The 55719-nt window shown below is 70.3% G+C and carries 55 protein-coding genes and 3 pseudogenes (2 of these 58 running past the window's edge); 37 read left to right on the top strand and 21 right to left on the bottom strand.

All coding sequences use genetic code 11. The features are described 5' to 3' along the window. The 8 genes from RM704_RS31020 to RM704_RS30985 all read left to right on the top strand — a co-directional run. A protein-coding gene (locus RM704_RS31020) for an aldehyde dehydrogenase family protein (protein WP_033532343.1) crosses the window boundary here: on the top strand, nt 1-105 show its end. Its footprint begins 1344 nt before the window's first position; 105 of the gene's 1449 nt are visible here — the last part of the coding sequence; the start codon falls outside the window, past its left edge; its stop codon occupies nt 103-105. A gap of 10 nt (nt 106-115) precedes the next feature. Continuing rightward, nucleotides 116-1315 carry a PucR family transcriptional regulator gene (locus RM704_RS31015; RefSeq protein WP_078937553.1) on the top strand — a complete coding sequence of 400 codons (1200 nt, stop codon included), beginning with the start codon at nt 116-118 and terminating at the stop codon, nt 1313-1315. Between the two features lie 263 nt (nt 1316-1578). After that, nucleotides 1579-1875 carry an alcohol dehydrogenase catalytic domain-containing protein gene (locus tag RM704_RS31010; RefSeq protein WP_033532344.1) on the top strand — a complete coding sequence of 99 codons (297 nt, stop codon included), beginning with the start codon at nt 1579-1581 and terminating at the stop codon, nt 1873-1875. After that, the gene (locus RM704_RS31005) at nt 1872-3251 is read left to right on the top strand and encodes an amidohydrolase family protein (protein ID WP_033532345.1); all 1380 of its coding nucleotides are present in this window, start codon (nt 1872-1874) and stop codon (nt 3249-3251) included. The genes RM704_RS31010 and RM704_RS31005 overlap by 4 nt, the downstream gene beginning before the upstream one ends. Nucleotides 3252-4006: 755 nt before the next feature. Next, on the top strand, nt 4007-5098 hold the full coding sequence (locus tag RM704_RS31000; protein ID WP_078937554.1) for a BMP family ABC transporter substrate-binding protein: 1092 nt from the start codon (nt 4007-4009) through the stop codon (nt 5096-5098). A gap of 30 nt (nt 5099-5128) precedes the next feature. Then, a complete protein-coding gene (locus RM704_RS30995) occupies nt 5129-6682 on the top strand; it encodes an ABC transporter ATP-binding protein (protein WP_033532346.1) in 1554 nt (517 codons plus the stop codon). Further along, complete coding sequence (locus tag RM704_RS30990) at nt 6679-7860, top strand: ABC transporter permease (RefSeq protein WP_063774551.1); 1182 nt, start codon at nt 6679-6681, stop codon at nt 7858-7860. Before RM704_RS30995 ends, RM704_RS30990 begins: the two co-directional genes overlap by 4 nt. Next, nucleotides 7857-8771: an ABC transporter permease gene (locus RM704_RS30985; RefSeq protein ID WP_033532347.1), complete on the top strand. Its 915-nt coding sequence runs from the start codon at nt 7857-7859 to the stop codon at nt 8769-8771. Before RM704_RS30990 ends, RM704_RS30985 begins: the two co-directional genes overlap by 4 nt. A gap of 177 nt (nt 8772-8948) precedes the next feature. Here the strand turns inward: RM704_RS30985 and RM704_RS30980 are convergent, their stop codons facing one another. Beyond that, a complete protein-coding gene (locus tag RM704_RS30980) occupies nt 8949-9983 on the bottom strand; it encodes an aldo/keto reductase (protein WP_033532348.1) in 1035 nt (344 codons plus the stop codon). Nucleotides 9984-10170: 187 nt separating this feature from the next. Here RM704_RS30980 and RM704_RS30975 point away from each other — a divergent pair, with 187 nt between their 5' ends. After that, a complete protein-coding gene (locus tag RM704_RS30975) occupies nt 10171-10623 on the top strand; it encodes a VOC family protein (protein ID WP_033532349.1) in 453 nt (150 codons plus the stop codon). After that, nucleotides 10608-11003, top strand: a complete 396-nt coding sequence (locus RM704_RS30970; RefSeq protein ID WP_052146590.1) for a nuclear transport factor 2 family protein — start codon at nt 10608-10610, stop codon at nt 11001-11003. The genes RM704_RS30975 and RM704_RS30970 overlap by 16 nt, the downstream gene beginning before the upstream one ends. 246 nt (nt 11004-11249) lie before the next feature. On the opposite strand, the gene RM704_RS30965 is transcribed toward RM704_RS30970, so the two are convergent. The 4 genes from RM704_RS30965 to RM704_RS30950 form a co-directional block, all read right to left on the bottom strand. After that, entirely contained in the window at nt 11250-11810 is a 561-nt protein-coding gene (locus tag RM704_RS30965) for a flavin reductase family protein (RefSeq protein ID WP_063774552.1), read from the bottom strand. Between the two features lie 286 nt (nt 11811-12096). Continuing rightward, nucleotides 12097-12762, bottom strand: coding sequence for a nicotinamide riboside transporter PnuC (gene pnuC, locus RM704_RS30960; RefSeq protein ID WP_033532350.1), 666 nt, complete (start codon nt 12760-12762; stop codon nt 12097-12099). Nucleotides 12763-13011: 249 nt separating this feature from the next. After that, a complete protein-coding gene (locus tag RM704_RS30955; protein WP_157856841.1) occupies nt 13012-13509 on the bottom strand; it encodes a hypothetical protein in 498 nt (165 codons plus the stop codon). 71 nt (nt 13510-13580) lie between these two features. Then, nucleotides 13581-14690, bottom strand: a complete 1110-nt coding sequence (locus RM704_RS30950) for a sugar ABC transporter substrate-binding protein (RefSeq protein ID WP_033532352.1) — start codon at nt 14688-14690, stop codon at nt 13581-13583. A 254-nt stretch (nt 14691-14944) separates the two neighbouring features. Here RM704_RS30950 and RM704_RS30945 point away from each other — a divergent pair, with 254 nt between their 5' ends. The 4 genes from RM704_RS30945 to RM704_RS30930 are packed head-to-tail and all read left to right on the top strand — an operon-like array spanning nt 14945 to nt 18150. Beyond that, nucleotides 14945-15805, top strand: a complete 861-nt coding sequence (locus RM704_RS30945; RefSeq protein WP_157856842.1) for a fumarylacetoacetate hydrolase family protein — start codon at nt 14945-14947, stop codon at nt 15803-15805. A gap of 27 nt (nt 15806-15832) precedes the next feature. Beyond that, entirely contained in the window at nt 15833-16996 is a 1164-nt protein-coding gene (locus RM704_RS30940; protein WP_052146593.1) for an amidohydrolase family protein, read from the top strand. A 27-nt stretch (nt 16997-17023) separates the two neighbouring features. After that, nucleotides 17024-17797, top strand: a complete 774-nt coding sequence (locus RM704_RS30935) for an HpcH/HpaI aldolase family protein (RefSeq protein ID WP_052146594.1) — start codon at nt 17024-17026, stop codon at nt 17795-17797. Continuing rightward, the gene (locus RM704_RS30930; RefSeq protein WP_033532353.1) at nt 17794-18150 is read left to right on the top strand and encodes a cupin domain-containing protein; all 357 of its coding nucleotides are present in this window, start codon (nt 17794-17796) and stop codon (nt 18148-18150) included. The genes RM704_RS30935 and RM704_RS30930 overlap by 4 nt, the downstream gene beginning before the upstream one ends. 143 nt (nt 18151-18293) lie before the next feature. Here the strand turns inward: RM704_RS30930 and RM704_RS30925 are convergent, their stop codons facing one another. From RM704_RS30925 to fdxA, 3 genes are all read right to left on the bottom strand, one after another. Further along, nucleotides 18294-19091: an IclR family transcriptional regulator gene (locus RM704_RS30925; protein ID WP_033532354.1), complete on the bottom strand. Its 798-nt coding sequence runs from the start codon at nt 19089-19091 to the stop codon at nt 18294-18296. A 244-nt stretch (nt 19092-19335) separates the two neighbouring features. Further along, a complete protein-coding gene (locus tag RM704_RS30920) occupies nt 19336-20334 on the bottom strand; it encodes an NAD(P)/FAD-dependent oxidoreductase (RefSeq protein WP_052146595.1) in 999 nt (332 codons plus the stop codon). Next, nucleotides 20331-20663 carry a ferredoxin gene (gene fdxA, locus RM704_RS30915; protein ID WP_383897524.1) on the bottom strand — a complete coding sequence of 111 codons (333 nt, stop codon included), beginning with the start codon at nt 20661-20663 and terminating at the stop codon, nt 20331-20333. Before fdxA ends, RM704_RS30920 begins: the two co-directional genes overlap by 4 nt. A 188-nt stretch (nt 20664-20851) precedes the next feature. Between fdxA and RM704_RS30910 the strand changes: the two genes are divergently transcribed. The 6 genes from RM704_RS30910 to RM704_RS30885 all read left to right on the top strand — a co-directional run bounded on the left by RM704_RS30910 (nt 20852) and on the right by RM704_RS30885 (nt 26827). Then, entirely contained in the window at nt 20852-22204 is a 1353-nt protein-coding gene (locus RM704_RS30910; protein ID WP_192829874.1) for an aromatic ring-hydroxylating oxygenase subunit alpha, read from the top strand. Next, complete coding sequence (locus tag RM704_RS30905; protein WP_033532355.1) at nt 22201-22728, top strand: aromatic-ring-hydroxylating dioxygenase subunit beta; 528 nt, start codon at nt 22201-22203, stop codon at nt 22726-22728. Before RM704_RS30910 ends, RM704_RS30905 begins: the two co-directional genes overlap by 4 nt. 21 nt (nt 22729-22749) lie before the next feature. After that, a complete protein-coding gene (locus tag RM704_RS30900) occupies nt 22750-23961 on the top strand; it encodes a Dabb family protein (protein ID WP_033532356.1) in 1212 nt (403 codons plus the stop codon). Continuing rightward, the gene (locus RM704_RS30895; protein ID WP_311591424.1) at nt 23925-25118 is read left to right on the top strand and encodes a hypothetical protein; all 1194 of its coding nucleotides are present in this window, start codon (nt 23925-23927) and stop codon (nt 25116-25118) included. Before RM704_RS30900 ends, RM704_RS30895 begins: the two co-directional genes overlap by 37 nt. 285 nt (nt 25119-25403) lie before the next feature. Continuing rightward, nucleotides 25404-26180 (top strand): CoA transferase subunit A, encoded by a 777-nt coding sequence (locus RM704_RS30890; RefSeq protein ID WP_033532466.1) that lies wholly within the window; start codon nt 25404-25406, stop codon nt 26178-26180. Beyond that, complete coding sequence (locus RM704_RS30885; protein WP_033532358.1) at nt 26180-26827, top strand: CoA transferase subunit B; 648 nt, start codon at nt 26180-26182, stop codon at nt 26825-26827. Before RM704_RS30890 ends, RM704_RS30885 begins: the two co-directional genes overlap by 1 nt. 177 nt (nt 26828-27004) lie before the next feature. Here the strand turns inward: RM704_RS30885 and RM704_RS30880 are convergent, their stop codons facing one another. Together RM704_RS30880 and RM704_RS30875 are read right to left on the bottom strand one after the other, a co-directional pair. Next, nucleotides 27005-28078, bottom strand: a complete 1074-nt coding sequence (locus RM704_RS30880; RefSeq protein WP_033532359.1) for a TauD/TfdA family dioxygenase — start codon at nt 28076-28078, stop codon at nt 27005-27007. 114 nt (nt 28079-28192) lie between these two features. Next, complete coding sequence (locus RM704_RS30875; protein ID WP_157856844.1) at nt 28193-28333, bottom strand: hypothetical protein; 141 nt, start codon at nt 28331-28333, stop codon at nt 28193-28195. Nucleotides 28334-28814: 481 nt separating this feature from the next. Between RM704_RS30875 and RM704_RS45210 the strand changes: the two are divergent. The 3 genes and pseudogenes from RM704_RS45210 to RM704_RS30860 all read left to right on the top strand — a co-directional run. Then, nucleotides 28815-29051: pseudogene (locus tag RM704_RS45210) on the top strand (acyl-CoA dehydrogenase family protein); the annotation flags it as partial. After that, nucleotides 29051-29863, top strand: coding sequence for a CoA transferase subunit A (locus RM704_RS30865; RefSeq protein WP_052146597.1), 813 nt, complete (start codon nt 29051-29053; stop codon nt 29861-29863). The pseudogene RM704_RS45210 and the gene RM704_RS30865, both read left to right, overlap by 1 nt. Continuing rightward, nucleotides 29863-30531 (top strand): CoA transferase subunit B, encoded by a 669-nt coding sequence (locus RM704_RS30860; RefSeq protein WP_033532361.1) that lies wholly within the window; start codon nt 29863-29865, stop codon nt 30529-30531. Before RM704_RS30865 ends, RM704_RS30860 begins: the two co-directional genes overlap by 1 nt. Before the next feature lie 60 nt (nt 30532-30591). Here RM704_RS30860 and RM704_RS30855 read toward each other — a convergent pair whose 3' ends face one another. After that, the gene (locus RM704_RS30855; protein WP_033532362.1) at nt 30592-31374 is read right to left on the bottom strand and encodes an enoyl-CoA hydratase family protein; all 783 of its coding nucleotides are present in this window, start codon (nt 31372-31374) and stop codon (nt 30592-30594) included. Between the two features lie 296 nt (nt 31375-31670). Here RM704_RS30855 and RM704_RS30850 point away from each other — a divergent pair, with 296 nt between their 5' ends. Beyond that, nucleotides 31671-32135, top strand: coding sequence for a MaoC family dehydratase (locus RM704_RS30850; protein WP_033532363.1), 465 nt, complete (start codon nt 31671-31673; stop codon nt 32133-32135). Between the two features lie 7 nt (nt 32136-32142). Here the strand turns inward: RM704_RS30850 and RM704_RS30845 are convergent, their stop codons facing one another. Next, nucleotides 32143-32643 (bottom strand): GNAT family N-acetyltransferase, encoded by a 501-nt coding sequence (locus RM704_RS30845; protein WP_033532364.1) that lies wholly within the window; start codon nt 32641-32643, stop codon nt 32143-32145. Nucleotides 32644-32708: 65 nt separating this feature from the next. Further along, entirely contained in the window at nt 32709-33410 is a 702-nt protein-coding gene (locus tag RM704_RS30840) for an IclR family transcriptional regulator (RefSeq protein WP_052146598.1), read from the bottom strand. Between the two features lie 286 nt (nt 33411-33696). Between RM704_RS30840 and RM704_RS30835 the strand changes: the two genes are divergently transcribed. The 7 genes and pseudogenes from RM704_RS30835 to RM704_RS30805 all read left to right on the top strand — a co-directional run bounded on the left by RM704_RS30835 (nt 33697) and on the right by RM704_RS30805 (nt 38855). Then, nucleotides 33697-34782 carry a maleylacetate reductase gene (locus RM704_RS30835; protein ID WP_202808174.1) on the top strand — a complete coding sequence of 362 codons (1086 nt, stop codon included), beginning with the start codon at nt 33697-33699 and terminating at the stop codon, nt 34780-34782. After that, nucleotides 34779-35690: a dioxygenase family protein gene (locus tag RM704_RS30830; RefSeq protein ID WP_033532365.1), complete on the top strand. Its 912-nt coding sequence runs from the start codon at nt 34779-34781 to the stop codon at nt 35688-35690. The genes RM704_RS30835 and RM704_RS30830 overlap by 4 nt, the downstream gene beginning before the upstream one ends. Beyond that, nucleotides 35687-36907 carry an FAD-dependent monooxygenase gene (locus RM704_RS30825; protein ID WP_033532366.1) on the top strand — a complete coding sequence of 407 codons (1221 nt, stop codon included), beginning with the start codon at nt 35687-35689 and terminating at the stop codon, nt 36905-36907. Before RM704_RS30830 ends, RM704_RS30825 begins: the two co-directional genes overlap by 4 nt. Nucleotides 36908-37150: 243 nt before the next feature. Further along, the gene (locus tag RM704_RS30820; protein ID WP_078937560.1) at nt 37151-37849 is read left to right on the top strand and encodes a nuclear transport factor 2 family protein; all 699 of its coding nucleotides are present in this window, start codon (nt 37151-37153) and stop codon (nt 37847-37849) included. 120 nt (nt 37850-37969) lie between these two features. After that, nucleotides 37970-38098, top strand: a complete 129-nt coding sequence (locus RM704_RS30815) for a hypothetical protein (protein WP_311591414.1) — start codon at nt 37970-37972, stop codon at nt 38096-38098. Further along, nucleotides 38098-38447, top strand: a pseudogene (locus RM704_RS30810) (TetR/AcrR family transcriptional regulator); the annotation flags it as partial. The gene RM704_RS30815 and the pseudogene RM704_RS30810, both read left to right, overlap by 1 nt. Further along, complete coding sequence (locus RM704_RS30805; protein ID WP_311591459.1) at nt 38445-38855, top strand: LLM class flavin-dependent oxidoreductase; 411 nt, start codon at nt 38445-38447, stop codon at nt 38853-38855. The pseudogene RM704_RS30810 and the gene RM704_RS30805, both read left to right, overlap by 3 nt. 39 nt (nt 38856-38894) lie before the next feature. Here RM704_RS30805 and RM704_RS30800 read toward each other — a convergent pair whose 3' ends face one another. From RM704_RS30800 to RM704_RS30790, 3 genes are all read right to left on the bottom strand, one after another. Then, entirely contained in the window at nt 38895-40958 is a 2064-nt protein-coding gene (locus RM704_RS30800; RefSeq protein WP_311591412.1) for a glycoside hydrolase family 2 protein, read from the bottom strand. Between the two features lie 240 nt (nt 40959-41198). Next, a complete protein-coding gene (locus RM704_RS30795) occupies nt 41199-41324 on the bottom strand; it encodes an RICIN domain-containing protein (protein WP_311591411.1) in 126 nt (41 codons plus the stop codon). A gap of 664 nt (nt 41325-41988) precedes the next feature. Beyond that, on the bottom strand, nt 41989-42681 hold the full coding sequence (locus RM704_RS30790; RefSeq protein WP_033532367.1) for a TetR/AcrR family transcriptional regulator: 693 nt from the start codon (nt 42679-42681) through the stop codon (nt 41989-41991). Between the two features lie 100 nt (nt 42682-42781). Between RM704_RS30790 and RM704_RS30785 the strand changes: the two genes are divergently transcribed. The 3 genes from RM704_RS30785 to RM704_RS30775 all read left to right on the top strand — a co-directional run bounded on the left by RM704_RS30785 (nt 42782) and on the right by RM704_RS30775 (nt 44745). Beyond that, nucleotides 42782-43720, top strand: a complete 939-nt coding sequence (locus RM704_RS30785) for an NADP-dependent oxidoreductase (protein ID WP_033532368.1) — start codon at nt 42782-42784, stop codon at nt 43718-43720. Nucleotides 43721-43752: 32 nt separating this feature from the next. Next, the gene (locus tag RM704_RS30780) at nt 43753-44433 is read left to right on the top strand and encodes an SDR family NAD(P)-dependent oxidoreductase (protein ID WP_033532369.1); all 681 of its coding nucleotides are present in this window, start codon (nt 43753-43755) and stop codon (nt 44431-44433) included. Between the two features lie 75 nt (nt 44434-44508). Further along, complete coding sequence (locus RM704_RS30775; RefSeq protein ID WP_202808171.1) at nt 44509-44745, top strand: hypothetical protein; 237 nt, start codon at nt 44509-44511, stop codon at nt 44743-44745. Nucleotides 44746-45007: 262 nt separating this feature from the next. Here the strand turns inward: RM704_RS30775 and RM704_RS30770 are convergent, their stop codons facing one another. Genes RM704_RS30770 through RM704_RS30755 form a run of 4 tightly spaced genes read right to left on the bottom strand, consistent with a single transcriptional unit; the run spans nt 45008 to nt 50280 of the window. Then, nucleotides 45008-47023: a beta-galactosidase gene (locus tag RM704_RS30770; RefSeq protein WP_033532370.1), complete on the bottom strand. Its 2016-nt coding sequence runs from the start codon at nt 47021-47023 to the stop codon at nt 45008-45010. Between the two features lie 47 nt (nt 47024-47070). Further along, a complete protein-coding gene (locus RM704_RS30765; protein ID WP_033532371.1) occupies nt 47071-47955 on the bottom strand; it encodes a carbohydrate ABC transporter permease in 885 nt (294 codons plus the stop codon). Beyond that, nucleotides 47952-48932, bottom strand: coding sequence for a carbohydrate ABC transporter permease (locus RM704_RS30760; RefSeq protein WP_033532474.1), 981 nt, complete (start codon nt 48930-48932; stop codon nt 47952-47954). Before RM704_RS30760 ends, RM704_RS30765 begins: the two co-directional genes overlap by 4 nt. 37 nt (nt 48933-48969) lie before the next feature. Continuing rightward, complete coding sequence (locus RM704_RS30755) at nt 48970-50280, bottom strand: ABC transporter substrate-binding protein (protein ID WP_192829877.1); 1311 nt, start codon at nt 50278-50280, stop codon at nt 48970-48972. Between the two features lie 506 nt (nt 50281-50786). Between RM704_RS30755 and RM704_RS30750 the strand changes: the two genes are divergently transcribed. The 3 genes and pseudogenes from RM704_RS30750 to RM704_RS30740 all read left to right on the top strand — a co-directional run. After that, nucleotides 50787-51824 carry a LacI family DNA-binding transcriptional regulator gene (locus RM704_RS30750; protein WP_033532373.1) on the top strand — a complete coding sequence of 346 codons (1038 nt, stop codon included), beginning with the start codon at nt 50787-50789 and terminating at the stop codon, nt 51822-51824. 253 nt (nt 51825-52077) lie between these two features. Further along, nucleotides 52078-54138, top strand: a complete 2061-nt coding sequence (locus RM704_RS30745) for an RICIN domain-containing protein (RefSeq protein WP_033532374.1) — start codon at nt 52078-52080, stop codon at nt 54136-54138. 52 nt (nt 54139-54190) lie between these two features. After that, nucleotides 54191-54427, top strand: a pseudogene (locus tag RM704_RS30740) (hypothetical protein); the annotation flags it as partial. Nucleotides 54428-54691: 264 nt separating this feature from the next. Here RM704_RS30740 and RM704_RS30735 read toward each other — a convergent pair. Further along, nucleotides 54692-55719: the 3' portion of a LacI family DNA-binding transcriptional regulator gene (locus tag RM704_RS30735; protein ID WP_033532375.1), read on the bottom strand. The gene runs 7 nt beyond the window's last position; the window shows 1028 of its 1035 coding nt (coding positions 8-1035); its start codon lies beyond the right edge, outside the window; it ends in the stop codon at nt 54692-54694.

Genomic DNA, 55719 nt, shown 5'->3' with positions numbered 1-55719 from the left:
TTCAACATGCAGAAGGACAGTGGCTTCAGCCGGGGCGGCGGGTACGCGGCGCTGCGCGAGTACACCCAGGAGAAGGGCGTGGCCATCCGGCTGCTGGCCCGGTGAGACCGACACCATGGGAACCATCGCCGGAGCACGGTCGGAACCGGCCCGGGAAGGGCCGGGGCCGGAAGCCGCATCTGCCGTGCTGGAGCGGGAGCTGACCGAGGCCGTGCTCGCCGGCGCCGCCCGCTCGGACGTCCTGCACGCGCTTCGCCGGGCGACCGGCCGACAGGTGCGGCTGCTGTCCGCTGACGGCGCGCCGCTGGCGACCACCGACGGCGGCACGGGAGTACCGGCCGCGGTGGCGGACGGCGTGCTCGCCGACGTGAGCGGACCGGTGGTCGACACGCTGGACGGGCTGCGGGCCACGGCGCTGCCCGTGCGAGCGGGGACGACGGTGGCCGGCGTGCTGCTGACGATGGGTCCCGGTGATCCGCGCGTGCGGGCGCTGGCCGGTGCCGCCGTCACCGCGCTGCTCATCGACGCCGTGCGCGCGGGGGGCGGGTCTGCCGAGGTCTCGACGCGGCTCACGCCGGCCGACGTCATCGCCGCCCTGCGGTCAGGCACGGTGAGTCCCGCGGTGTGCGCGGCGGCGGCGGGCCTGGGGATCGATCTGCGGCGACCGCCGGCCGGTGCCGTACTGCATTACAGCGGCTCCCGCCCGCGTGCCTGGTCCACCGCCCTCACCTGGCTGGAGCACCCGGTGCGGCAGGAGGGGCGCACCGCGTGGACCGTGGTGCCCGACGAGGCCGTGCTCGACCGCCTGCGGAACCGGCTGCGCCTGATGACCGGCGACGACTCCGCCGACCACGTCATGGCGGCGAGCGGTTCCCGTCCCGAGTCGACCGTAGGCCTGGCCCGGTCCTTCACCGAGGCCGAAAGACTGCTCGGACTTGCCCGGGCCCGTAGGGTCCCGCTGCTCACCTTCGACCGCTGCGGGGTTGTCCAGGTACTCCTGCCCCTCCCGCGCACGCAGGTCGAGGCCTACGTCGAGGCGCACCTCGGGCCGATCCGGCAGCGTCCGGAGCTGATGGCGACACTGCGTGCCTGGCTGGCCGAGAGAGGCAGCAGGCAGAGCGTCTCCGCGCAACTCCATCTGCACCGCAACTCGGTGGGCTACCGGGTGCGCCAGATCAAGAGTCTCCTGGGCACCGACCCCCTGATTCCCGCCGCCTCGGCGCAGCTGCACCTGGCGCTCGCCGCCCTGGACCTGCTCGCCGCCGACGACCAGCGGCTGCACGGCGACGACGAGCCGGCGCCGACCGGGCGCTGAGCCGCCGTGCGCCGCCGCCGCGTGCCGCCGTCGCGCGGCGCGGTGACGCCTTCCGACACGGTGGCCCTCACGTGCCGCCGTACCCTCGCCGACCTGCGGTGGCCTGGGCTGTCAGCCCTCTGAATGGGCGATACATCAATGAAACCAAGATGTTCCTCGGGAGCGTTGACAGCACCCGTCGGCAGGGGCAGAGTACCTCGCAATACGTTCCACCGCCTCGCAATGCGAGACGGCAAGGGTGAGGAGGCAGTGCGGTGCGAGCCATGGCGCAGACAGATTTCGGCGGACCCGAGGCCGTGTCCCCGCAGGGTTTCCCCGAGCCGGTCCGCGGACCGCGCGACGTTCTCGTCGAGGTCGTGCACCGCGGGCCGAACCGCCTGGACCGGCTGCAGCGCGAGGCGCCGGGCCGGGTACCCGGCCTCCGGCTCCCGTCCGTGCCGGGCATGGACGTCGCCGGGACGGTGGTGGCGGCCGGGACCGAGGTCAGCCGGGTCCTCCCCGGCGGCCAGGACGTGTTCGCCGCCCGCGCGACGACCGGCAAGGTCGTGATCGAGCCATGACCGACCTTCTGATCGTGGGTGGCGACGTCGTCACCATGGACCCCGCTCGGCGCGTCCTCACCGGTACGACGGTCGCGGTCTCCGGGGACAGCATCGCCGCACTCGGCACGGCCGCGGACCTGCGCGCCCGCTTCCCCGGCGCGCGGGAGATCGACGCGTCGGGCTGCGTCGTGATCCCGGGCCTGGTCGACGCCCACCAGCACACCACCGTCGACCCCCTCGTGCGCAGCACGATCCCGGACGACATCGGTTCGCAGGAGTCGATCTTCGACTGGATCGTCCCGCTGCACGCCCACGCCGACGGCGACGACGACGAACTGGCCGCGACCATCACCGCGGTCGACTGTCTGTCCCGGGGCGTCACCACGGTGCTGGAACCGGGCACGGTGGCCTACCCGGAACGAGTCGCCGCGGGGCTCGCCGCCGCAGGTGTCCGCGCGCGGGTCGGCGGGTGGGGCTGGGACGCCGAGGGCGTGCCGTTCGGCGCGCCCGCCGACGAGGTGCTCGCCCGCCAGGAGGACATCGTCAGGTCCCTGCCGGCCACCGGGCCGGTCACCGGCTGGGTGACGCTCGTCGGCCACGACCTGGCGAGCGACGAGCTCTTCGCCGGGGCGGCGAGCCTGGCCGAGCGGCTCGATGTCGGACTCACCTGGCACATCTCACCGGGACCCGCCGACATCGAGGCGTACGCCCTGCGCTGCGCGCGCCGGCCGGTGGTCCACTTCCGCGAGCTCGGAGTGCTCGGCCCCCGCCTGCTGCTGGGGCACGCCGTGTGGCTCGACGACGCGGAGGTCGACGCCATCCTCGAGACCGGAACCGCTGTCGCCGTCTGCCCGGGGGCCTACCTGCGTCTCGCCCAGGGGTACACGCGCGCGTCCCGCCACGCCGAACTGGTGCGGCGTGGCGGCCGGGTGGCACTGGGCTGCGACGCGCACAACGCCGGCGACGGCCCGGACGTCCTCCTCGCCGCCTACCTGTTCGCCGCCCTCGAACGCGACCGTGATCTGCCCGACCCGGTCCGCGCCGAGCAGGCGTTCGCGCTGGCGACGATCGACGGCGCCCGGGCCATCGGCCTCGGCGACCGCATCGGCTCGCTCGAGGTGGGCAAGGCCGCCGACATCGTCGTGCTCGACGCCGACGATCCCGCCTGGATCCCCCGGGGCGACCTCGCCCGCCAGCTCGTGTGGGGCCATGTCTCGCGCACCGTCCGTGACGTGCTGGTCGACGGCCGGGTGGTCGTCCGTGACCGGCGGCCGACGGGCGTTGACCTGGCGGCCGTCGCCGCGGCCGCCGCCGAACGATCCGCCGCCCTCCTCGGACGCGCCGGCATCACACCCCGCCCCACCTGGCCCACGGAGCGGGCGGCCGACCGGTAAGGAGACCCCCGTTGAACGTCATCGACAAGTCAGGGCTCGTGCCGGCGAGGAAACAGGAACCGCTGTCACACCCGACGGTCGCCGGCCCGGCCGACACGACCCGTCCGGCTCGCCTCCGACACACTCGCCTCCGACACGGGGGTCGACGCCGCGCCGTGCGGCCGCTGCACACAGGTCAGCGAGGACCACCGTCGATCACGGTCGTTCACCGATACCCGGCAGCCGCACACCCCCAGCCGAAGGACGCCGGGCTCGACACCGAGCACACCGCCGCGTTCACAGCGAACGTCACGACCAGCGAGACCCTCGATCACATCGAGGCGACGGCCCTCGCGCAGCCACTGTGCGCCAGTGACCTGGCCATCGCCGACCGGCGACCGCGCCCACCCACAGAACGTCGACCCGCCGTCGTCGGCCGACAGCCCCGCCCCATGGAGCGGCGGGCGCACGGGCGAAGACCGTGGCGAACACCAGCCCTGCTTCCAGGACGCGCTCATCGCGCCCTCGGAGCCGTCCTCATCACCACCGATCTCTCGATCACATCCGCTCCTGACCGCGTCGACCCCAACCGGGTCCGAACGGCCGGGCGGATGGTCTCCCGTGGTTCGTCGCCACGGGCGAGGAGCCCCTCTCCCACGAGGACCGTGTCTCCTGCGCCGAACTCGACCGGTCTGTCCGCCCCGCCGACAGACCGCCACCCCCGACGTGATCACCGCCCGAAGAGGCGGTGCCACCCAGTGAACGGAAGCACACAGATGACCACAAGAAGCATGCCCAGGCGTCGTCGGGCCGCGGCCGGCCTCGCCGTCGCGGGAGCCCTCGTGCTCTCCGGCTGCGCCGACAACGCGGCGACGGCGTCCAAGGCGACCCCCGCGGCGAACGGCGGCGGCAGCGACTCCGCCCTCAAGGAGCCCGACGTCAACGGCGACGGCAAGGTCGTCGTCGGTGTCCTCAGCCCCGGCGACATCAACGACCGCGGCTACTACCAGAGCTTCGTCGACTCGGCGGAGGCGTTCGCGAAGGAGAAGGGCTGGACGATCATCAAGCGCGGCAGTGTGCCTCCGAGCGACGCGCTCACCGCGGCCCGCGCGATGTGCCAGCAGAACGTCGACCTGGTCGCGCTCGGCGCGAGCGAACTCAAGACGGCGATCCCGGCCTCCGAGGAACCGGTCTGCGGCAAGACGGTCTGGTACCTGCCGTCGTCGTCGGACACCGACGTCCACCCCCGGGTCCTGCTGTCCGCCGACGACCCCAACCAGTCCCTGCTCGCCGCCGGCTACGCCGCGGGCCTGAAGATGAAGGCGGCCGGCTACACCAAGGCCGGGTTCATCACCGGCAACAAGGCCGACTTCAGCGTCAACGCCGCCAAGGCGTTCCTGGCGGGGATCCGGGAGGTCATCCCGAAGGCCACCATGACGAGCACCTACACCGGCGACTTCAACGACTCGGCCAAGGCCAAGGAAGCCACCCAGGCACAGATCAGCCAGGGCATCAAGGTCATCTACCCCTACCTCGGCGGAGCGACCGACGCCGCCGCGCAGATGGCGAACGAGGGCGGCGCGCTGACGCTCACGCCGGGCACCGACCGGTGCGACTCGACCAGCCCGAAGTACGACATCTCCGTGATCTTCAGCCCCGGTGACTACTTCCGCTCAGCGCTGGAGGAGTTCGCCAAGGACAACCTCAAGATGGGCACGACGCGTGTGTGGAAGCTGGGCGTCGACCCCTACCCGACCGTCAAGATCTGCCGTCCCGAGGGCGACGAGGCGCAGCGGCTGGACCGGTTCATGAAGAAGATCGGCACGGACAAGATCGATCCGGCGGCCGAGGTCGAGCGTCTCGGCTGACGCGCCGACAGCGACGAGGAAAGATCAGCGATGACACCGACGACCTCAGCGGTTCCGATTCTCGAGCTGCGCGGCATCACGAAGTCATACGGGTCCGTCAAGGCCTGTGCCGGTGTCGACCTCAGGGTCGACGCCGGCGAGATCCACGGACTCCTTGGTGAGAACGGGGCAGGCAAGTCCAGCCTCATGAAGGTCCTGCTCGGGCTGGTCCGGCGCGATGCCGGCACCGTCCTGGTGCGCGGGGAGGAGGTCGCGCTGGACAGCCCGCAGGAAGCGGCCGAGCTGGGCATCGGCATGGTCCACCAGCATTTCAGCCTCATCAACGGGCTGACCGTGTGGGAGAACGTGGCGCTCGGCGACCACGGCAAGGTGAACAAGCAGGCCATCTGTGCCGATATCGCCGAGGTCTCGGCGCGGTACGGGCTGCCCATCGACCCCCACGCGCCCGTCGAGACCCTCTCGGCCGGCGAGCGGCAGCGGGTCGAGGTGGTCAAGTGCCTGCGGCGCGACCCTCAGATCCTGATCCTGGACGAGCCCACCTCGGTGCTGACCCAGGCCGAGTCGGAGGAGTTGTTCGCCGTGCTCGGCCGGGTGGTGCAGGAGGAGGGACGCGCGGTCATCCTCATCAGCCACAAGCTCGCCGAGATCGCCCAGGCCACCGACCGGGTGACGGTCCTGCGCAAGGGAAGTGTCGCCTTCCGGGCCATCACCGCCGAGACCACTCCCCAGCTGCTCGCCCGGCAGATGGTGGGCAGGGAGGTGTCCCTGGGGGAGGAGGCCGCCGCCCTCGGCCTGGTGCCCACAGGCAGGAGGACCGAGGGCGGCGGCGGTCCCGATGGGCAGCCACCCGTCCTCCGCCTCACCGGACTCACCGTCGAGCAAGGCGGGGTCAGACTCCTCACGGACGTCGACCTGACCGTGGGGTCGGGCGAGATCGTCGCCCTCTACGGCGTCGAGGGCAACGGCCAGGCGACCCTCGGCGATGTCCTCGCGGGGCTGATCCCGCCGACCGCGGGCACCGTCGAGGTCACCGGGAGCAGGGTCGACGTGACCCGGCCGGGAGCGCTCTGCGAGGCCGGTCTCGGCATCGTGCCGGAGGACCGGCATCACAGCGGCGTCGTCCTCGACATGAGCGTCGCCGAGAACCTGACGATGAAGTCGCTCGGCAAGGTCAGCGGCCGGTTCCTGCTGCGGCGCAGCGCCATGCTCGCCGAGGCCCGCCGCCTCGCCGACGAGTTCAACATCGTCACCCTGTCGCTGGACGCACCCGTGCGCAGCCTGTCCGGCGGCAACCAGCAGCGGGTCGTCCTTGCCCGGGAACTGTCCGGTGACACCCGGGTCCTGGTGGCCGCACAGCCCACCCACGGCCTCGACATCGGCGCCATCGAGGACATGTACGCCCGGCTGCGCGCAGCGGCCGACGACGGCGTCGGAGTGCTGCTCATCTCCACCGAATTCGAGGAAGTCATGGCCCTTGCGAGCCGGATCGCGGTGATCTCGTCCGGGCGGATCACCGGAGCACTCCCCGCCTCCGAGGCGACCCCCGAACGGCTGGGCATGCTGGTCGGCGGTGAGGCCGCATGAGTGCCGCCTCCGCGACCGATCCGGACGACCTCGGCCGACGCCTGCTCGCCCGGCTCCGGCCGGGGCGCCGTGACTGGATGACGGCGGGCCTGACCCTCGCGCTCATCGGTGTCGCCGGCGGCGTGTCCGCGCTGCTGCTCACGCTGACCGGTGCCTCGCCGAGCGCTTCTCTGACCGCGATATGGACCGGGTCCCTCGCCAACGCCACCGGATGGACGACGACGCTGCTCAACGCGGCGCCCCTGCTGCTGGTCGCGGTCGGTGCGTGCGTCTGCGCGTCCGCCGGCACGTTCAACATCGGACAGGAGGGCCAGGTGCTCATCGGCGGCCTGGCCGGCGCCTGGGTGGGGCTGCGCCTGGCCGTGCCCGGCCCGATGCTGGTCGTCGTGGTGCTGGGCGCCGCAGCGGTCGGCGGTGCCGCCTGGGCCGCGCTCAGCGCCCTGATGCTCCGCTTCCGTGGTGTCAACGTCCCGGTGAGCACGCTGCTGATGACGTTCCTCGCCATCCAGCTCGTCACCTTCGCGGTCAGCACTCCGTGGGTCCTGCAGGAGAGCGTGCGGGGCGCCGGGGACATCGCCGACGCGCAGTCCAACGCCCTGCCGGCCAACGCCCAGCTCGCCGGCTTCGGGCAGTACCCCTCGCTGCAGCTCAACACGGGCCTGTTCCTCGCGGTCGTCGCCACGGTCGCGGTCGCCCTCCTCCTGAGCCGCAGCCGGTGGGGCTTCAAGGTGCGCATGGTCGGTCTGAACCCGCGCACGGCCAAGCACGCCGGTGTCAGGGTGGCCGCCCTCGGCGGTCTCACCCTGGCGCTGTCCGGCGCTTTCGCGGGACTGGCCGGAGGACTGCTGCTGACCAGCCCGGTCAGCACCAACCGGCTGCAGGCCGGACTCTCCGACAACGTCGGCTGGGACGGCCTGCTCGTCGCGCTCGTCGCCCGCAACCGGCCCCTGGCCGCTGTCCCGGTGTCGTTCGTGTTCGCCGTGCTGCGCGCGGGCGGCGATTTCCTCTCGGCCACCGGCGTGCCGTCGTACCTCGTCGACATCGTCAAGGCGTTGCTCGTCCTCGCCTTCGTCGCACCGCCCGTCCTCGTCGACCTCTTCCACGGGCGTCGCGGTGCCACACTGCGGGCGGCGTCCGCCGTTTCCGTTGTCCCGACCAAGACGGAGGTGGCCGCGTGAGCGTTCTGGACAGCACCACGACGATTCTCGCGAGCGGTGTCCGGCTGACCGTGCCGTTGGCCTTCGCCGCCTGCGGTGAGTACCTGGCCGAGCGGGCCGGCGCGATGAACATCTCCGTCGAGGCGATGATGCTGAGCGCCGCGTTCACCTCGGTCGCCACCGCCAGTGCGACCGGCAGCGCCACCGTCGGCCTCGCGGTCGGTGTCCTGACCGGCCTCGTCGTAGGTTTCGTGCACGGCAACCTCTCCCACCGGGCCCAGATCAACACCTTCGTCGTCGGCCTCGTGCTGAACGCGCTGGTGCTCGGGCTGACGAGCTACCTGATCACCACCGAGCAGTTCACCTCGCACCAGGTCGGGGTGCTGTCGATCCCGCTGCTCGAGGACATACCGCTCATCGGCAAGCCGCTGTTCTCCGAACGCTGGCCCGCCTACCTGCTGATTCTGCTGGTGCCGCTGACCTGGTGGTTGGTGGAGCGCAGCCGCTGGGGCCTGGAACTCCGGGCGGTGGGGGAGAACCCGCAGGCCGCCGACGTCACGGGCATCAAGGTGAACGTGCGCCGCCGGCAGGCCCTGCTGTGGTGCGGCGCGCTGGCCGGCCTGGGCGGCGCGTACCTCGCGGTCGGCGAGGTCGGATCGTTCAACCAGAACATGACCGCCGGACGCGGCTACCTCGTCATCGCCGCGGTGATCTTCGGGGCCTGGCGGCTGGGTCGGACCATGCTGGGCTGCCTGGTGTTCGGCCTCTCCGACGCGATGCGTCTGGCGCTCCCCGCGCTCGGTGTCACCCTCAACGCCCAACTGCTCGTCGCGGCCCCGTATCTGCTCGCGCTCCTCGCCATGCTGCTGTTCACCACCCAGCACCGGGAACCAGGGGCGCTGGGCCGGCCTTTCGAGCGCGGGTCGACCTGACGGCGGGATCCGAACCGATTCCCTCGGACGCACCCGATCCCTCGGACGCACCCGATCCCTCGGACGCACCCGATCCCTCGGACGCACCGGATCCTTCGAACACACCGGATGACGGATGCCGGCCCCGCGTTGTCGCGGGGCCGGCATCCGCCATGGTGCACCGGTGGCGCACCGGAGTCAGCGGCGGCGCAGCGCCGCGGTCTCCAGCGCCGGAGGCGTATGGCCGACGTCGCGTGGGTTGAGCACGCTGCCCGGAGCGACGAGTGCGTCGATCCGGTCCAGCGCCTCTGCCGACAGGGGCCGGTCCACCGCGGTGAGCTGCGTCAGGAGCTGCTCGTGGGTGCGCGGGCCCATGAGGGCCGAGGTGACGCCGGGGTGGGCGAGTACGAACCGCAGTGCCAGCTCGACGAGTGTGCAGCCCTCGTCCGCCGCGAGGCGCACGAGTTCCTCGACGACCGCCAGCTTGCGCTCGCGTATCCGCTCGTCGGCGTAGTCGAAGTGGTCGCCGTGGGTCCGCGCGCGTGCGTCCGGCGCCGGTTCGGCGCCGGCCCGGTACTTGCCCGTCAGCCAGCCGCCGTTCAGCGGGCTCCACACCATGACCCCCATACGGTGCCGCTGCGCGGTGGGCAGCGCGGCGGCCTCCGCGTGCCGGGCCAGCACCGAGTACGACAGCTGTTCCACGGTGAACCGCTCGCGGCCGGCGCGCCGTGCCGCCCACTGGGACTCCACGATCTCCTCGGCCGGGAAGCTGGAGGTCCCGATCGCCCGCACCTTGCCCGCCCGCACCAGGTCGCTGAGCGCACCGAGCGTCTCCTCGATGTCGGTCCGGGGATCGGGACGGTGGACGAGGTACACGTCGAGGTGGTCCGTCCGCAGCCGTCGCAGGCTGTCCTCCAGGGCACGCCTGATCCAGAGCCGGGAGTTGCCGCGCCGGTTGCGGTCGAGCGGACTTCCGGGCATCTCGTTGTGGAATTTCGAAACGACCACGACGTCGTCGCGGCGTCCCTTCAGCGCGCGGCCGAGGATCTCCTCCGACTGGCCGAAGGCGTACACGTCGGCCGTGTCGACGACGTTGACCCCGGCGTCCAGCGCCGTCGAGACGATGCGACGGCACTGCGCCTCGTCGGTGTCGCCCCAGGCCCCGAACATCATCGACCCGAGGCAGAGCTCGCTCACCTCGATGCCCGTCCCACCCAGAATCCGGTAGCGCACGTCTTCTCCTCGTCCTCGCCGGCGACATCCGTCGCCGTCCTGCCGCAGGCTCCCACCGCGGCGGGCGCGGAACCGATGTCGCGCGGCGTCAGCGTTCCGGGCTCGGACGTTGTGTCCGCAGCACATCGACCTCCGGGTGCGCACCGACCTAGGCTCGAGGAAAACCGCACCACTCACTGGAGGTACCGTGGCCACCGGCCTCATCTCGGCCCGCTGGACTCATGTCGCGCTGCCGACCGGCGATCTCGACAAGGCGATCGAGTTCTACACCTCGCTGACTCCCCTGGTCGTCGTCGAGCGGTTCAAGGACGCCGACGGCGAGAGCGTCTGGCTCTCGAACGACCAGCAGGTCGAGACGCCGTTCGTGCTCGTCCTGGTGTCGTTCAACAAGGACAAGGGCACCCAGCAGGGACTGCTGCACCCGTTCGCGCACATCGGCATCGAGGTGCCGGAGCGCGGGGACGTCGACGCGCTCGCGGACAGGGCCCGCGAACTGGGCTGTCTGCACTGGGAGCCCCGGCAGATGCCCGACCCCATCGGCTACATCTGCGCTCTGAAGGACCCCGACGGCAACGTCGTCGAGATCTCCCACGACCAGCGTGTCTTCGACACGGTCCGGCAGAAGTGGGGTTCGTCCTGAAGGAGACCCGCGCCGCGATCGAGGCATACCTCGCGGCGTTGAACGCACATGACGCCGACGCCGTGGCCGCCTGTGTGGCCGAGGACTTCGTCAACGACCACACCTCGTCGATGGGGCGGAGCCGCAGGGGCCGCGCCGAGTACCGTGCCGCGCTGACCGGGTTCCTGGAGGAATTCGTCGACCTGCGCTACGTGCCCGAGGGCTTCCTCGTCGACGGCGAGTCGGCCGCGGTGCCGTACGTCATGACGTTCGGCATGCGCTCGGCGGGCGACCGCCCCGTACGCATCCGAGGAATTTTCGTGTTCACCGTCGCCGACGGTCTCATCACACGACGAACGGACTACTGGGACAGCGGCGAGGTGCGGCGGCAACTCGCGTGACCCCCCGGCCGAAGCGCCCGAACCGGTACCCCGACCAGGCAGCCCGCACCTGTGACACCCCGCCCGCCTTCGCGCGGACGGGGTGTTCTCGTCTTGTCCCACCGGGATGCCCGTGAGCGTGACGCCGCGGCAACGCGGCGGGACGGTGACCCAGGGGCTGTCGCCCCATGGGTCAGGTCGACGGACGTCTCGTGAGGTCGTCGGTCGGCCCGGGACGGTCGACAGGGTCGAACCCGTCCCGGGGGGTCATGACGGGTTCTTCCCGGCCGGCTGCGCTGCGGACGGCTGCAGCGGGTTCAGCGTGTGGAACCGGCGTCCCTGGTAGGTGAGCGGCTCCCCTCCGCCGACCACCACACCGGCCACCTCGATGAGGATGATCGTGTGGTCGCCGGCCGTGAGGCGCTGGTGCACCGCTCCTTCGAGCGACAGGGTGGCGCCGTCGAGCAGGGGCGCACCGAGTCCACCCGGACTGAAGTGTGCCGTGGCGAACCGGTCGACGCCGGGCGTCGCGAACGCCTGCGCCACCTGGAACTGGTCGGCCGCCAGGACGTTGACGGCCACGGAGTCGGCCCGGCTGAAGGCGGAGTGGACGTCGGCGGTGTCGGCCAGACAGACCGACATCAGGGGCGGGTCCATCGACACGCTGGTCACCGAGTTGGCGGTGAAGCCGTACCGCGTCCCGTCCACTTCGGTGGTGACCACACATACGGACGTGACCATCGAGGACAGTCCGTCGCGGTACGCCTGCGGGTCGTAGCTGGGACCAGGGCCTCGCGTGCCGGCCTGATCCCTCGCAGGGATGGTCATGTCAGACCCCCGCCGTCTCGGGAGCCGCGTCCGTCACCGGATCGAGCGGGGAGGTCGACGGGAAAATGGCGCATCTCATCATGTCTTGCCTTTTGTTGAGGGTTGCTCCGACGCTAAGACGCCCCATCTCGTATGTCAATATGCCATCTCGCAATAGCTGCGCCCGGACGTCACGCGATCCGCCGACGGCGGTCAGCGTCTTTCCTCGGTCGTCCCGGAACGCGGCACGGCCCGCCTGCGGGGCGGGCCGTGAGAGGTGAATCAGGGTGAGACGCACGCTGCTCGGTTACCGCGACGCCCCCTCGGACGCGGGCGCACCGGGCAGTTCCGGAGCGGGCCGCGGTCCGGAGCGGGAGCGCGACCACCAGTCGCGCATGCCCCACAGGACGAGGGCCCCGTAGATGACGTAGACGAAGCCGGAGAAGGCGTAGCCGTTGGCGAAGGTCAGCGGGACGCCGACCATGTCGACCAGCAGCCAGGCGATCCAGAACTCGACCATGCCGCGTGCCTGGGCGTACATCGCGACCACCGTGCCGACGAAGATGTAGGCGTCCGGCCAGGGGTCCCAGGACAGGGTCGGATAGGCCTTGAACAGCAGGGCCACCGCGACCGTGCCGACGGCGACGGCGACGAGCATCGCCGCACGCTCGCGCCAGGTGGCGAAACGCGGGGTGATCTGGCCCTGTTCGGACCGGCCCTTGTCGCGGTTCCACCGCCACCAGCCGTACAGGGCCACGGTCATGACGACGGCCTGCTTGCCGGCGCTGCCGGTCAGATGGCCGAAGAAAGCCCCGAAGAGGATGAGGCCGGACAGGAACTGGACAGGCCAGGTCCACAGGGAGCGGCGCCAGCCGAGGGCGAGGGCGGCCAGGCCGAGGATGTTGCCGATCATGTCCGACCACAGAATGTGCTGGCCGAACAGGGCGAACGCCTCGGAGTTCAGCCCGTTCACCGGACGGCCGGGCCGGTGGGCGACGGGTGGAGCGCGAGCCCGCCGTCCGGCAGGTCGTCGAATATGGGATTCCGGTAGCGGTCCATGCGGCACAGCTTCGGGCCTGCATGCCCGTATTGTCTAGGCTCAAACCCAATGGGACCGAAATCCAAGAAACGGGTGTGACGCCGCATGCCGGTGATGCGGTGGCCGGGTGGCCGGGTGGCCGGGTGGCCGGGTGGCCGGGTGGGCGCGCGGCGCGTCGGCGGGTCAGGTGGCCCAGTGCACGGTCCGATGCCGTCCGGAGAGCGCGCCGAGGACCTCGGGGTCCATCGGCTCCACGGCCTCGGGGGCGTTGCCCTTCATGCGCAGCGCGCCCTGCTGGGCCGGCAGGAACTCCGTGTTGATCTCCCGGACCAGGGCCGCCGACATCATGTCCGCGCGGACACAGAACGTGTAGTCCTTGCGGTCCCGGCTGATCTTGACGCCGAAGGTGCGCAGGGGCAGCCGCTCGGGGTCCACGCGCTCGTACTGGACGCGGAACTCCGGTGGGGTGGTCGCCAGTTCGGGCTGCAGCACGTACAGGTTCGAGTGAGCCAGGTGCCGGCAGAACTCGTCCAGGTCCCACAGCAGGGTGGGGTGCGCGTGCCGCGCGAGGAGCAGATGGTCGCTGCGGATGCCGTCCGGCGCGGGGGTCCAGCGGGCCTGCACGAGGCGTGAGTCCGGCAGTGCGTCGGCTATCTGCCAGAAAGTTCTGAATCTGGGCATGTGCCCAAGAGTGCGCTGATCGGCACCCTGTGTCCAGTGTCGGGCGGGGGCCGCGGACACTCTCCCGTGGCCTACTCCGTCAGGCCCGCCGCCGAGCACTCGGCCGCGAGTCGGGGCGTGCATATGTCGGACGGTGCGTACATGCCGTCCCTGATGACCGTCTCCGTGATGTTGTCCTTCGTCAGGGCGACGACGGGTACGAGATGCGCGGGGATGCCCTTGCGGGTGGGGCTGTCGACCCTGTCGCCCGTGAGGGCGTCGAACTCTATGTCTCTGCTCAGGGCCTTCGCCACGGCCATCTCCGCGGCGGTCTCGGCCTCCTGCGCATACGGCTTGTACACGCTCATGTACTGCTCGCCGCTGACGATCCGCCGCACCGCCGAGAGCTCGGCGTCCTGGCCCGTGATCGGCGGCAGGTCGGTGACGCCCGCGGCCTTGAGCGCTCTGATGACGCCGCCCGCCAGGCCGTCGTTGGCGGCGTAGACGGCCTTGATGTCGTTCTTGCCGAGTTCGTCGATCGCCTCGGTCATGTTCTTCTCGGCGTTCTGCGGTTTCCAGTCCTCGGTGTCGAACGACCTGGCGATCGTCACCTTGCCGTCGAGCACGAGGAGCGCGCCCGCCTTGAACTGCCGGGCGTTCGGGTCGGTCGGCGAGCCGTTCATCATGACGATCTTGTCGGAGACGTCACCGTCCTCGCCCAGGGCCCGCAGCAGGGAGCGGCCCTGCGCCTCGCCGACGAGCCCGTTGTCGAAGGTGATGTAGGCGTCGATCGGGCCCTCGGCCAGCCGGTCGTACGCGATGACCGGGACACCTGCCGCCCTGGCCTTCCTCACGCCGCCGGCGATGGCGTGCGTGTCGACGGGGTCGAGCAGGATCACGTCGACCCCCTCGTTGATCATCTGCTGCAGCTGTCGCGCCTGCTCGCCCGCGTCGGCCTCGGCGTTGGCGTACTCGACCCGACCCTTGCCGCCGGTGAGGGACGCGACCTTCGCTCTGATGATGGGGTGGTGGAACTGCTCGTACTGGGGGTTCGACTTCTCCGGCAGCAGCAGCCCCACGGTGATGTCGTCGCCTCTCGTCGGGCTCGCGTCGCCGCTGTTCCCCGTCGTGGCGAGCCCGCCGCAGCCGACGAGCGGAACGGTGAGCGTGGTGGTGGCTACGGCCATGGCGATACGACGCATCGGCAACTCACTTCAGGCGTGATCCGGGCGTGGGCGCTTTCGTCGCGGCCCACCTGACTGACAGCCGACACGGAGGCGCGCTCGGCGTCGAGCGGCGCAACTCTACGGGATGAGAGATGGCATCTCGCGATATGTAAACAGCTGTGCCCCGGCGTCGGCCCCGGCTCCTGTCCGGGCGGGGTGCCCGACCTGCCCGTAACCCCCGCCTCCGTATCGCTTGACACGATGCCATCTCGCATTGAAAGATGCCCGCCATGCGAGTAGTGACGACGGACGCCGGCCTCGGCCGACTGGAGGACGGGGCTGTCGCCCTGCTGGACACGGCTTTTCCGCACGTCGGAGCGGTCCTCGAACAGGAGGGTTCGCTGCGGTGCCTGGCGTCGTGCGCGGTACGCCGGCGCATCCCCCTCGAAGAGGCCACGCTCGTGGCCCCACTGGGCCGCCCCCGCGCGGTGTGGGGCGTCGGGCTCAACTACGTGTCGAAAGCGGCCCGCACCGGACGCGGACTGCCCGAGCAGCCGATCCTCTACCTGGCCGCCTCGTCCGGTGTGACGGCACCCGGTGCTCGGGTGGTGATCCCGCAGTCCGCGACGGAACCCGACTACGAGGGCGAGATCGCGGTGATCGTCGGGCGCCGCCTGTACCGGGCGACCGAGTCCGAGGTCTGGCCCGCGATCGCCGGTGTCACCGCGGCCAACGACATGACGGCTCGCGACATCATGCGCGCCACCGGCACACCCGCCCTCGCCAAGAGCCACCCGGGCTTCACACCGCTCGGCCCGTCGGTCCGCACTGCCGAGGACTTCGCCGACCGTGACGCGATCCGCGTACGGACCCGGGTCAACGGCGAGCTCGTGCAGGACGACACGAGCGCCGGGATGATCTTCCCGGTTCCCGATCTGCTCAGCCGGCTGTCGTGGTTCACCGCACTCGAACCCGGCGACATCGTCCTCACCGGAACCCCGGCCGGCACCGGCCAGGACCGTGCGTGCTTCCTCGCCGACGGCGACGAGGTTCGCGTCGAGGTGGACGGCGTGCTGCCCCTCGTCACCCGCATCGTGCGTCCCACGGACGCCTCCCAGCACGACCACCGGCCGACCGAACCGGTCAGCTGACCGTTCCCCACCCTGGAGCACACCTCGATGTCCATCTCCTCCCAGCCGTCGTACGACCTCGTCCTGGCCGGCGGCACCGTCATCGACCCGGCGTCGGACACCCACGCCCGGCTCGACGTGGCGGTCACCGGTGACCGCATCGCCGCGATCGGGGAGGGCCTGTCAGCGAACGCGGCCCGCACGATCGACGTCACCGGCTCGACCGTGCTGCCGGGCCTCGTCGAGGGCCACACCCACATCTTCCAGTACGTCTCCGCCGTCGGCGCCCCCGCCGAGGAGGCACACTTGCGTCGCGGTGTGGTCGCCGCGGCGGATGCCGGAACGGCCGGCGCCTCGACGTTCGCGGCCTTCCGCAAGCTGGTGGTCGAGGCCAACCCGCTGCGCATCGTCAACTTCCTCAACGTCTCGGTGCTCGGCCTGATCGACTTCAGGTTCGGCGAGCTGCTGAACCCCGACACCCTGGTCCCCGAGGACGCGCTCGCGACCGCCGAGGCCCACCCCGACATCGTCCGCGGCTTCAAGATCCGTCTCTCCGAGGACGTCGTCGGCGAGAACTGGGAGTCGCTGTTGAAGAAGTCCGTGGCGCTGGCCGAACAGGCCGATCTGCCGCTGATGCTGCACATCGGCGAGACCTCGGAGCCGCTGCCCGTCGTCCTGGACCATCTGCGCCCCGGCGACATCGTGGCCCACTGCTACACCGGCAAGCCGTACGGCATCCTCGACGGCGACCACGTCCAGCCCGCTGTCAACGCCGCCCGAGAGCGCGGCGTCCTGTTCGACTCCGCCCACGGCAAGAGCAACCTCAGCTTCGAGGTGGCACGCCGGGCGATCGCCGACGGCTTCCTGCCCGACGTCCTCAGCTCCGACACCAGCGCCCGCAACTGGCACGGGCCGGTGTTCGACCTGCTCACCAGCATCTCCAAGCTGGTCGCGCTCGGCGCGCCGCTGGAGGAGTGCGTGCGGCGGGCCACCGTCGCGCCGGCCCGGCTGCTCGGGCTCGACGCCGAGGGCTACGGGCGCCTGGAGGTCGGCGGGCGGGCCGACGTCACGGTCGTCGACTGGACCGACGAGGTCACCCTGCCCGACGCCGCCGGCAACACGATCGTCGCGCCGCGTCTGGAGCCGACCGTGGTGCTGCACGGCGGCAAGGAGGTCGACATCGTGCCGTGGCGGGGTCTGAAGTCGGCGTGACGCGCTCGCACATCCCGGGAGGACTCCATGAGTGTCGGTGAGGTCCATCCGCTGCGGCGCCGGCTGCGCATGGCCCTGACGGCGGGACGACCCGCCGTCGGCACGTTCGTCAAGCTGGCCTCGCCCGACGTGGTGGAACTGGCCGGGGCGGCCGGGTACGCGTTCGTGGTCGTCGACCTCGAACACTCCACCCTCACCGAGCGGGACGCCGTCGGCCTGGTGCGCCACGCCCACGCGTGCGGGCTGCCTGCCCTGGTCCGCGTGCCCGAGGTGGACGCCGCCGCGGTCAACCGGCTCCTGGAGGCCGGGGCGGCGGGAATCCAGCTCTCCATGCTCACGCGCCTCGCCCAGACCGAGGCACTCCTGGCGGCGACCCGGTTCGCTCCGGCCGGCCGCCGGTCCGTCAGCCTGGCCAACCGGGCCGCCCGGTTCGGCGCGGCCCCGCTGGCCGGGTTCCTGCGCGCCGAGCGCGACGACCCGCCGGTACTGGTGGGGCAGATCGAGACGGCGCGGACGGATCCGTTGCCGGACCTGGTCGCCGCTCTCGACGTGTGCTTCGTCGGCAGCACCGACCTCGCGGTCGACCTCGGCCTGCCGGCGGACCCGGCGGTGCTGGGCGCCGCCGTGGACCGGGTGAGGGACGCCGCCCGCACCGCCCACGTGGCGTTCGGCGGCTGGGCACCGAGCCGGAACGCCGCGTCGGACCTGGGACTCGGTGACGCCGACTACCTGGTCGTCGGCTCGGACCTGCAGATGTTGGCGGCCGGCCTGCGGGCGGCCGCCGGAGAGGAGAACCAGTGAGCACACGCAACGCGGCCCCGTTCCACACGGTCGTCAACTGGGACGAGATGCCGGTGACCCAGGTACGGCCGGGGGTCCGCAGGCGCGTCTACGCGACGGACGAGGTGATGATCTGCCACCACGAGCTGGAGCTCGGCATGACCCTCAACCCGCACCGGCACGAGGACTTCGACCAGCTGGTCCATATCGCCGAGGGGCGCGCGAACTACTACGTCGACGGTGTCGCACACGACATGCGTGCCGGATCGTTCCTGTTGGTCCCCCGTGGCAGCGAGCACTACGTGGAGCCGACTCAGGCCCCCTGCGTGAACATCGACTTCTTCGTCCCGCCGCGGGCCGACCTGCTGCCCTGAACGGCGGACCGGGCGCGCTGGGTCATGCGCGTCCGCCACTCACCTGACGCCCCGCTCACGGGGAAGAGCGCCACCGCCCACGCGCGGGAACGACAGAGGGCCCACCGCCTCGGCGGTGGGCCCTCCGGTGTCGCCGCAGCAGGTCAGCCGCCGCCTGGCGCGTCCTCCGAGGTGCCCAGCCGCTGCGACAGCGCGCGGGCGGTCTCCACCAGTGCCTGGGCCATCGGCGACTGGACGTCGTCGGGAACGGTCGCCGTCGTGCCGACGATGGCGAGTGTCCCGCTGATCTTGTCGCCCTCGAAGATCGGCGCCGCGACGGTGCGCACCCCGTTGATCGTGGGGGAGTTGACCGACAGCCCGTGCTTGCGGATGGCCTCGAGCTCCTCGGTGAGCTCGGCCGACTTGCGTACCGAGCGCGGCAGCGTGGGTACCTGCTCCGGGGGCAGGAACGCGAGGAAGACACGCCCCTGCGCCGAGGCCGTGAGGTTCAGCCGCGAGCCGACCCGGACGCTGATGCGCACCATGTGGTCGGTGTTGTCCACCGAGCGCACCACGGTCGCCGACTCGCCGTCCCAGACCGACAGCACGATCGTCTCGTCGATGCGCCGGACCAGTTCCTCCATGTACGGCTCGGCGGCGGCGACGATCGGCAGGCCGGCCCGCGCCGCCGTGGCGAGCGTCAGCACCTGGGGCCCGAGGGAGTACAGCGACGTGCGCTCGTCGTACCGCAGCAGGTTCGCGGCCCGCAGCGCCTTCGTGTACCGGTGCGCGGTCGCCTTGCTCGCACCGAGACGCGCGGTGATCTCGTTGAGGCTCATGTGCGGCTTGCCGACCGTGAACGAGCCGAGGATCAGGGCCGCACGCTGCACCGTCTGGATCGTGGGCGCGGTCCTGTCCGGACCGTCCTGCTCGCCGGTGCCGCCCTGTGCCTTCGTGGCCATGGAATTCTCGCTCCTGTCCGTGCCCGGTCAAATGGTGAGAACGTCAAATGAAACGCCATCTTGAATGAAGCAATGGTAAGGGTCGTTCCAAGGTCATGAAAGAGCGCTGGACGCGCGTCCGACGGACCGTGGGGGGAGCGGAACCCTGTCGCCGGACCTCGGCACGTGGAGATGAGCGTGAGCCTGACGGGTCGACGCCGTCAGGCTCACGCTCACACTCTCCGCGCCGCCCGGCGCGGAGAGCTCACGCGTCCGAGGAGTGCCCCGGTGTGATCGAGCGTGCCGGATCGAGCAGGGTGGCGATGTGGTTGACGGCCAGGGCCGCCTCGCCGAAGCCGATGGAGATGAGGCTGACCTTGCCGTCGTGGTCGGCGATGTCGCCGGCCGCGAAGACGCGCTCCCGGTTGGTACGCATCGTGCGGTCGACGAGGATGCGCCTGCGGCGAAGCTCCAGTCCCCACCGCTCGATCGGGCCGAGGTCGGCGATGAAGCCGAGCGCGGCCACCACGGTCTGGGCGGGCAGAGTGATCCGGTCACCGTCGGAGCACGCGACCACGACCTCCGAGACGGCCCCTTCACCGGAGACCTTCTCGACCTCGTACGGCGTCACCACCCGCACCGAGGAGGCGAGCACCTGCTCGACGCTGCGCTCGTGGGCCCGGAACCGCGTGCGCCGGTGCACCAGCGTCACCGACGAGGCGATCGGCTCCAGGGACAGCGCCCAGTCCAGCGCGGAGTCACCGCCGCCGACCACCACGACGTCCTGTCCGGAGAGTTCGTTCAACCGCGGTACGAAGTACCGCAGCCCCCGGCCCAGGTACTCGGAGCCCACCGGGAGCTCACGGGGGATGAAGTTGCCGATCCCGCCGCAGACGAGCACCGCCCCCGCGGTGATCCGCGCGCCGGCGTCGGTGGTGGCGACGACGCCCCCGTCCGTGTCGTCGAGCTGGGTGACTCCGTGCCCGAGCAGATAGGTGGGGTTCCACCGCCAGGCCTGCTCGGCCAGCCGGTCCACCAGGTCCTGACCTCGGACAGCGGGGAAGCCGGCCACGTCGTAGATGAGTTTCTCGGGATACAGCGCGGCGATCTGGCCACCCACCGCGGGCAGGGCGTCGGCGACCGCGACGCTCATGCCGCGGAAGCCGGCGTAGTACGCGGCGTAGAGCCCCGTGGGGCCGGCGCCGATGATGAGCAGGTCGACGGTGACCTCGGAGCCCGCGCCCGTGGTCGCGACGCCGGTCACGCGCCCACCTCCGGGTGGTCGTGACCGACCCGGCCGACCTTGCGGGCCCCGCCGGGCGACCCGAGCGGTTCGGCGCCGAGGGTGAAGAACTCGGCGTTGACGCGCTCGAACTGCTTGCTCTCCTCCGGCAGGTCCTCGTGGTGGAAGATCGATATCTGCGGGCAGACGGGTTCGCAGCGCCCGCACTCGACGCATTCGTCGGGCTGGATGTAGAGCATCCGATCGCCCTCGTAGATGCAGTCGGCCGGGCACTCCTCCATGCAGGACTTGTCCATGACGTCGACGCAAGCCTGAGTGATGACGTACGGCACGAGCTTGTTGCCCTTCACACGATCGCACAGAATGCGAGACGGTGTATTTCAATGTGGAACAGGATGATGGCCGCGCCCGGGTGCGGGTGTCAACCGTCCGGTGAATGCTTGACAGTGTGAGCACGCTGGGGGAGGGTGATGCGACATACGAGACGGCGTCTCACGAGACGCCGCTCGGGTCGGGACTTGTGAGAGGCAAACTCCCCATGGGAAGCAATCCCCGGACCGTCCCAGCGCCGATGATCGTCGAGGACTGGGACCAGCTCACCTTCCGGGTCAACCGCGAGGCCTACCGCAACGCGGAGATCTTTGCCCGGGAACGCGGCTGGGTGTGGATGCACACCTGGCTCTACCTCGGGCATGAGACCGAGATCCCCAACCCCAACGACTTCAAGGTCCGCACCCTCGGCGGCCGACCGCTGATCTTCTGCCGGGACAGTGCCGGCGAGGTCCACGCGTTCCTGAACTCGTGTCCGCACCGCGGCACCGTGCTGTGCCGTGAGAACGAGGGCTCGACCAGGCTCTTCCAGTGCTTCTACCACGCCTGGACGTTCCGCAACAACGGTGAACTCGCCGCGATCCCCGATGTCGGCGCCTACGAATCGGGCGACGCGTTCGGGGCGTCGATGGGGCTGCGCGGCGTGCCGCGCCTGGAGACCCACGAGGGGTTCGTCTTCGTCTCCTTCGACCCCGACGTCCCGCCGCTGCTCGAGTACCTCGGTGACGCGGCCGACTACATGACCATGATCGAGCAGCAGCATCTCGGCGGGATGACCACGCTGCCCGGCACACAGCTCTACAGCGTGCGCGGCAACTGGAAGCTGGCCGTCGAGAACGCCATGGACGGCTACCACTTCGCGCCGACGCACAACACCTTCGTGGGCTACCTGCGGGAGAGCGGCTACGCCGTCACCGACGACAACCAGTACGCCTACAACCTCGGCAACGGCCACGGCCTGCTGGTCCTGACCGGGCACGGCGGACGCATCAGCATGCTCTGGGAACCGCGCTTCGGCGAGGACGAGCGGGTCCGCACCGAGGCACACCGCGCCGAGATGACACAGCGGCTGGGGGAGAAGCGGGCGCACCACGTGGCCGACGAGAGTCACATCCTGTTCGTCTTCCCCAACCTGCTGCTCTTCGACATCGAGGGCCTGTCGATCCGGCAACTGGAGCCGGTGGCACCCGACCAGACCGACGTACGCGCCTGGCAGCTGGTGCCGCGCGACGAGGACCCGGACACACGCGCCCTGCGCATGAAGACGGTCGTCAGCTTCGTCGGCCCGGGCGGCCTCGCCACACCGGACGACATCGAGGCGTACGAGGCGGTCCAGCGCGGCATCCAGGCCACGGCCGGCAGCGCCCGGCCCGAGCTGGACTACAGCGACATGTCGCGCGGCATGGCCGACGAGGTCAAGGGTGTCCAGGGCAGATCGATCGACGAAGGCGCGATGCGAGGCTTCTGGCGGCAATGGGTCGAAGCCGTCGGGCTCGACGACGGCCTCGAGATCCACGGCGAGCGGCCGGCGTCCTTCCTGGTCGGGAGGGATGTGCGATGACCGCGATCAGCAACAGCGGCCTGGTGCTGTGCGCCGGGCGCACCGTCACCCGACAGGAGGTCGAGGACTTCCTCTACGCCGAGGCGGACATCCTCGACCACTGGGACTACGACAGCTGGCTGGCCCTCTTCGAGGACGGCGCCCGCTACGAGATCCCGACCACGGACTACCGCCCCGGCTGGTCGCCGCACCGGACCGGATCGTTCGTCGACGACGACTGGGACCTGCTCAGGGCCCGGGTCAAGCGCCTGAAGTCCCGCAAGGCACACGCGGAGAACCCCCACTCGCGCACGCACCGGCTGGTGTCCAACGTGCGGTTGTCCGAGTCGGACACGGAGGACTCCTTCCGGGTGGCGGCGTCCTTCGTGGTGCACCGCGCCCGGGACGGTCACTTCGACGCCTACGTCGGGTGGTACGACCACGTGCTGGTGCCCACCGAGGACGGACTGCGTTTCCGGTTGCGGCGCTCGGTCCTCGGCCACGAGTCGCTGGCGGCAGGCGCCCGGCTCAGCTTCATCCTGTAGCCGGCGACGGAAGGCGATCCGATGATCCGACACACCCTGTCCTTCCGTTTCGCCGACGGAGTCGACGAGGCCGCACGGGAGTCCGTGCTGGCCGAGCTGCGTACCTTCCCGGACCGGTACCCGACCATGCGCGGCTTCGTCCTCGGCGAGAACATCAGCACCCGCGACCAGACCTTCACCCACACCATGGCCGTCGACTTCGACAGTCAGGACGACCTCCTCGCCTATCTCGGCAGCGAGTCCCACGAGAACTTCGTGCACACGCGCTGGCGGCCGGTCATCGCCCAACAGGCCATCACCTCTTTCGAGTTCGCCGAGCGCCCCTCGCTCGCTGCAGGAAGGACACCGCCGGTGAGCACCCGCCCGCACGGCCCGTACGGCATGGAGTACGCCCGGATCGAAGTCCCGGACATGCAGGCCACCATCGACTTCCTCGAATACCACGTCGGGTTGCAGCTGGAGCAGCGCACGGACGAGTACGCCTACCTGCGCTCCGACATCGAGCACCACGCGATCGAGCTGATCCACGCCCCCGAGCGCACCGACGGGTGGACGACCGCGGTCGGCTACAGCGTGGAGAGCGAGGAGGTGCTCGAACAGCTGCACAAGAGCGTGCTCGACGCCGGCCTCGAGGTACTGGAGCTGCAGGAGCGGCAGAAGGCGCTGTGCGACAACGGCTTCGCGGTGAAGGACCCCGACGGCCTGGTCGTCGAGCTGTTCACCGAGTTCCAGGAGTACGCCGAGCCGCCGCACCTGGAGATCCGGCCGCTCGACCTGGTGCACCCGTTCATCGCCACCGCGAGGTTCGAGGAGATGGTGGACTTCTATCAGAACGTCCTGCACTTCATGCCCTCGGACCACGTCGTCGGCTCGACCACGTTCTTCCGCTGCGAGGACCGCTACCACCACAGCCTCGCGATCCAGAAGAACACCGAGCAGTACGTCGCGCACCTGTGCTTCGCGATGAAGAGCCTCGACCACGTCATGCGGATGCGCGCCCGCGCGCTGTACAAGGGCGCGCCGATCGCCTCCGACATCGTCAACCACTCGGCGTCGACGTCGATCGCGTTCTACCTGCACGACACCCGCTTCGGTCCGCGTTACGAACTGTGCGACCGGCACCGGGTGTTCACGCCGGAGGAGCACGAGACACACCGGCCCCGCAGGATGCCGGCCGACCCGCGCAACATCGACGTGTGGCGTCCGGCTTCCGACGACTGGGGACGTTTTTGAGACAGCGGTTGCTCGACGTCCTGCACCTGCTCGACGCGCTCCCAGCCCCACGCGGCGGGGAGCGCACGGCGGCCCACCGGGTGCGCGCCTGGTGCGCCGAGCGGTGGCCGCACGTCGAGTGGCAGGTGCTGGAGCACGGCTCCGCGGGCGGCAGCCTGGTCGCCGCCCACGGAGGCGGGCCGCTGCTGTACTCCCACCTCGACACGTCGCTGGACGACGGTGGTGAGTTCAACCGGCTGGTCACGGGCAACGCCGCGCCGGTCGGTCCGCTCACCGTGGACGACGACGTGGTGACCGGCTTCGGCCTCGGGGTCGCCCGGGGCCCGGCGGCCGCCGCGCTGGTCGCCTTCGCCGAGGCGGGTGCCGGGCGGCTCCTGCTCGCCGGCTCCGGAACGCACCGCCGCACGAGCGGGATCACCGGTCTGGAGGCGTACACCGACGCCTACCCGCTGCCGCCCTCGGCCATCGTGGCCAAGTGCGGCCCGCCGACGCTGCTGTGGCACGAGCCGGGCGCGTTCTACCTGACCGTGCGGGTGACCGGACGTTCCGGTGCCGCGATGGTGGCGGAATCCGCCGTGCCACCCGGGGGAGTCGTCGCCCAGGCCGGCATCGTCATGGACGAACTGGCACGCTGGCGCACGGCCTACCTGGCCGCCGATCCCCGGGTGGGGCAGACCGGCCGGGCGTGCGGTATCGGAGCGATCAGCGGGGGCTGGCCCGACAAGCCGGACCTGCTGCCGGCCCAGCTGCGGGTCGATCTGTACGTCGTCACCGGTGACCAGGTGGAGCCGAAGGCGCTGGCGGCCGAGCTGACCGACCGGCTGCGCGCGCGGTGCGCGGGGTCGGCACTGCGTGACTGCGAGGTCGACGTGGCGGCGGAGCCGGTCGCGTCCGCCGCGGCCACGCCGGCCGACGCCCCGGTGGTGACGGCCGCCCGAGCGGCCTGGCTCGACGAGTTCGGTACGCAGCCGCCGCCGATCACCGGATGGACGGGCTCGACCGACGGCGTCGTCCTGCGCGCCCGCGGCGTCGACACCGTACGCCTCGGCCCGAGGGCGAGGCCGGCCACGGACGACACCCGGCGGGACTCCCTGTCGTTGACGGAGCTGATGGCCTTCGCGCGCGTGTACCGAAGGCTCTTGACCGAACCGGGCTAGCCCGGGCGGCTTCCGACGGCGGGACCTGTCGGCCGGCCCGGGGGGCGCCGCCGAGACGGGCGCCTGCTCGACCGGGAGCCGGACCTCGACGCGTCCCGGTCGCGGCGGCCCCTCCATCCCCGTGCGCCCGGCCCCGTCAGGGGCGAGCGCGTCGGGACGGCCGCACGGCCGAAGGCCCTCAGACATCAGAGCCTCAGACATCAGAGCCACTGGTGAACCCGAGTTCGTCAGTGCGCGACCTCAAACCCGGGGCACGGACTGCCCTGAAAGGAAGTGGACGAGTCGATGGACAAAGTCATCGCCTCAGCCTCCGAAGCCGTGGCGGACGTCCCTGACGGGGCCTCCCTGACAGTCGGCGGCTTCGGTTTGAGCGGGGTCCCCGACATCTTGATCCAGGCCCTGTACGACGCCGGTGTGACAGGACTGGACGTGTTCTCGAACAACTGCGGCGCGCTGGACTCCGGCCTCGCCGTGCTCCTCGCCGCAGGCCGGATCGCGCGGGTGACCGGCAGCTACATCGGCGGCAACCAGGAGTTCGCCCGTCAGTACCTGGGCGGTGAGATCGAGCTGGAGCTGATCCCCCAGGGCACGCTCGCCGAGCGACTGCGGGCCGGGGGCTGCGGCATACCGGCCTTCTACACCCCCGCCGGCGTCGGCACCCTGGTCGCCGACGGCGGCCTGCCGTGGCGGTACGACGGTGACGGCGGTGTCGCCGTCGCCTCACCGCCCAAGGAGGTCCGTGAGTTCGCGGGCGGGGACTACGTCCTGGAGCGCGGGATCACCACCGACTTCGCCCTGGTGCGGGCGGCGAAGGGGGACCGGCACGGGAACCTGGTGTTCAGCAAGTCCGCCCGTAACTTCAACCCGCTGGCGGCCATGGCCGGCCGCATCACGATCGCCGAGGTCGAGGAGCTGGTCGAGCCGGGCGGCATCGACCCGGACCAGGTCCATCTGCCGGGCATCTTCGTGCAGCGGGTGGTGGCCCTCAGCCCCGAGCAGGCCGCCGACAAGAAGATCGAGAAGCTGACAGCCGTCCCCAGGGACCGGGAGGTACGGGCCTGATGGCTTGGACACGCGACGAGATGGCCGCCCGCGCGGCCCGTGAGCTGCGCGACGGCGAGTACGTCAACCTGGGCATCGGCCTGCCGACCCTGATCCCGAACCACCTGCCCGAAGGTGTCCATGTGGTGCTGGAGTCGGAGAACGGCGTTCTCGGCACCGGCCCCTTCCCCTACGAGGACGAGGTCGATCCCGACCTGATCAACGCGGGCAAGGAGACCGTCACGGTGCTGCCCGGCGCCGCGTTCTTCGACTCCGCGCTGTCCTTCGGCATGATCCGCGGCGGCCACATCGACACCGCCGTACTCGGTGCCATGCAGGTCTCCGAACGGGGCGACCTCGCCAACTGGGCGATCCCGGGCCGGATGGTGACCGGCATCGGCGGAGCCATGGACCTCGTCCACGGTGCCCGCCGGGTGATCGTCACCATGACACACACCGCCAAGGACGGCAGCCCGAAGATCGTCCAGGAGTGCGCTCTGCCGCTCACCGGAAAGGCCTGCGTCGACCGGATCATCACCGACCTGGCTGTCCTCGACGTGACAGCCGGCGGTCTGGTCCTCGTCGAGACCGCCCCCGGCGTCACCCATGAGGAGATCGCCGAGAAGACGGCGGCGAAGGTGATCATCCCCGCTGAGGCCACCTGCTGACCTCGCTGGACAGGTACGTCGTCGACGCTGTCGGCACCCTGGTCCCTGGCACGACGGCGCGCGGTTCGTAGGCGCGTCGCCCTGCCAGGGACTTGGCGCGTGGAGATCTCTCCCCCCGGCAGAAAGCCGCCGCAGCCATGCGTCGGCATGGCTGCGGCGGTGGGGAACTGCCTGGTGTCACACGCCCCAGTCGTCGTTGACCGTGACCGCGTCGGCGATACGGAACCGGCCGCCGGGCACCAGCGGGGTCGTGGGCTCACCCAACTCGACGACGTGCTTGCCGAACTTGGGAGCCAGCGGGCGGCCGACGTCCCGCTTGAGCCACAGACGCAGCAGGTGTCGACGGCGCTCCGGCTGCGGGTGGTCGACGTAGCTGGTGCGCGAGTGCAGCGCGGCGTAGTTGAGCAGCCACTGCACGTCCCCCGGCTGGAAGTCCATGTCGATCGGCAGGCCCGACTCCTGCGAGATCTCGTCGAAGAGGTTGATGGCCGCGACCTGGTCGGGCGTCAGTGGCGGGACACCGGGGTACTCCTGGGCGCTGAAGATCATCGAGTTGCCCGCGTAGGTGCTGAACACTCCGTCGACGTAGCCGATGATCGGCGAGGTGTACGTCAGTTCCGGAGAGTCGGGGTCCTGACGCCGCCAGTCCCAGTGGTACGTGTCGAAGAGCCGCGGAGCGAGGTCCGGCCGGCGGCGCAGCATCTCGTTGTAGATCGTGGTGCCGCTGACCAGGCTGGACGCTCCGCCCTCCTTGGCGCCGCGCAGGCACATGAGGGCCACGACGTCGGAGCTGTCCGAGTGGAACGGCAGCCGGTCCCGTACGCGGGAGGGCAGTGCCCCCTCGTCGGACAGCGTCTTGTTGGAGGTGGCGATCACATGGTCGAGCAGGTCCCCTCGCTGGTTCTGCCCGATCGGCTGGCCCAGGTGCAGGCCCATGACGAAGAAGATGGCGGCGGCCATGGCGTCGCCGTACGTCTCGGTGCGCAGGCCGCGCACCAGGATGAAGCCGCGCCCGGCGTCCATCTGGGCCGCGCACTCCTCGTTGAGCGCGCGGCATGCGTCGAACGGGTAGTCGGCGGCGGTGACGGTGCGCAGGTCGGGGTTCTCGGCGACGAAGCGCCGTCCCAGTGCCTCCAGCTCGGCGCGCTCGGCATCGCTGAGCACGTAGATCCATTCGGTGGACCGCGACAGTTCGTCGCCGCGCCAGGCGGACGGTCCGGAGATCGGCTGGAGGCCGACAGAGGTGGTCATGATGGTGCGCTCCTCGACAATGCGGTGAAAGCCCGTGGGCGAAGAACCGACGGACGACGAAGGTTTCGGTGCGGCGGGCGTTCGTCGCTCGGCGACGAACGGCGCTCGGACTGCTCAGAACGGGGTCTGAGGCTCGCCGGCGGCCGTACCGGGGCGCAGTCCTTCCCGCGGCGGGAAGTAGCTGAGCGGTTCGTCGTAGGTCCGGCGGCCAGGGCATGACACGAGCAGAACGCCGATCAGGGCGACTGTCTCCATGCTGGTCCCGTCCTTTCGAGAAGTGCCCCCACCATAGGCCAGGGCAGAATCCGAGTCAATGGGCGTGATGCCGTCTCGTATTGCAGTACGCGTGCCTGCCCGGTCGAGCCCACCGGACGGCATCCGTTGGGTGCGCGTGGACGGCCCGGTGTCAATCGTCAGTCGCACCCACTGGACGAGCGGGTTAACGACCGCTAACCTCCCGTCTGTAAGTTAACGTTAACTAACAAGCGTCACGCACAGTGCCCCGGGCTCGTCTGCCGAGCGGGCAGCGCGAGGAGGCAGTGATGGCGACTGCGGCCGCGGAGTTCCGGCGGGCCTCAGCTCCTTCCGACTCGTCGGCGAGCAAGCACTGGCCGACGGATTCAGACTCCCGACCCACGCCGCTCCACTGTCGGAGGGCTACCGCCGTAACCGAGACACGCACGCCGCAGCGGTGGCGACGCCTCGTCGCCGACTGCCGGAAGCCGCCGAGGGCGGCGGCGAGCGCTTCAAGAAGGAAGCCGCGCTCGCCGAGTTGTGCAGCTCCGAAACAGCCGTGGACAACGCCCGTGACGCCACCCGGATCCACGGTGGCTACGGCTTCATGAACGAGTACGCCGTCGCCCGCTTCTGGCGCGACGCCAAGATCCTCGAGATCGGCGAGGGCACCAGCGAGATCCAGCGCATGCTCATCGCCCGTGAACTCGGCCTCGCCGACCTGAACGGAGCCCGCTGATGGACAAGGTCGTCACCTCGGCCGCGGAAGCGATCGCGGTCATACCCGACGGTGCCTCACTGGCCGTCGGGGGCTTCGGCCTCTGCGGCATACCCTCCGTCCTCATCCAGGCCCTGCACACGCAGGGCACCACCGATCTGCGCGTCGTGTCGAACAACTGCGGTGTCGACGGATGGGGCCTGGGGATGCTGCTGGAAGCCCGGCGCATCTCCCGCGTCACCGGGTCCTACGTCGGGGAGAAGAAGGAGTTCGCCCGCCAGTACCTCTCCGGCGAGATCGAGTTGGAACTCGTGCCCCAAGGCACCCTCGCCGAACGCCTGCGGGCCGGCGGCTGCGGCATACCGGCCTTCTTCACCCCCGCCGGAGTGGGCACCCAGATCGCCGAAGGCGGCCTCCCGTGGCGGTACGACGCACACGGCGGCGTGGCCGTCGCCTCGCCGAAGAAGGAGGTGCGCCGGTACCGCGGGGCGGAGTACGTGCTGGAGGAGTCGATCACCACCGACTTCGCCCTGGTCCGCGCGGCCCGAGGGGACCGGCACGGCAACCTCGTCTTCGACAAGTCCGCCCGGAACTTCAACCCGCTCGCGGCGATGGCCGGACGGGTGACCGTCGCGGAGGTCGAGAAACTGGTCGAGCCCGGCGAACTCGACCCGGACACGATCCATCTGCCAGGCGTGTTCGTGCAGTCGGTGCTCGCCCTGAGCGCCGAGGAAGCCGCCGACAAACGTATCGAGAAGACGACCGTACGCCCGGTCCCCGCGGCCACCGAAAGGGTGCCGGAGCAGCGCGAGACGGCAGGAGAGCGGAACTGATGGCCTGGTCCAGGAGCGAGATGGCCGCTCGGGCGGCACGCGAGCTGACCGACGGATCGTATGTGAACCTCGGCATCGGGCTGCCCACCCTGGTGCCCAACCACCTGCCGCCCGGCGTGCACGTGGTGCTGCAGTCCGAGAACGGCATCCTGGGCGTCGGCCCGTACCCCACCGCCGACCAGGTCGACCCCGACCTGATCAACGCCGGCAAGGAGACCGTCGCCGTGCTGCCGGGCGCGTCCTTCTTCGACTCCTCCCTGTCCTTCGGGATGATTCGCGGCGGGCACATCGACGCGGCGATCCTCGGTGCCATGCAGGTCTCGGCCGTGGGCGACCTGGCGAACTGGACCATCCCCGGAAAGATGATCAAGGGGATGGGCGGGGCGATGGACCTCGTCCACGGCGCACGGAAGGTGGTCGTGCTCATGGAGCACGTGGCCAAGGACGGCACACCGAAGATCGTCGAGGAGTGCACCCTGCCGCTGACCGGCAAGCGCTGCGTCCAGCGGATCATCACCGACCTGGGCGTCATCGACATCACCGAGCACGGGCTGGTCCTCACCGAGACCGCGCCCGGCGTCACGGTGGCTGAGATCCGAAGCGGCACCGACGCCGAACTCGCGGTGGGCGAGGCGCTCGATTCCACTGCCGGGACAGGCCGTTCGTGAGTGGCCCCGCCGTTCCTCGGTGCCCCCATCCGCGGAGCACCGAGGGACGGCCGCATGTCGTCAGCGGGACGGCGCCCAGCGCGGCGGCCGGCGTTCACGGAAGGCGCGCATGCCTTCCGCGGCCTCCTCGGACGCGAAGAGGTCGGCGGAGAGCCTGACCATGGCATCACCCCGCTGCTGGAGCACCTCACGTGTCCGCGCCGCGGTCAGCTTCTTGGACTCGACCAGACCCTGCCGGGAACACAGCCGCAGAGCGCCGACGATCTCCCGGACGACGTTCTCCGCAGCCGCCGCGTCACGCGGAGCCTCGGTCAGTAGACCCATGCTCTCCGCCGTGGCGCCGTCGAACGCCTCACCCGTCAGGAAGTAACGTCCGGCTGCCCGTTCGTCGATGCGGGGCAGGACGGTGAGGGAGATGATGGCGGGGGCCAGACCGAGGCGGACCTCGGAGAAGGAGAAGGTCGTGTCGGCGGGCGCCACCGCGATGTCGGCGGCCGCGACGATGCCCAGTCCACCGGCCCGGGCGTTGCCCTTCAGATGCGCTATGACAGGGACCGGGGACTCCACGATCCGCCGCAGCAACCCCAGCAACGTCTCGGCGCCCTGCCGCATGCCGCCCTGCGCGGCCTCCTTCAGGTCCGCGCCCGCGCAGAAGGTGGGCCCGGTGTGAGTGAGGACGATCGCGCGAACGCCTTCCTCGGCCGCGGCCCGGCCGAGCCCGGCGTGCACCTGTTCCACCAGGGCGGCGGACAGAGCGTTGCGATTGCCCGGCGAGTCGAGGGTGAGGGTGGCGATGCCGTCTTCGATACGGAATCGCACCACGTCGTCGGTGAGCTCTGCCATTGCGGCTCCTTCATGGCGGGACGGAGCGCGCCGAACGGAACCGGCGATTGCTGGATGAGCGCGGTCCCTGGACGTCGCGGTGGACGCACATTAGCCTATGAGAGTGAGTTAACGTTAACTAACTGAGCGTCGCCCCGGCGCCTTCCGCACGGTGCGGGCGCCGGCGGGGCAGCGGGCGAGCCGCCATGGCCTGGAGCGACCCTGCAGATCGATGAGGACGGCGCTCGCCCGTCCGGCGGGTGGCGCGACTGCCGGCGGTGCAGCGGTCGGCTCACCAAGACCGGAAGGGTTCTGACGTGATATCCGCGAGCTACGAGGGCATTCGGATCGGTGACGTCGTGAAGACGGGATTCCGGACGGTCACCGAGGACTATGTGCGCGACTTCGCCGATCTGACGGGAGACCGGCATCCCCTGCATCTGGATCCCGCCTACGCGGCGCGGACGCGTTTCGGTCGGCGGATCGCGCACGGTGCCCTGCTGATGTCGACACTGCTCGGTCTGGTCGAACTCCATCCGAGCTATCTGCAGTGCTTCTACGGCATGGACAAGGTTCGGTTCCGGGCGCCCGTGTACCTGGGCGACTCCGTATGCGCGGAATCCGAGATCGTCGACATCCAGCCCCGGCCCGGCGGCGGGGCCGCGGTGGTGACGAGCGAGGTGCGCCTGATGAACCAGGAAGGAACCCTGGTGTTCTCCGGCCTCTTCGCGCTGCTCGTCGCTGGTCGCAGCGAGGCTCTGGCCACGGAAGCCGAGAGCTGACAGGGCTTCACACGGCTCGTTCCATGCAGACCAGTCGGTCTCGCTCGTCCCACGACTCGGTGACGGTGAATCCCAGCCGCTCGTACAGGGCGATCGCGCCTGTCCGCCACTTCCACACCGACAGCCGCACCGCGCTGACGCCGCTTTCCGCGGCATGCGCGAGCGCGGCGCTGACCAGGCTGAACGCGACACCCCGTCCCCGGAACGCCGGGTCCGTCCAGAGCCTCTTGATCTCGGACCGTCCGTCGACAGAGGCGGTCACCACCAGGCAGCCCACCGCGGCGCCCCCGCTCAACGCCAGCAGCACGACATCGTCGACGAACACGGCCTGTGGATCCGCGATCTCTACCCGGTAGCGGTCCGGCAACCCATCCACACCGGCGACGGCCTCACCCTTCTCGACCTGCGTCTGCAGATGGTAGGCCGCCAGCAGCTCTGCCGGCCCGTCCCGGGCGGACGGGGCCTGACCTGTCCAGCGGACGATGGCAACCTCGCGTCGATCAGTCATGACGTGAGCATCGCATGACCCATGTCAGGGCCGGAACGAGTACCTGGATCCCGGCCGGCGGCGCCTCAGGTGCCGAGACCTCGGGAAATGCCGCGGCCCGCCAGCACGACAGCCGGTACCAGCAGGTGCGTTCGGGCGTCGGCACCCACCACGGACAGGGCCGCGAGCGCGCGGCCTCTGGCGTCGGTGATCGGGGCGGCCACCGAATAGGCGTCCCCGCTCATCTCCTCGCGTACGACCGCGACGCCGGTCCGTCGGCACTCCGCCAGCGTCAGACGCAGGGTGGCCGGATCGGTGACGGTCCTGGGCGTGAAGCGTGCGAGGCCGTCCCGTACGACCTCGGTGAACAGGTCCTCGCCTGCGTGTGCCAGCAGCACCTGGCCGACGGCGGACGCGTGCAGAGGCAGCCGTCCCCCGACCTGGGAGACCACCGGGACCGCTCCCGCCGCGGAGATCTTCTCGACGACGAGGGCGTCGGTGCCGTCGAGGACGGCCAGTTGCACGTGTTGGCGAGTGGCCGCGTGCAGGTCCTCCATGACGGGCATCGCCCGGACGCGCAGCGGCAGCCCCCGTGGGTTGAGCGTGCCCAGCTCCCACAGGCGCAGGCCGACGACGTAGGAGCCGTTCGGCAGGCGTTCCAGCGCGCCCCATGTCGTCAGTTCGCCGACCAGCCGGTGGGCGGTGGCGTGGCGGAGGCCGGTGAGGCGGCAGATCTGGGCGAGGGGCAGTTCCGGGCGTTCCCGTGTGAACGCGTCCAGGATCGCCAGGGCCCGGGAGGTGACCGTGCGGCCGCGGTCGGTGCTGTTGGCCGTGTCGGCTCCCTTCGCCGTCGTGGCGGGCCTTCCGCCTCGGCCATTCTCCGGTCGGCGGCAGGGGAGGGGCAGGAAGGTGTCCGTTCAACGGACATCGTACTGACCGCCGTGGGGGCGGCCCCGGAGTCTCTCTCCCAGTCCGACAGTCGGAGGGAGTCCGAGAATGCGCATGACCGGGACGTCGCGGGGCGGCGGTGGCCGTGGCGGCGAGTCGCAAGCCGGTCCACCCAACGGGTCGCTGCTGCGTTTCGAGCACGAGAGCCTGACCCAGCGGGTCTGTTTCGCCTCGGGTGGGGCGGCGGCGCTGGTCCGGGCCGAGGTGGAGCGGCTCGGCGCCTCACGGGTGATGGTGATCGCGGCGCCGGCCGAGGCCGAGCCGGCGCGGACGGTCACCGCCGGTCTGCCGGTGGTGCTGCGGTGGGACGAGGTGGTGATGCACGTGCCCGTCGAGATGGCCGAGCGGGCTCGCGCCGCGGCGGCGGAACATGGGGCGGACCTGCTGCTCAGCGTCGGTGGTGGCTCCACCACCGGCCTGGCGAAGGCGGTGGCGCTGACCAGTGGGCTGCCGATCGTCGCCGTTCCGACCACCTACGCGGGTTCGGAGGCCACGACCGTGTGGGGAATGACCGAGCGGGCACGCAAGACCACCGGAGTCGACGTCAGGGTCCTGCCGCGTTCCATCGTGTACGACGCGGCGCTGACGGTGTCCTTGCCGGTGCCGATGAGCGTCGCGTCGGGGCTGAACGCGCTGGCGCACTGCGTCGACGCGATGTGGGGCCCCCGCGTGGATCCGGTCGACCAGGCGCTGGCAGGGGAGGGGATCCGTGCGCTGGCGGCCGGGCTGCCCGCGGTGGTCGCCGACCCGGCCGGCCTTCCGGGCCGCGAGCAGACCTTGTACGGGACGTACCTGTCCGCGGTGGCGTTCTCATCGGCGGGTTCGGGGCTGCACCACAAGATCTGCCATGTCCTGGGCGGCATGTTCGACCTGCCGCACGCCCAGGCCCACGCGGTGGTGCTGCCCCACGTGCTGGCGTTCAACGCACCCGCCGCTCCGGAGGCCGAGCAGCGGATCGCGGCCGCCTTCGGAGCCGGTTCGGCCGTCGGAGGTCTGGAACGGCTCCGGCGTGCGGTGGACGCGCCCAGGGCGCTGCGCGACTACGGCGTCACGGAGGCCGAGGTCGACACCGCCGTGCGGGCGGTTCTGGACGTGGTGCCGGACGGCAATCCGCGGCCGGTGACGGCCGCAGACGTCCAGCGGCTGCTGCGTGCGGCATGGCGGGGCGCGGACCCGCGTCCGGCGAGCGACGAGGAGGAGAGCCGACAGTGAACGAGCGGAACAAGGTGACCACGGAGCAGCACGCACGCGAGCAGGCCCTGGTGGACAAGGTCGTGGCCTCGTTCGAGACCGCCGAGGACCCGCGGCTGAAGCAGCTGACGCAGGCCCTGACCCGGCACCTGCACGCCTTCCTGCGCGAGGTGCGCCTGACCGAGGCGGAGTGGGACGAGGCGATCCGGTTCCTCACCGCGGCCGGGCACATCACCGACGGCAAGCGGCAGGAGTTCATCCTGCTGTCGGACGTCCTCGGAGCGTCCATGCAGACGATCGCGATCAACAACGAGGCGTACGCGAACGCGACCGAGGCGACGGTCCTCGGCCCCTTCTTCGTCGAGGGCTCACCCGAGATCCCGCTGGGCGGGGACATGTCGTTCGGTGCCGCCGGGCAGCCGTGCTGGGTCGAGGGCACGGTCACCGGCACCGACGGGAAACCGGTGCCCGGGGCCCGCATGGAGGTGTGGGAGGCCGACGAGGACGGCTTCTACGACGCGCAGTACGACGACGACCGCACCGCGGCGCGCGGCCATCTGTTCAGCGACCAGGACGGCACCTACCGGTTCTGGGCGATCACTCCGACCCCGTACCCGATTCCGCACGACGGTCCGGTCGGCGCGCTGCTCGCCGCGGTGGGCCGTTCCCCCATGCGCGCCTCGCACCTGCACTTCGACGTCCGCGCCGAGGGCAAGCGGACCCTGATCACCCACATCTTCGTCCGCGGCGACGAACTCCTCGACAGGGACGCCGTGTTCGGGGTCAAGGACTCGCTCATCCACGACTTCGTGGAGCACCCCGCGGGCACACCCGCTCCCGACGGCCGCGATCTCGGGGACCGGTCCTGGTCGAGTGTCCGCTTCGACATCGTCCTCGCTCCCGCGAACACGACAGGAGCCGGTGAATGATCAGCCAGGAGAAAAGACGGGCGCCCGCCCCGCGCGTCGTCGTGGTCGGCGGCGGAATCGGCGGACTCGCCACCGCGGCGTTCCTGCACCGAGCCGGGATCGAGGCGACCGTGTACGAACAGGCGCCCGCCCTCACCGAGGTCGGCGCCGGCCTCGTCGTCTCCCCGAACGCCGTGCGGCTGCTGCGCAGCCTCGGTCAGTTGGACCGCTTCCGTGAACGCGCAGTGCCGCTGCGGGTCGGATGGGAGTTCCGGCGCTGGGAGGACGGGCGCGTGCTGTTCTCCCAGAACCTCGGCGAGGAGTGCGAGCGGCGCTTCGGCGAGCAGAGCTACGTCGCCCACCGCGCCGATCTGCTCGCCGCGGTCCGGGCAGCGGTCCCCGAGGCGTCGCTGCGGCTCGGGTCCAGGCTCGCCGGCCTGCGCCGACTGGACGAGGGTGTGGAGCTGACGTTCACCGACGGAGCACGGGAGTTCGCCGACGTGGTCGTCGGTGCCGACGGCGTCCACACCACGGTCGGGCAGTACGTGGCCGAGGCGGGCCCACCCCGGTTCTCGGGCATCTGTGCCTGGCGGTGCCTCGTACCGGCCGCGAGAGCACCCGGGTTCGCGCGCCGCCCGGTCCAGACGCTGTGGCTCGGCCCCGACCGTCACCTGGTCCACTATCCGATCTCCGCGGGCGGACAGATCAACATCGTCGCGTTCGGGCCGGCGTACGACTGGACGACGGAATCCTGGTCGGCCGAGGGGCGGATCGAGGACCTGCGCGCCGAGTTCGCCGACTGGTCCGACGACCTGCGAGCCCTCCTCGTGGCCACGGAGCGCACCGGACGGTGGGCACTGCTCGACCGTGAGCCGATACCCCGCTGGGCGAACGGACCGGTCGCCTTGCTCGGCGACGCGGCGCACCCCATGTTCCCCTTCTTCGCCCAGGGGGCGGCACAGGCGATGGAGGACGCCGCCGTCGTCGCGGGCTGCCTCGCGAACCAGCCGGAAGACCCCTCCGCCGCGCTGCGTCGGTACGAGGACATACGTCGCCCGCGCGCCACCCGGGTACAGCAACTGAGCCGGGGCAGGGCGGAGAGCAACCACTTGCCCGACGGTCCCGCTCAACAGGCCAGGGACGCCTCGTTCTCGAGCGCGGACCCCTTCGCCCACAACGGCTGGATCTACGGGCACGACGCCGAACTGTCCCTGCGGGAAGCACTGGCGGCCGGATGAGCCGACGGGGAGTGGGCGGACGGACCCGGCCGACGGCAGGACGCGGCTTCCGCGCACGCCCTGCCGACCGCGCTGAGCTGTCCGGTCGGCCGGGCGCTGGAGCGTGTTCGCCCGTACGAGACGTATCACCGGCACAGGTCGATACCGTCGCGCATCCGGCCGTCGGCAGACTCCTTCGACGCGTTCCAAGCCGTCTTCGCCGACCTGATCAATTCCTTTCACGACACTGGACCGAGGTTTCGCATGCCGACGATCGAGACGGACAGGAGCGAGCTGCGTCAGCTCGTCGAGGACCGGGCACTGTGGCGTGACGCCGGTGACTGGGAGCGGTTCGCCACCGTGTGGCATCCCGTCGACGGCTGGATGACGGCCACCTGGTTCCAGGGCCCGGCGACGGACTTCATCGCGATCAGCCGGGAGGCCTTCGACAACGGCGTCAGCATTCTCCACTTCCTCGGCGGCCACACCTCCGACGTCGTCGGCGACCGAGCCGTGGCCCAGACCAAGATGATGATCAATCAGCGGGCCGAGATCGACGGAGTGGAGGTCGACGTCGTCTGCACGGGGCGCTTCTACGACTTCTGCACGCGCCACGAGGGCGCATGGAAGATCGTCCGCCGGCAGCCGATCTACGAGAAGGACCGTCTCGACGTGGTCGATCCGTCCGCGACGCTGAGCCTGGACCCGCACCTGTTGGGCCGCTTCCCGGTGGGGTACCGCCACCTCGGCTACCTCCAGACGAAGGCCGGCTTCACGGTGAAGACCGGGCTGCCGGGCCTCACGGGCGAGGTCGTGCGGCGCCTCTACGAAGAGGGCGCGAAGTGGCTGGCCGGCTCCAGCGCTCCGGGTGACCTGCAACCGGTGCCCGCGGGAAGCGAGTCCACCAGAACCATGAGGAGCGCGAAGGACAGCATCCTCGACTTGCCTGGACAGGGCACCTAGGTCCATGTGCCGAGTTCGGTTCGGGCTGCGGTCGGGTTTCCGTCGCGAACTCCGTCGATACCGTTGGTGATCAGTCGTGGTCAAAGCGGCTCAGGTGTCGTGGACGCACCGAGGAGAGCGATGTCCAGCAGCGGCTACACGTACCTGTGCGATGTGTGTTCGCGCAGCGCCGTCTCGCTGTCCGCTTATCCGGTGCGGATCGACGACGGATGCGTGTACGCGCTCGTGGCACCGAGGGGTGAACGGTGATGCAGGCGTCGGACGGTGCCACCGGGGAGCGGGTCGACGCCGCCAGCAACCGCGCCCGGTTGCCGGCGGCGGCCGCGGAGCTGGTGGCCGACAGAGGAGCGGAACATGTGACGATGCACGAGGTCGCGCAGGCGGCAGGGTGGGCAAGGGCACGCTCTTTCGCCGGTCCGGCGACCGCACCGGGCTTTTGCTGGCTCTGTTGAATGACGCCGAGGCCGAGTTCCATGCGGCATACACTTCCGGGCCGCCACCGCTGGGCCCGGGAGCACCGGCGAGTGAGCGGCTGGCGGCGTTCGGGTGTGCCTTGCTCGCGCGCAACACCGACGCGGCGGACCTGGGTGCCGCTGTGGACATCCCCGCCACCCACGTCGACCTCAAGCCCGTCCAGACCCCGCGCCCCTCGATCTACCTCGCCGGTTTCGCCCCCGCCGCCATGCGCCGCGTAGCGCGCCGCGCCGACGGCTGGCTCCCCGTCGTCCAGCCCGGAGCCGGTCACTTCGACCCCGACGCCATCGATGTCCCCATGGCCGAAGTCCGGCGCCTTGCCGCCGAAGAAGGCCGCGACCCTGCCCAGCTCGACATGATCCTGCGGGTCCACCCACTCGCCGAAGCCGGCTTCGAGGACATGGTGGAAGCCAGCACTCGCGCCGCGGCGGAGACCGACGTCACCCACTGCTTCGTCGAACTCATGAAGGTCGCCGACGATGTCGACCAGGCCCTCGACCTCGCGAACCGCGTGCTCAAAGCGACCCGGTGAGGACAAGGGCCTCGGACCCTCCGCCTGTCGTCGAAGTGCCTAACCGAGAGTCCAGTTGACGCTGTCGGTGTAGGTGGAGCCGTTGATGGTCGCGGTGACGGTCACGGTGTTCTGCCCGGGCCTCAAGGTGATGCTGGGCCAGCTGAAGATGTGGTCGCTGCTGCTCCGGGTGCCCAGGGAGGTGCCGTTGAGGGTGGCGGTGACCTGGCCCGCGTTGGAGTAGACCTTGAGTTCGGTGGTGGCGTCGGTGCGCTGGGTCCAGCGGCGGCTGGTGATGTGGAGGGTGGGAGTGTCGGCCCAGTTGGCCTTGTACCAGTAGAAGGCGTCCTTGCGGGTCTGCCGGTCACGCGTGACCAGGCCCTTGTCGTTGATTCCGGGCCGGTCCCCTTCGTTGCGGCCGTCGGAGGCGAAGTCGAACATGGCCCAGACGAACGTGCCCCAGATGTACGGGCGGCTCGCGAGCTGCTTCCAGGCCGCTTCGTGGAACAGCGACTGGTACTCCTCGGGGTGCCAGGATCCGCCCGGGGCCGGCTTCGGCGGGTTGAGGGCGTGCTGGGTGGTGCTGGCGCCGACGCCGTACTCCGACATGGCGATCCTGCGGGACGGGGAGGTCGCGTGCAGGTTGTCGGCCCACGCTCCGAGGTCGCCGTCCTTGGAGCCGTAGTACCAGCCGTAGTACTTGTTGAAGCCCGTCGTCCGCGTGTGCAGCCCAGCCTGGGCGTTGTCGGGATCCTCGCCGCGCACCGCGTAGGTGGAGAGGCGGTCGGGGTCCTCGGCTTCGATGATGTCGGCGAGTGACGCGAGGAGCCTGTTCGTGGCGGTGCCGTTGTAGTCGAGGAGTTCGTTGCCGATGCCCCAGAAGGCGATCGACGGGTGGTTGTAGTTCTGCCGGATCAGTTCTCGCAGCTGGTTCTGGGTGCTGGTGGTGAAGGCGGCCGAGTCGGTGACGATGTCGACCAGCGGGATCTCCGCCCACAGGAGCAGCCCGCGTTCGTCCGCGAGGTTGTAGTCCTTCTGGTCGTGCTGGTAGTGCGCCATGCGGACGGCGTTGGCGCCGATCTCCCGGACGAGGTCGAGGTCCTGGGTGTGGTCGGCGTCGGATATCGCCCAGCCCTTGACGGCCCGGTCCTGGTGCAGGTTGACGCCGTGCAGGTGGAGGTGGCTGCCGTTGAGGTGGAAGCCGGTGTCGGCGTCGACGGCGAGGGAGCGAAGGCCCAGGCGTTCGGTCACCACGTCCGTGATCCGGTCCCCGCCCCCGGTGACGTCATGGATCTCGACGCTGGCGTCGTGGAGGTAGGGATCCGCAAGTCCGTTCCACAGGCGCGGGTTGTCGATGCGGACGGTCTGCCGGATCTCCGTTCCGGTGGCCGCGGGGACGGTCTGCGCGGTGCTGCCGGCCTCCGCGACGACGGTCCCGCTCCTGTCGGCGATGACGGTGCGGACGACCACCGATCTGCTGGTGCCGCTGTCGTTCCACAGCTTCGTCGTGACGGTCACCGTGGCGGACGCCGCGGTCACGTCGCTCTGCCGGAGGTAGATTCCCGGGCCCGCGTAGTCCGTCATCCGCACATGGAGGTCGTCGACGGCCCACAGGCTCACGTTGCGGTAGACACCGCCCTGGAAGGTGTAGTCAGCGCCCACCGGGGCGATGTTGGTGTCGCGGGCGTTGGTCACCTTCACCGCGATCACGTTGTCCTGTCCCGGGACGAGCGCGGCGGTGGTGTCGAACCTGAAGCGGGAGTACCCGCCCCTGTGCTGCCCGAGGTACGTGCCGTTGATCCAGACGTCGGCGACCTGGTTGACCCCGGCGAACTGCAGGTACAGCCGCTTGCCCGCCAGTTCGGACGGCACGGTGTAGTGACGGCGGTACCAGCCCACTCCGCGGTGGTAGTTGTTGCCGCCGTCCGCGCCGTCGACGGCGTTCCAGGTGTGGGGCGTGTTGACGGACGTCCATCCGGAGTCGTTGAACCCGGTCGCCTGCGCACCGGTGACGTCCTGTCTGATGAATCGCCACCCGTTGTTGAGATCGATGCGGACGCGTGGATTCGGCGCCGTGTACGTCACGGCGGCGGACGCGGCGCCGGCCGTCGCGACCCCGATCAACGAGGCGGCCACTCCTCCAGCCGTCGCTGTCAGCACCTGTCGGCGAGTGGGGGAACCTGTCATTGCGGAACTCATTTCCGTGAAGGTGGAGTAGAAGGTCTTCCTGGCACGGCGTCACGCCGACGGCTGTGGCGTGGGAGCACGGCGGCGACCAGTGGACGCGTACGGAGGGATGGCCGGGCTCGTGGACTTGGCCGTCGAGCCCGGCCGACGGGATCTCGCCCCCTGCCTTGCGTCAGGTCAGTTGACGCGGACGATCTTCCAGAGCTGGTCGTCGAGGTTGAGGCCGCTCCACTGGACGATGGCTGCGCCGTCGGCGGTGGAGGACTGGGCGACGCCGGCGACGAGTGTGCTGTTCACTGACATGACCACGCGGTCTGACCGCGCGGTCAATGTCTACGCACCCACCGGCCGCTCGTCAAGAGTTTGGGTAGCGTTCTCTGCCGTCCGCTGTGGGGGGTCGCCGAGGTCGGCGGCTGCGGAGGGGGTCGTCCGGCGGGCCCGGCAATCCCTGGTGGCGATGTGTCAATGCTGGTCAGATCGCCATTGCTTGGCGCAGAGCGATGTGACGCGCAGCCCCGTCGGGCTGGTCCGGCCACTGATGGTGCGACCTTTCGCCGGTTCCGGCCGTCAGGTCTTGTCGAGCGCGAAGCCTTGACAGTGAGGCCGCGGAGCGTCCACGCTTCCTGGCGGCCGCCGATCGAGATTGTCCGATCGTGTTTGTTTGCGGTCGCTGAAGCCCTTCGCGTGCCGTTCTCCGTTCCTGCTGACGCGCCATGCCTGGGTGCCGCCAGCCCTGTCAGGAGCCGCCATGCACCATGCGACTGCGTTGCCAGGCCGCCGACCCCCGAGTCGAAGCTCACGCCGCCCGGACGCCCCACCACGCCGACAAGCGGCGAGCGGACGTTCTCATCGCCGCCGACACGCGACCGCAGGGGCGGACCCGTCTACTCATCGTGCGGTCAGGCTGGGCGTCAACGGCCTGCGCTTCCACGGCTGCTGGGGGCCTTGGCGAGCCCCGGGAGCCGCCTTAGGTGGCGGCCGGCCCGGTTCGTGAGAGGCGGACCATGGCCCGGTACAGGGCGCTGGGCGCCGGCGCGTCGGGCAGAGCGGGGATCGGGGCCCCGGGCGCGGCGTAGGAGCGGAGCATGTGGCCGACGAGGCGGCGCCAGGTGTCGGGGGCGGCGTCGCCGGTGGCGGTGATGACGCCGGCGTTGGCCATGAGCAGGATGACGACATCCTGGTGGGTGAAGTCCTCGCGCAGGTGCCCGGTGTCCTTGGCGCGGGCGATGAGTTCGAGGAGGCTCTGGTAGGCCTCGGCGCGGCGGGTCTCCAGTGCTTTGGCGGTGGGGAAGGTCATCGTCAGAACGTCGGCGAAGCCGCGGTCGGCGGCCTGCATGGCGCAGACGGCGGTGATGTAGCCGGTGAAGCCGTGCCAGGGATCGGGGTCGGCGAGTGCGTCGGCGACGGCGTCGGCGTAGGCGTCCATGCGGTCGGCGAAGACCGCGTTGACGAGTTCCTCCCGGGTGGCGAAGCGGCGGGAGAGGGTGGCTTTGCCGACCCCCGCCTCGCGGGCGACCGAGGTCATGGAGACGCCGAGCCCTTCGGTGGCGTAGAGGCGGCGGGCGGCGGCCAGGATGCGGTCGCGGTTGCGCTCCGCGTCGGCGCGCAGTCCCGTGCCGGGCTGTCGGCACGGCGTCTGATCGTGAGGCGGGGAGGTCATGCCCCCACTCTACTCAAGTGGAACGGGCGGGCCGGTTCTGTTGTACGGTGGGCGACAGCAGAAGTGGGCCGCCCGGTCCACTTAACTCAGGGGTGCTGTCATGCGTGCTGTAACACTCGATTCCGTCCCCTCGACCCCGGCCGTGGCCGAGGTGGAGATCCCTCGTCCACAAGCCGGGGAACTGTTGGTCAAGGTGGCCGCCGCCTCCTTGAACGGCATCGACCTCGCCACCGCCGCCGGCTACACGCAGGCGTTCATGGAGCACCGCTTCCCTCTGGTCCTCGGCCAGGACTTCGCGGGCACCGTCGAGGAACTCGGCGAGGGTGTGGACGGCTTCGCGGTCGGCGACGCGGTCTTCGGCGTCGTGCTGAAGCCGTTCCTGGGCGCCGGGTCGCTGGCCCAGTACGTCACCGTGCCCGCCGGATACGGCGTCGCCCACATTCCCGCGGGCCTGACGGTGGGGGACGCGGGCGCGCTGGGCGTGGCCGGGGCCACCGCCCAGGTGAGCCTGGACGCGGTGGGCCTGTCCGAGGGCGAGACGGTGCTCGTCTCCGGGGCCTCCGGCGGCGTGGGCGCGCTGGCGGTGCAACTCGCCGCAAGCCGCGGTGCGAAGGTGGTGGCGACCGCCCGTCCCGGCGCCCAGGCCGACTTCGTGGCCGGCCTCACCGGTGCGGAGGTGCACGTGGTCGACTTCACCGGTGACCTGGAGGGACAGGTCCGCGCGATCGCCCCGGACGGTGTGGACGCGGTGCTGCACCTGGCGGGCGACGGCCCGGCGCTGGCCGCCCTGCTGCGGCCGGGCGGACAACTCGCCTCCGCCACCGGCCTGACCCAGGACGACGTCAAGGAGCAGGAAGTCACCGTCCACACGATCATGGCCACCCCGGACGCCCAGATCCTGACCTCCCTGGCCGAGCAGGTCGCCTCCGGCGCACTGCATGTGCCGGTCACGGCCACCTACGCGCTGGAGCAGGCCCCGGAGGCGTTCGCCGCCTTCGGCGCCAGTACCCCGGGCAAGATCAGCGTCACCTGCGCCTGAAACCGACCCCACTTCACGGAAGAGAAACCATCGTGCCCACTATCGCCATCGTCGGCGCAGGCCCCGGTATGGGCCTGGCCATCGCCCGCACCTTCGGCGGCCGAGGCTTCGACGTCGCCCTGATCTCCCGCTCCGAGGAGAAGCTGCAGACGCTGGTCGACCAGCTCGGCCAGGACGGCGTCACGGCCGCCGCGTTCCCCGCCGACGTGCTGGACCGCGCCTCACTGACGGATGCCCTGGACAAGGCCAAGGCCCGTTTCGGCGGCATCGACGTACTGGAGTACTCCCCGGCCCCGCACTCCCCGGTGCCCGGCCTCACCATGGTCGCCCCCTCCGAGGCCACGGTGGACGATCTCCAGCCGCAGATCGAGTACGCCTTCTACGGTGCCGTCGCCGCGACCCGCGCGGTGCTGCCCGCGATGCGCGAGGCGGGCGCCGGCACCCTGCTGTTCACCACCGGCGGCGGTTCGGTCGATCCCGTCCCCATGTTCGGCAACGTCAACGCCGCCGGGGCGGCCCTGCGCAACTGGGTCCTCAACCTGGCCAAGGAACTGGCCGGCAGCGGTGTGCACGCCGCACACGTGGCGATCAACGTCTGGATCGGCGACCGCGGCCCCGAGGGCTTCCCGGCGGCCACACCCGAGCAGATCGCCCCCGTGTACTGGGACCTGCACGAAAACCGCGACCGCTCCGAGGCCGTGTTCAACGCCTGACCGGCGGTCCGACCCCTCTTCGGGGAGGGACGCCCGCGCCCTCCCCGCCTCGTTCCCCTCTGAGGAATCCCGTACGTGAACGTCTTCTTGTGGGTCGTCCAGGCCGCGCTGGCCGCCATGGCCGGCGTCATGAAGTCCACCCAGCCCAAGGACAAGCTGGCCGAGAAGCTCCCCTGGGCGGCGGGCACCGTCCGCTTCATCGGCGTCGTGGAGTTCGCCGCTGCGAGCTCGCCGACGAGGTGGGACTGGACTTCTTCGGGGTCGGCGAGCACCACACGCGGACGATGCCGCTGTCCTCGCCGACCTCGGTGATCAACGCCGCCGCGGCAGGAGCAGTCGCGGATGCCCACCGGGCCCTCGCCGAAGGCGGGCTCAGCGGCCGGATCGTGTTGGTCCCGGACCCACGGGTGACACAAGCCCTGGTCGACGGCGGGCAGGCGGGGGTCGTCCGACTGTGCCACGGCAGCGTGCCCACGGTTCGTCGGCACGCTCCCTGGCGAGGGCGCCACCGCCGCCGCGTTCCCCCTCTGGCGTACGCGACCGCGACATCGGCGGCCCAGGACCTGCGCTCCGGTCAGCGTGGCTCGCGGACGACGGCGACGCCTCCCGGTGGGACGGCGACGGTGCCGGAGACCGGCGTGCCGGTGAGGAGTTCCACGCCGTCGGCGAGCACTTCGGCACCCTTTCCCGTGTGGTCGATGAGGAACAGGTAGTCGGCCTCCGTACCCCGGCGCCGGACGACCTCGATCCCGGCGGGTGCGTCCTGCTCCGGTGTGACGCCGGCGTCCTGACGGATGCGGTCGAGCAGGGCGGCGAGCGTGTCCTGGTCGGGGTGGGTGGCCAGATACCAGGCAGTGCCGTCGCCGTGCCGGTGGCGGGTGACGGCGGGGTGGCCGGCCAGGGGGCCGTCGGCGTGGGAAACGACGGCTCGTGCGCCGGTGAGCCGGACGCGTTCCGACCACAGGTCGGCCGTGGCGCCCGGCGCCACGTCGCCGGTCAGGCCGGTCGTCTCGCCCGGCAGCAGGGGGAAGAGCTCGTCGCTGACCACGCCGAGGACATCGCGGAAGGCGCCGGGGTAACCGCCCAGGTACACATGGCAGTTCTCGTCGACCATGCCGCTGTGGAAGCCGACGGCGAGAGTGCCCCCGCGCTCGGTGAACCGGCTGAGGTTCGCCGCGGCCGCCTCCGTGACCAGGTACAGCGAGGGTGCCAGGACGAGGCTGTAGCGGTCGAGTCCGGGGTCGTCGGGGCGTACGAAGTCGACGGCGACCCCGGCCCGCCACAGGGGGGTGTACCAGTCCCGTACCAGGTCCTGGTAGCGCAGCTCGCCGCTCGGCTGGGAGGGGAGTTCCAGTGCCCAGCGGGCGTTCCAGTCCCACACGATCGCCACCTGTGCCGTGCTGGTGGAGTCCCGCACTTCGGCCAAGGCCCGCAGGTCGGCGCCGAGTTGGACGACGTCGCGCCAGATCTGGCTGTCGGTTCCGGCGTGCGGGAGCATCGCCGAGTGCCACTGCTCGGCGCCCGCCTTGGCCGCCCGCCACTGGAAGAACGCGACCCCGTCGGCGCCGTGGGCCACGTGCGCGAGCGCGTTGCGGCGCATTTCCCCGGGGAGCTTGGCACGGTTGACGGGCTGCCAGTTGACGGCTCCGGTCGAGTGCTCCATGAGGAACCACGGGCCGCCCGCGAGCGAACGCATCAGGTCGCCGTGGAGGGCGATGTCGACCTCGGCCTCCGGGTCGTCGGACAGCAGGTAGTGGTCGTTGGAGAGAATGTCCAGCTCGGGCGCCCAGCGCCAGTAGTCGAGAGCGTCGATGGTGCGCAGGACCAGGAAGTTGGTGGTCGCGGGGGTGTCCGGGGCGGCCCGGCGCAGTACCTCGTGTTCGGCGGTGCACAGGGAGAGCAGTTCGTCGGAGCAGAAACGGCGCCAGTCGAGCTGGTGGGTGGGGTTCGGGGGAGCCGGGGTGGTGCGGGGCGGCAGGATCTGGTCCCACGAGTAGTACCACTGGCTCCAGAAGGTGGTGCCCCAGGCGTGGTTGAGGGCGTCCAGGTCGTCGTCGTAGCGGGCGCGCAGCCAGGTGCGGAAGGCGGCGGCGCTGGTGTCGCAGTAGCAGGCGTCGTTGTGGCAGCCGTACTCGTTGTGGATGTGCCACATGGCGACGGCCGGGTGGGTGGCGTAGCGCTCGGCGAGTGCTTCGGTGATCCGCAGCGCGGCTCGGCGGTAGGCGGGGTTGGACGGGCAGAAGGTCTGACGGCTGCCGTACGACAGTCGGCGGCCGTCCTTGTCGACCGGCAGGGCTTCCGGGTGCTCGGCGAAGAACCAGGCCGGCGGGCTCGCCGTGGGGGTGGCCAGGTCGGCGGCGATACCGTTGGCGTCGAGCAGGTCGAGGATCTTGTCCATGCGGGTGAAGTCATAGACGCCCTCGGACGGTTCGAGCAGCGCCCAGGAGAAGATGCCGACGCTGACCATGGTCACCCCGGCCTCGCGCATGAGGCGCATGTCCTCGGCCCAGACCTCCTCGGGCCACTGCTCGGGGTTGTAGTCACCTCCGTAGGCGATTCCAGGAATGCGAAGACGGCGTGCGGTACTCACTGGTGATGCTCCGGGAGGGGTGTAGGGGAGGGGCAAGTGGGGGTGTGTCAGCCCTTGTTGGCGCCCAAGGTGAGGCCGCTGACGAACTGCCGCTGCAGCACGAAGTAGACGATCAGCGTCGGGATCGCGGTGAGCAGGGCGCCTGCCGCGACCAGGTTGGGGTCGGTGAAGTACGCCCCGGTGAGGTTGTTCAGGGCGGAGGTGATCGGCATGTTCTCGCCGGTGGAGATCAGGACGAGGGCCCAGAAGAAGTCGTTGTAGATCCAGATGGAGAGCAGAGTGGCCAGGGCCGCCATGGCCGGGCGGCACAGCGGGAGCACGATCTGCCAGTACTGCCGCCACACCGAGGCGCCGTCGACGAGCGCGGCCTCGGTCAGCTCGTGCGGCAGGGAGCGCATGTAGTTGCTGAGCACGAAGGCGCAGAACCCGGACTGGAAGGCCACGTGGATGAGGACCAGGCCGAGCGCGGAGTCGTAGAGCTTGCCGCTCATCGTGATGCCGGGGATGTCGATGAGCAGGTACAGGCGGTACAGCGGGGTGATGATGACCTGCTGCGGGAGCAGGTTGCCCGCGGTGAAGACCAGCAGCAGGGCGAGGTTGAGGCGGAAGTCGAAGCGGCTGACGTAGAAGGCGACCATCGACGACAGGAACAGCGTCAGCAGCACCGCCGGGACGGCGATGATGAGGGTGTTCACGAAGTAGTGCCCCATGTCCGACTGGGTGAACGCGTTCGTGAAGTTGTCGAAGCTCAGCTCGTCGGGCCAGGACACATAGCCCTTCTCGCTGGTCTCCGCGTAGGACCGCATGGCCGAGTACAGCGCCCAGAGCAGCGGCGCGAGCCAGGCCAGCGCGGCGCCCGCGAGGAAGACGTGCAACAGGATCCGTGCGGGCCGGACGGGCGTACGGACCTTGGTCATGACGGTGGAGCTCATGCGCGCCGCTCCTTCCGGAAGGTGGCCACCAGGTAGGGGATGATCACGGCGAGGGAGATGACCAGGAGGACGACGGCGATGGCCGATCCGTAGCCGATACGGCTGGACTCTCCGATGATGTTGTTGGTGACGAGGATGGAGAGCAGTTCGGTGCCCTCGGCGCCCTTGTTGAAGACGAAGACGAGGTCGAAGGCGCGCAGGGCCTCGATGATGGTGACGACCAGGACGACGGTGTTGGTCGGCCGCAGGGTCGGGAAGATGACGTTCTTGAACGTCTGCCACTCGTTGGCGCCGTCCAGCGCGGAGGCCTCCCGCAGGGACGGGTCGACGCCCTTCAGGCCGGCCAGGTAAAGGATCATCATGTAGCCGGTGTGGCGCCAGGAGGCGGCGATGAGGATGGCCCAGAGGTTGAGGTCCGGGTCGCCGATCCAGTCGATGTAGTGGCCCGGCTCGTTGGCCCCGATGATGCTGTTGATCAGGCCCGTGTCCGGGTTGTAGACCAGCTGCCAGACGAACCCGATGACGGCCATCGACAGCACGACCGGCAGGAAGAACGCCGTCTGGTAGACCCGGCTGAACCGGATTTTCTTGTCCAACTGCACGGCCAGGAACAGGCCGAGCGGCGTGGGGAGCGCGATCAGGACGACGAACCAGATGACGTTGTGCTGGAGGGCGGGCCAGAACTGCGGGTTCTGCTCGAAGAGTTCCTCGAAGTTCTGGAGTCCGACCCACTGGATCGAGTCGAAGCCGATGCCGTCCCAGGTGGTGAAGGCGAGGGCGATGGAGGCCAGGGCGGTGACCCAGACCAGGGCCACGTGCAGGATCGTCGGCAGGCCGGCCATCAGGCCGAGCGTGATCCGGTCGCGGCGGGTCAGCAGGCGCTGGTGGCCCTGCGGAACCCGCCTCTTCGGCGTCGCGGCGCCCGGAGGCGGCGCCGCGGCCGCCTCCGGGATCTTCGTGGTCGTGTCGGAGCTCATGGTGTCGGTGTTCATCCGCTTCAGAAGGGGGTCGGGCTCAGCCGGACGCGAAGATCGTCTTCTTCTGGCGTTCGATCGAGGACAGCAGGCTGTCGATGCCCTTGGGGTCGCGGATGAACTTCTGGAGGGCGGGCTGCATCACCGTGGAGGTGAAGTCGGGCCGGCTGTCACGGTCCATGAACTGGGTGAGATGCTTCGCCTGCGCGATCATCTCGTAGCCCTTCTTCTGGAGGGCGCTGTAGCCGGAGGTGTCGGCCTTCGTGGAGGCGGCGATCAGGCTCGGGTCGGCCTTGAGGTAGATCTCCTCGGCCTGCGGCGTGCCCAGGAATTCGAGCAGCTTGACGGAACCGGCGTGGTTCTTGGGCTTCTTGCTGAGCATGATGCCGTCGGTCGGCGCCTCCACGGTGTCCTGGCCGTACGCCGGGTCGATCTCGGGGAAGGCGAAGAAGTCGAGGTCGTCCAGGTCCGCCTTGTCGGTGAACTGCTGGGCCACGAACATGCCGAGCATATACATGCCGGCCTTCTTCGCCACCAGCGTCTGGGCGGCGTCCTGCCAGGTACGGCCGACCGCGCCCTCCTGGTGGTAGGGGAGGGTCTCGGCCCAGGTGTCGAAGACCTTGCGGACCTTCGCGTCGGTCCACGAGGCCTTGCCCGCCATCAGCTCGACATGGAAGTCGTAGCCGTTGAGGCGGAAGTTGATCTGGTCGAAGGAGCCCATCGCGGGCCAGGCGTCCTTGTCGCCGTACGCGATCGGGACGAGGCCGTCCTTCTTCATCTGCTTGCACAGGGCGACGTACGCGTCCCACGTGGTGGGGACCTCGTAGCCGTACTGCTGGAAGACACTCTTGCGGTAGAAGACCGCCCACGGGGACGTGGTGAGGGGGACCAGGTAGTACTTGCCGTCCTGACCCTTGCTCAGGTCGTGCATGGCCGAGGGGAAGTTGCCGCCGATCGTCTTCCACACGTCGTCGATCGGGGAGGCGAGCCCCTTGGCCGCGAAGAACTGCATCCGATAGCCGGCGAACCACTGGAACACGTCGTCCGGGGTGCCCTGCAGGTAGGTGTTGATCTGCTCCTGGAAGGTGTTGTGGTCCTTGGTGTTGATGTCGACCGCGATCCCGGACTGCTTCGTGAAGGCCGCGTAGACGTCGGCGTATCCCTTCTTCGGGACGGCGTCGGACGCGTTGGAGCCCACGGTGACGGTCTTGGTGCCCGACGACTCGGAGCTGTCGCCGCAGGCACTCAGCAGGGGGATGCCGGCACCCAGTAGCGCGGCTCCGCCAAGCCCGCGAAGCACGGTGCGGCGGCTGGCGCCAGGCATGGGCTGACCAAGGGACGAATGGTGCATTTTGACTCCTGACAGGGCTGGCGGTACCCAGGCATGGCGCGTCAGCCGGAGGGGGGTTGGCGGAGAGACAGCCGCTGAGTGACCAGAACCAAACACGATCGAACAAGTACGATCGGTGGACGCCTGGAAGCGTGAACGCTGTGTGTGCTGGATGTCAAGATGCCGCGTCCGGCGATCTGGGCGGGCTCCAGGTCCGATCGGGAGCCCGGTGTGCGGGCGGTCGAAGCCGACGGACGGGATCGCCCCGGCCGGCCGTCGCGTCGTTGCGAAGCGAGAAGATAGCGCTTGACCTGTGGTGATGAAGGGCGGGTGCGTTTCCGGGAGTGCCTGCCGCGACCCCTCCGCCCGACTGTGGGCCCCGGCGTCCGCTCGCGTCGGGAGGCAAGTGGCGTTGCGAAAACCCTTGACGTGTGCTCGGTGGGTGCGTAGACATTGACCGCGCGGTCAGACCGCGTGGTCATGTCAGTGACCGAGTTCGATGGCGTACATGGTCCTGAGGAGACTTCATGACAGCAGGGGTGGAGCGGGGTGTGGGCTCCTCCGCGCCGCGCAGTGAGGACGTGGCCAGGCTGGCCGGTGTCTCGCGCAAGACGGTCTCCCGGGTCCTCAACGACGAGCCGTATGTGTCGAAGGAGTCGCGCCGGCGTGTCCTGGCGGCCGCCGAGGAGCTCGGCTACCGGCTGAACCACGCGGCCAGGGCACTGGCCTCCGGCCGTACCCGGTCCATCGGTGTGGTCGCTCTGGCGACAGCCGGCTACGGAACCGCCTCCCTGCTGGTGGGCCTCGAACAGGCCGTACGGGACGCCGGATACGCGCTGCGCGTGGTCAACACCCCCGACGGCGACCCGCGCAGCATCGCCGGCGCCCTTCAGTCCCTCCTGGAACAGGGCGTCGACGGCATCGTCGTCTCCGTACCCATCGTCGAGGGTGAGGTCCCCCTCGGTGTCGACGTACCGGTGCTCTTCGTCGGAGCACCCCCCGCCTTCACCGCCACCCGGACACTGACCGTCGGCGTGGGCGCCCACCAACTGGCCCGCGCCGCCACCGAACACCTGCTCGACCTCGGGCATCGGACCGTCCACCACCTCGCCGGACCACGCCGCTGGTACGCCACCAAGGACCGCATCGAAGGATGGCAGGCGGCACTGGCGGACCGCGGCGCACACGAACCGCCCGTACTGAACGGCGACTGGTCGGCCGCCTCCGGCTACGCCGCGGGCCTCGCACTGGCCCAGGACCACTCGGTCACCGCGGTGTTCGCCGCCGGCGACGAGATGGCCATCGGCCTCATCCACGGCCTGCGCGAAAACGGCCGCCGCGTACCGCGGGACGTCAGCGTCGTCGGCTTCGACGGCAACCCCGTCTTCGCCTACGTCACCCCGCCCCTGACCACCGTCCGCCAGCCCTTCGAAGCCGCATCACGCCAAGGAATCCAGCTCCTCGTACACACCATCGAGAAGCCCGACACCGATCTACCCCCGGCGAACGACCCACCCATCGAAGTCATCGTCCGCGGCTCCACCGCACCCCCACCCACCCCCTGATCCACCGCGCCCGCTCTCCCCCTGATCCACCCCGCACCCCCGTGCCACTGCTCCGGCGCACCCACACGCCGGGGCGCTCCACCTCCACCGTTCGCGCTTGTCGCGCCGCGCCACTCCCCGCGCTCGCGAGCCGCGCCCGGCAGTGTCGCCCGGCTGTCCGCCGGGCCACGCGCCCAACGAACTCCGCCGCGTCACCCTGAGCCGTTCCGAGCCGGCGGCGGACACCGAAACACACCTTCCCCTGGGAGCCGCAATGTCCCCTGCGCAGACAGGCGCCAGACCCGGCGCCGCTCCGCGTTCCCGTCCCCTCTTCTTCCTGTCCCTGGCGTTCGTCCTGCTCGTCGCGGCCGTGGCCATGGTCATGCCCGCCTCCCGCGCGGACGCCCTGGCCCGTCCCTCGCAGACGATGTACACCCCGCCGTCGGGCGTGCCCTCGCCCGGGTCGCTCTACCCGCGGGGGATGCGGATGCAGCACAACGGCTCCGCCAACGGCACCATCCTCGCGACGTTCGAGCAGTACACGACCGGCACGCCGGTCCTCCCCATCTACCGCAGTACGAACAACGGCACCTCCTGGACGAAGATCTCCGAGGTCGCCGACACCCAGAACGGCTGGGGCATGCGCTGGCAGCCCGAGCTCTACGAGCTGCCCACGGCGGTGGGCGGCTTCCCCGCGGGAACCATCCTCGCCGCCGGGGCTTCCGTCCCCGCCGACCGCTCGGCCATCAAGATCGATGTCTATGCCAGCACCGACCGCGGACTGACCTGGAGCTTCGTCAGCAACATCGCCACCGGCGGCCCGGCTTACGACCAGAGCGGCAACGGCAACACCCCCGTATGGGAGCCCTTCTTCCTCTACGCCAACGGCAAGCTGATCGTCTACTACTCCGACCAGCGCGATCTCGACCACGGCCAGAAGATCGTCCACCAGGTCACCACGGACCTCCGCAACTGGGGTCCGGTCGTGGACGACGTGGCGATGCCCACCTTCAGCCAGCGCCCGGGCATGCCCACCGTCGCGAGGCTGCCCAACGGCAACTACGTCATGACGTACGAGTACGGCGGCTCGCCCTCGGGCAACTTCGCCGTCTACTACAAGATCTCCTCCGATCCGGAGGCGTTCGACTCCGTCACGGGCATTCCCCTGAGGTCGACGGACGGCGCGGTCCCCACCAGCACCCCGTACATCACGTGGCTGCCCACCGGCGGTCCGAACGGCACGCTCGTCGTCGGCGCCTACAGCACCAGTGATCTGTTCCTCAACACCCAGAACGGCGCCGCGAACACCTGGACGCGTATCAGCTCCAACGTCGCCAACGGCTACAGCCGCGGCATGGTGCCCCTCTCCGACGGCCACAGCCTGCTCGTGCTCAGTGGCGGCAACGGAGGCCCCGATCTCTCCAACCCCGTCACCTACAGCACCATCGACCTGGGCGGCGGCATCTCGGACGGTGCCACCTACACCGTGTCGAACGCGGGCAGCAACCTCAGGCTGAGCATCGCGGGCGGCTCCACCACCAACGGCACGAACGCCACCCAGCAGAACTCCACCACCGCCACCGACCAGCAGTGGCGCTTCGCCCGGCAGCCCTCCGGCTACTTCAAGATCTTCAACGTCGCCAGCGGCAAGGTCCTCGGCGTGGAGAGCCAGTCCACCGCCGACGGCGCCAAGATCCTTCAGTGGGACGACAACGGCACCCTGGACCACGAGTGGGCCGTCGCCCCGCACCAGGCCGGCGGGTACACCATCACCAACCGGGTGACAGGCAAGCGCCTGGAGATCCCGAACGCCTCCACCGCGGTCGGCACCGCCGCCGTCCAGTGGAGCGGCACCAGCTGCGCCTGCCAGCGCTGGAACCTCACCCAGACCGCCCTGCCGCCGCTGGGCACCGGGCAGTACGTCCTCGTCAACAAGAACAGCGGAAGGTACCTGGACATCCCGCAGGGTTCGACCGCCACCAACACGGCAGCCCAGCAGTGGCAGAACTCGGCCTGTTTCTGCCAGCTGTTCACCTTCCAGTCCGCCGGCGGCGGAGCCTGGACCATCAGGAACGCCAACAGCAACCTGAACCTGGACATCCGCAACGGCTCCACCACCGCCGGAGCCGCCGTCGTCCAGAACACGCCGTCCGCCGCCAACTCGCAGAGGTGGACCCTCACCGACGCGGGTAACGGCTACTACGCACTCAAGAACGTGGGCAGCGGCTTCAACGCCGCCGTGGCCCAGTCCTCCACCAGCAACGGCGCGGCAGTCGTGCAGTGGAACGCCCTGGACCTCGACGACCAGCTCTGGAAGATCGTCCGCATCAACTGAGTGGCTGCGTAAGGTGCGAAGAGCGGGCGTGTATCCACGCCCGCTCTTCGTATTGGCCAGTCGACTTCTGCCCTGCCCGGCCCCTCATGAGCTCATTCTGGCGTTCGGGCGGCTGCAGGGGGCTGCCAACCGGCTGGAGTACATCCTCGGCAGGGCGCTCGAGGAGGAGTGCGGTATCAGCCATCTGGTCTTCGAGGTCCTGCTGATCCTCGGCCGGGCGGGGGTGCCGGGGTTGTCGATGCGGGCCATCGCCCAGGAACAGGTTCTGACCACGGGAGGTGCCACCCGGCGGCCGACGACCAAGGCGGCCCAAGCGCATCCTGGCCAAGGCCCCCTCGTCCCGCGCTTGGCGTCGGTGCGGCGGCGCGTCGTCGCACGGCGTTGCCGCCGAGTGCGTCGCCCCGGCGGCGATTCCCGCCTCTTGTCGTGGATCAGACCGTGGCACGCGTGTCCGCCTGGATGGAGGCGGGTCCCTCGGCGGCAGCCGCGGGTGGTCCTTCGGGGGCGCGGTGGAACGTCGACCAGATCGAGCCGCGACGTGGAGCAGCGCGGGTCAGTAGCGGCAAGGTGCCCTGGTGGTGCTTCGTATGACGAGGTGTGGCGTGACGACGACTTCTCGTTCGTCGTCCGTCGCCCCACCCTCCAGCCGGGCGACGGCCCGGCTCACGGCCCGGCGCGCCAGCTGGCGGGCTTCTTGCCCGACCGTGGTGAGTTGGACGTGGGCCAGGCGGGCGAGGTGGCTGTCGTCGAAGCCGACGACCGAGATCTCGTCGGGCACAGGGATACCGGCGCGCAGGAAGGTGTCGAGGACGCCGATCGCGCAGTGGTCGTTGAAGGCGAGGACAGCGGTGGGGCGGGCAGCCTCGGCGAGGAGTGTTCGTGCGGCTGCCGCGCCGTGGTCCTCGGTCAGCCCGCCCGGCACGAGGCGGACGCGGTCGGTGAGGCCGTGGTGCTTCATGGCCGCCTTGTAGCCGCGGCGCCGGTCCGCCGCGCCCGGCGCCCTGCCCCCGTCGATGTGGACGATGTCGCGATGGCCCAGTGCCACGAGGTGGTCGACCGCCTGTCGGGCGCCCTCGTCGTCGGCCGCGCGGACGACGTCGACGCCGTCGGCGAGGGGGCGCAGCCGGCGGGCCACGGAGACGACGGGCAGTTGCGCCGCGAGTTCTGCCAGCCGGGCCGCCGGGGCATGGGGGCTGAGCAGGATCAGTGCCTCGCAGCGGTCGGAGAGCAGCGTCTCCGCCGCCTCCTGTTCGCTGCGGCTCGCGGCGACGGCGCTGAGTGCGATCTGATAGCCGGCTGTCCCCGCCGCGGCGTAGAGCGCCTCAACCATGTCGGCGTGGAAGGGCTGTCGCAGGTCGAACTGCACTCCCACCAGGTGCGAGCGGCTGCTGCGCAGGAGGCGGGCCCTGCTGTCCGGCCGGTAGCCGATCTCCTGCGCGGCCCGCAGCACCCGCTCGCGACTTGCCGCGCTGGGCCCCTTGGCACCGCGCATGACCAGGGAAGCAAGCGGTACGGAGACACCTGCCCGCGCCGCGAGGTCGCTGAGTGTCGGCCGCTTTCCGTCCGGGACGGCAGAGCGCG

Source organism: Streptomyces gottesmaniae (assembly GCF_031845845.1).
Taxonomy (GTDB): domain Bacteria; phylum Actinomycetota; class Actinomycetes; order Streptomycetales; family Streptomycetaceae; genus Streptomyces; species Streptomyces akebiae.
The sequence above is the reverse complement of the archived record's forward strand: the minus strand, read 5'-3'. Positions and strand labels throughout refer to the sequence as shown.

What these genes read in the sequence shown, in the direction of transcription:
- RM704_RS31015 (WP_078937553.1), top strand. Translation starts at nt 116, where the DNA reads ATGGGAACCATCGCCGGAGCACGGTCGGAACCGGCCCGGGAAGGGCCG.
- RM704_RS31010 (WP_033532344.1), top strand. Translation starts at nt 1,579, where the DNA reads ATGGCGCAGACAGATTTCGGCGGACCCGAGGCCGTGTCCCCGCAGGGT.
- RM704_RS31005 (WP_033532345.1), top strand. Translation starts at nt 1,872, where the DNA reads ATGACCGACCTTCTGATCGTGGGTGGCGACGTCGTCACCATGGACCCC.
- RM704_RS31000 (WP_078937554.1), top strand. Translation starts at nt 4,007, where the DNA reads ATGACCACAAGAAGCATGCCCAGGCGTCGTCGGGCCGCGGCCGGCCTC.
- RM704_RS30995 (WP_033532346.1), top strand. Translation starts at nt 5,129, where the DNA reads ATGACACCGACGACCTCAGCGGTTCCGATTCTCGAGCTGCGCGGCATC.
- RM704_RS30990 (WP_063774551.1), top strand. Translation starts at nt 6,679, where the DNA reads ATGAGTGCCGCCTCCGCGACCGATCCGGACGACCTCGGCCGACGCCTG.
- RM704_RS30965 (WP_063774552.1), bottom strand. Translation starts at nt 11,810, where the DNA reads ATGACCATCCCTGCGAGGGATCAGGCCGGCACGCGAGGCCCTGGTCCC.
- RM704_RS30955 (WP_157856841.1), bottom strand. Translation starts at nt 13,509, where the DNA reads ATGCCCAGATTCAGAACTTTCTGGCAGATAGCCGACGCACTGCCGGAC.
- RM704_RS30950 (WP_033532352.1), bottom strand. Translation starts at nt 14,690, where the DNA reads ATGCGTCGTATCGCCATGGCCGTAGCCACCACCACGCTCACCGTTCCG.
- RM704_RS30945 (WP_157856842.1), top strand. Translation starts at nt 14,945, where the DNA reads ATGCGAGTAGTGACGACGGACGCCGGCCTCGGCCGACTGGAGGACGGG.
- RM704_RS30940 (WP_052146593.1), top strand. Translation starts at nt 15,833, where the DNA reads ATGTCCATCTCCTCCCAGCCGTCGTACGACCTCGTCCTGGCCGGCGGC.
- RM704_RS30935 (WP_052146594.1), top strand. Translation starts at nt 17,024, where the DNA reads ATGAGTGTCGGTGAGGTCCATCCGCTGCGGCGCCGGCTGCGCATGGCC.
- RM704_RS30925 (WP_033532354.1), bottom strand. Translation starts at nt 19,091, where the DNA reads ATGGCCACGAAGGCACAGGGCGGCACCGGCGAGCAGGACGGTCCGGAC.
- RM704_RS30910 (WP_192829874.1), top strand. Translation starts at nt 20,852, where the DNA reads ATGGGAAGCAATCCCCGGACCGTCCCAGCGCCGATGATCGTCGAGGAC.
- RM704_RS30905 (WP_033532355.1), top strand. Translation starts at nt 22,201, where the DNA reads ATGACCGCGATCAGCAACAGCGGCCTGGTGCTGTGCGCCGGGCGCACC.
- RM704_RS30900 (WP_033532356.1), top strand. Translation starts at nt 22,750, where the DNA reads ATGATCCGACACACCCTGTCCTTCCGTTTCGCCGACGGAGTCGACGAG.
- RM704_RS30890 (WP_033532466.1), top strand. Translation starts at nt 25,404, where the DNA reads ATGGACAAAGTCATCGCCTCAGCCTCCGAAGCCGTGGCGGACGTCCCT.
- RM704_RS30885 (WP_033532358.1), top strand. Translation starts at nt 26,180, where the DNA reads ATGGCTTGGACACGCGACGAGATGGCCGCCCGCGCGGCCCGTGAGCTG.
- RM704_RS30880 (WP_033532359.1), bottom strand. Translation starts at nt 28,078, where the DNA reads ATGACCACCTCTGTCGGCCTCCAGCCGATCTCCGGACCGTCCGCCTGG.
- RM704_RS30875 (WP_157856844.1), bottom strand. Translation starts at nt 28,333, where the DNA reads ATGGAGACAGTCGCCCTGATCGGCGTTCTGCTCGTGTCATGCCCTGGC.
- RM704_RS30865 (WP_052146597.1), top strand. Translation starts at nt 29,051, where the DNA reads ATGGACAAGGTCGTCACCTCGGCCGCGGAAGCGATCGCGGTCATACCC.
- RM704_RS30860 (WP_033532361.1), top strand. Translation starts at nt 29,863, where the DNA reads ATGGCCTGGTCCAGGAGCGAGATGGCCGCTCGGGCGGCACGCGAGCTG.
- RM704_RS30855 (WP_033532362.1), bottom strand. Translation starts at nt 31,374, where the DNA reads ATGGCAGAGCTCACCGACGACGTGGTGCGATTCCGTATCGAAGACGGC.
- RM704_RS30845 (WP_033532364.1), bottom strand. Translation starts at nt 32,643, where the DNA reads ATGACTGATCGACGCGAGGTTGCCATCGTCCGCTGGACAGGTCAGGCC.
- RM704_RS30825 (WP_033532366.1), top strand. Translation starts at nt 35,687, where the DNA reads ATGATCAGCCAGGAGAAAAGACGGGCGCCCGCCCCGCGCGTCGTCGTG.
- RM704_RS30820 (WP_078937560.1), top strand. Translation starts at nt 37,151, where the DNA reads ATGCCGACGATCGAGACGGACAGGAGCGAGCTGCGTCAGCTCGTCGAG.
- RM704_RS30815 (WP_311591414.1), top strand. Translation starts at nt 37,970, where the DNA reads ATGTCCAGCAGCGGCTACACGTACCTGTGCGATGTGTGTTCGCGCAGC.
- RM704_RS30795 (WP_311591411.1), bottom strand. Translation starts at nt 41,324, where the DNA reads ATGTCAGTGAACAGCACACTCGTCGCCGGCGTCGCCCAGTCCTCCACC.
- RM704_RS30790 (WP_033532367.1), bottom strand. Translation starts at nt 42,681, where the DNA reads ATGACCTCCCCGCCTCACGATCAGACGCCGTGCCGACAGCCCGGCACG.
- RM704_RS30785 (WP_033532368.1), top strand. Translation starts at nt 42,782, where the DNA reads ATGCGTGCTGTAACACTCGATTCCGTCCCCTCGACCCCGGCCGTGGCC.
- RM704_RS30765 (WP_033532371.1), bottom strand. Translation starts at nt 47,955, where the DNA reads ATGAGCTCCACCGTCATGACCAAGGTCCGTACGCCCGTCCGGCCCGCA.
- RM704_RS30760 (WP_033532474.1), bottom strand. Translation starts at nt 48,932, where the DNA reads ATGAGCTCCGACACGACCACGAAGATCCCGGAGGCGGCCGCGGCGCCG.
- RM704_RS30755 (WP_192829877.1), bottom strand. Translation starts at nt 50,280, where the DNA reads ATGCACCATTCGTCCCTTGGTCAGCCCATGCCTGGCGCCAGCCGCCGC.
- RM704_RS30750 (WP_033532373.1), top strand. Translation starts at nt 50,787, where the DNA reads ATGACAGCAGGGGTGGAGCGGGGTGTGGGCTCCTCCGCGCCGCGCAGT.
- RM704_RS30745 (WP_033532374.1), top strand. Translation starts at nt 52,078, where the DNA reads ATGTCCCCTGCGCAGACAGGCGCCAGACCCGGCGCCGCTCCGCGTTCC.